This is a genomic window from Streptomyces lateritius, from assembly GCF_014649715.1.
GTDB lineage: Bacteria > Actinomycetota > Actinomycetes > Streptomycetales > Streptomycetaceae > Streptomyces > Streptomyces lateritius.
This window is the reverse complement of the sequence record NZ_BMTO01000001.1, coordinates 627,511-683,395: the sequence shown is the minus strand read 5'-3', so window position 1 is coordinate 683,395 and position 55,885 is coordinate 627,511. Positions and strand designations below refer to the sequence as shown.

The following is a 55,885-nucleotide window of genomic DNA, read 5'->3' as shown; positions in this document are numbered from 1 at the left end:
GGGTCATGCACCGGCGGTTCGCCGCGTCCGACCCCCGGCACATCGCCGAGCTGCGCTCGACGCTGGAGTCCTCGGCGGCCCGGCTCGCGGCCCGGCGGCGCACGGAGCGGGACCTGAAGCAGCTGGACGTCCTGCTGGCGGGGCGCGAGGAGGCGTGGGCCTCCGGCGACGCCGAGCGCTTCGTGACGGCGGACGGCGCCTTCCACCACGCGGTGGTGGTCGCCTCGCACAACGACGTGCTGACCGAGCTGTACGCCGACCTGGGGCACGTCCTGCGCCAGTGGCTGCGCGACGACCTGGGCCAGGACCTGCGGCCGGAGCATCACATGGACCACACGCGCCTGGTGGAGGCGATCCGGGACGGCGACGCGGACACGGCGGCGGCGGAGGCGGCCGGGTATCCGTTCATGTGCCTCAGGGATTTGAGGCCGGCGTAGCCGACGCGGGAGCCTCGGAAAGCGGCTCCCCGGGGGTGCCCGAAGGCGCCTCGGCCTCTCCCGGCCCCGCTCCGGGCGGCGCCTCAGCCGGTGCGGGAGGCTTCTCGGCGGGCTGGTGGGTGAGCCAGGCCGAGCGGACCTCCTTCCAGCAGCGCCCGTAGAGCCGGACGTAGGCGGTCGGGGCCACGTCGACGGGGGCGCTGTCGGTGTCCACGTCCCACCAGCGGTCGCACTCGACGTGCAGACGGACGCGGTCGGTGCCGGGATAGGGGTTGTGGCAGTACGCGGTGACCCGGGAGCCCTCCACGTCCGTCCGGCAGGAGGCGCCGAAGTTCTCGGGTTCCGCGGCGACGGGGGCCGCGGGATCCTCCGGCGGAGCGGGAGCGGCGCGGACCTCGGCGGCGACGGCGATCCCGGCGAGCAGAGCGCCGGCCGAGACGAGGGCGGCGGCCCTGCGATGAAGCGCGCGCATGCCCGTGCCTCCTCCCCGCCAGTAGCTGGAATGTCACGCTCCGATCCAGTCTGGGGGGGTTCGACGGACTTTTCGACTCGGGGAGGAGACCGAGGGGGCCCGGGGATTCCGGACGAGCCCGAGCACGGCGAAGGCCGGGAGCCCGCCCCCACAGGGACGGACTCCCGGCCTTCGTACGCCGTACGCCCGCTCAGGCGCCGATCGCGTGCAGTCCGCCGTCGACGTGCACGATCTCACCGGTCGTCTTCGGGAACCAGTCGGAGAGCAGCGCCACGATGGCACGGCCCGCCGGCTCCGGGTCGGACAGGTCCCACTGCAGCGGGGAGCGGCTGTCCCAGACGCTCGCCAGCTCGGTGAAGCCCGGGATGGACTTGGCGGCCATCGAGCCGAGCGGGCCGGCCGAGACCAGGTTGCAACGGATGTCCTGCTTGCCGAGGTCACGGGCCATGTAGCGGCTGGTGGCCTCCAGGGCGGCCTTGGTCGGGCCCATCCAGTCGTACTGCGGCCAGGCGAACTGCGCGTCGAAGGTGAGGCCGACGACCGAGCCGCCCTCGCTCATCAGCGGCAGCAGCGCCATGGTCAGGGACTTCAGCGAGAAGGCCGAGACGTGCATGGCGGTGGCGACCGACTCGAACGGCGTGTTGAGGAAGTTGCCGCCCAGCGCGTCCTGCGGCGCGAAGCCGATGGAGTGGACGACGCCGTCGAGGCGGTCGCCCAGGTGCTCGCGGACCTGGCCCTCCAGGCGCGCGAGGTGCTCGTCGTTGGAGACGTCGAGCTCCAGGACCTTGACCTTGTCGGGGTGGGGCAGCTTCTTGGCGATGCGCTCGGTCAGCGTCGGCCGCGGCCAGGCGGTGAGGATGATCTCCGCGCCCTGCTCCTGGGCCAGCTTCGCGGCGTGGAAGGCGATGGAGGACTCCATCAGCACACCGGTGATCAGGATGCGCTTGCCCTCGAGGATTCCGCCAGTGTTCGTCATGGTCTCAGTGCCCCATGCCCAATCCGCCGTCAACCGGGATGACGGCTCCAGTGATGTACGAAGCGTCGTCCGAGGCGAGGAACTTCACCGCGGCGGCGATCTCCTCGGGCTGCGCGTAGCGGCCCAGTGGCACCTGGGACACGATGCCCGAGCGCTGCTCCTCGGTGAGCACCTTGGTCATGTCGGTGTCGACAAAGCCCGGCGCGACGACATTGAACGTGATGTTGCGCGAGCCGAGCTCGCGGGCCAGGGAACGGGCGAAACCGACCAGGCCGGCCTTGGAGGCGGCGTAGTTGGCCTGCCCCGCCGAGCCGAGGAGTCCGACGACCGAGGAGATCAGGACGACGCGGCCCTTCTTGGCGCGCAGCATGCCGCGGTTGGCGCGCTTGACGACCCGGAAGGTGCCGGTGAGGTTGGTGTCGAGGACGGTGGTGAAGTCCTCCTCCGACATCCGCATGAGGAGCTGGTCCTTGGTGACGCCGGCGTTGGCCACCAGCACCTCCACCGGACCGTGCTTCTCCTCGATCTCCTTGTACGCCTGCTCCACCTGCTCGGAGTCGGTGATGTCGCACTTGACGGCCAGGAAGCCGGCCGGCGGCCCGCCCGTGCGGTACGTGACGGCAACCTTGTCGCCGGCCTCGGCGAACGCGCGGGCGATCGCGAGGCCGATGCCCCGGTTTCCTCCGGTGACGAGAACCGAGCGGCTCAACGGATCACCCTTTCGATAGCGGTCTGGTTACCGAAAACCTATCGGTCCGGACCCTTCCCCGAGGAATCGGGCCCCGACAGTCGCATCCGCATGCCACTGTCGGGTCCCTACAGAAAGACGTGGGCGTCACGACCCGAAGCGCGACATGATCGGGTCGACCGGTCTCAGACGACAGGAGACATTCGTGCCTCATTCCATCGACGCGGCCTTCACGGCGCTGCCGCTGCGGGCGCTCGCCGACGCGGCGCTCGCCCGCGCGCGTGCCCTCGGCTCCGACCATGCCGACTTCCGCCTGGAGCGGGTGCGCAGCGCCTCGTGGCGGCTGCGGGACGCCAAGCCATCGGGGTCCTCGGACCTCACGGACCTCGGGTACGCGGTGCGAGTGGTGCACGGCGGGGCGTGGGGGTTCGCCTCCGGGGTGGATCTGACCATGGACGGGGCCGCGCGGGTCGCCTCGCAGGCCGTGGCCATGGCGAAGCTCTCCGCGAAGGTGATCGCGGCGGCCGGGTCGGACGAGAGGGTGGAGCTGGCCGGGGAGCCGGTGCACGCGGAGAAGACCTGGATCTCCTCGTACGAGATCGACCCCTTCGACATCCCCGACGCCGACAAGACCGGGCTGCTCGCCGACTGGAGCGCTCGGCTGCTGCGGGCGGAGGGGGTGGCTCACGTGGACGCGTCGCTGCTGACCGTCCATGAGAACAAGTTCTACGCGGACACGGCGGGTACCGTCACCACCCAGCAGCGCGTCCGGCTCCACCCGCAGCTCACCGCGGTGGCCGTCGACGAGACGACCGGCGAGTTCGACTCCATGCGGACGATCGCGCCGCCGGTCGGCCGGGGCTGGGAGTACCTGACGGGCACCGGCTGGGACTGGGACGCGGAGCTGGAGCGGATCCCCGGGCTGCTCGCCGAGAAGATGCGGGCGCCGAGCGTGGAGGCGGGGACGTACGACCTGGTCGTCGACCCGTCGAACCTCTGGCTGACGATCCACGAGTCGATCGGCCACGCCACCGAGCTGGACCGGGCGCTCGGCTACGAGGCGGCGTACGCCGGGACCTCGTTCGCCACCTTCGACCAGCTGGGGAAGCTGGCGTACGGCTCGTCGATCATGAACGTGACGGGTGACCGGACTGCCGAGCACGGGCTCGCGACGATCGGGTACGACGACGAGGGCGTCGAGGCGCAGAGCTGGGACCTGGTGAAGGACGGCACGCTCGTCGGCTACCAGTTGGACCGGCGGATCGCGAAGCTCACGGGTCTGGGGCGGTCCAACGGGTGCGCGTACGCGGACTCGCCCTCGCACGTGCCGGTGCAGCGGATGGCGAACGTCTCCCTCCAGCCGGATCCGGGCGGTCTGTCCACGGAGGATCTGATCGGGGGTGTGGAGCGCGGCATCTACGTGGTCGGCGACCGGTCGTGGTCGATCGACATGCAGCGCTACAACTTCCAGTTCACCGGGCAGCGATTCTTCCGCATCGAGAACGGCAGGCTGGCCGGTCAGCTGCGGGACGTCGCTTACCAGGCGACGACGACGGAGTTCTGGGGCTCGATGGAGAAGGTCGGCGGCCCGCAGACCTACGTCCTCGGCGGCGCGTTCAACTGTGGGAAGGCCCAGCCCGGCCAGGTCGCGGCGGTCTCCCACGGCTGCCCGTCGGCCCTCTTCCGGGGCGTCAACATTCTGAACACCACGCAGGAGGCCGGGCGATGAGCCGCGTCAGCAAGCCGTACGAGATCGTCGAGCGGGCCCTGGAGCTGTCCCGCGCGGACGGGTGTGTCGTCATCGCCGACGAGGAGTCCTCCGCCAATCTGCGCTGGGCCGGCAACGCGCTCACGACCAACGGTGTGACCCGTGGCAGGACGCTCACCGTCATCGCGACCGTCGACGGCTCCGAGGGCACGGCCTCCGGTGTCGTCTCGCGCTCCGCCGTGACCACCGACGACCTGGAGCCGCTGGTACGGGCCGCCGAGGCGGCCGCCCGGGCCGCGGGGCCCGCCGAGGACGCCCAGCCGCTGGTCGAGGGGATCGACCCCTCCCCCGACTTCCGGGACGCGCCGGCCGAGACCACGTCCGCCGTGTTCACCGACTTCGCCCCGGCGCTCGGCGAGGCCTTCGCCCGCGCCCGCTCCGGCGGCCGTGAGCTGTACGGCTTCGCCCACCACCAGCTGACCTCGACCTACCTCGGCACCTCGACCGGCCTGCGGCTCCGGCACGACCAGCCCAACGGCACCCTGGAGCTGAACGCCAAGTCCCCCGACCGCTCCCGCTCCGCCTGGGCCGGGCGCTCCACCCGGGACTTCAAGGACGTCGACCCGGCCGCGCTCGACGCCGACCTGGCGCAGCGGCTGCGCTGGGCGGAGCGCAGGATCGAGCTGCCGGCCGGGCGGTACGAGACGCTGCTGCCGCCCACCGCCGTGGCCGACCTCCTGATCTACCAGCTGTGGTCGTCCATGGCCCGTGACGCGGTGGAGGGCCGCACGGTCTTCTCCAAGCCGGGCGGCGGGACGCGTATCGGCGAGACCCTCTCCCCGCTGCCGCTGACGCTGCGCAGCGACCCGAACGAGCCGGGCCTGGAGTCGGCGCCGTTCGTCATCGCGCACTCCTCGGGCGATGACTCCTCGGTCTTCGACAACGGTCTGCCGATGTCGGGGACGGACTGGGTACGAGAGGGCCGGCTCGAGCACCTGATCACCACCCGGCACACGGCGGCGCTTACTCGCTTGCCCGTGGCCCCCGGAGCCGGGAACCTGATCCTGGACGGCGGCGGCGAGCGCTCGCTGGAGGAGATGGTGGCCTCCACGGAGCGTGGCCTGCTGCTGACCTGCCTCTGGTACATCCGCGAGGTCGACCCGGCGACGCTGCTGCTGACCGGGCTGACCCGGGACGGCGTCTACCTCGTCGAGAACGGCGAGGTGGTCGGCGAGGTGAACAACTTCCGGTTCAACGAGTCGCCGGTGGACCTGCTGTCGCGGGCCTCGGAGGCGGGACGGACGGAGAAGACGCTGCCGCGCGAGTGGAGCGACTGGTTCACCAGGGCGGCGATGCCGGCGCTGCGGGTGCCGGACTTCAACATGAGCTCGGTCAGCAAGGGCGTTTGACCGGCCTAGACTGAGTACGGCGTGACGACCACCAATCAAGGAGACCGAAGATCGTGACGGACATCGTCGACGAGCTGAAGTGGCGCGGGCTCTTCGCCCAGTCCACCGACGAGGACGCATTGCGCAAGGCTCTCGCGGACGGTCCCGTCACGTTCTATTGCGGTTTCGACCCGACCGCCGCCAGTCTCCACGTCGGCCACCTGGTCCAGGTGCTCACCGTCCGCCGGCTCCAGCAGGCCGGTCACCGGCCGCTGGCGCTGGTCGGCGGGGCCACCGGTCAGATCGGTGACCCGCGGCCGACCGCCGAGCGCACCCTGAACGACCCGGAGACGGTCGCGAACTGGGTGAACCGGCTGCGTACCCAGATCGAGCCGTTCCTCTCCTTCGAGGGGGAGAACGCGGCGATCATGGTGAACAACCTGGACTGGACCGCCGGGATGTCGGCGATCGAGTTCCTCCGGGATATCGGCAAGCACTTCCGGGTCAACAAGATGCTGACCAAGGACTCGGTGGCCCGGCGGCTGGAGTCCGAGCAGGGCATCAGCTACACCGAGTTCAGCTACCAGCTGCTGCAGGGCATGGACTTCCTGGAGCTGTACCGGCGCTATGGCTGTGTGCTGCAGCAGGGCGGCAGCGACCAGTGGGGCAACCTCACGGCCGGTCTGGACCTGATCCACCGCCTGGAGCCGGACGCGGTCGTGCACGCGCTGGCGACGCCGCTGATGACGAAGGCGGACGGCACCAAGTTCGGCAAGACCGAGGGCGGGGCCGTCTGGCTGGACCCGGAGATGACCACGCCGTACGCGTTCTACCAGTTCTGGCTGAACGTGGACGACCGGGACATCTCGAAGTACATGCGGATCCTGTCCTTCAAGTCCGTCGCGGAGCTGGAGGAACTGGAGAAGGTCACCGCCGAGCGGCCGCAGGCCCGTACCGCTCAGCGGGCGCTCGCCGAGGAGCTGACGACCCTGGTGCACGGCGCCCAGCAGTGCGCGGCCGTCATCAACGCCTCGAAGGCGCTGTTCGGGCAGGGCGACCTGGCCGAGCTGGACGAGGCGACGCTGGCCGCCGCGCTCTCGGAGCTGCCGCACGCGCGCGTGGCGGAGCTCGGGCAGGTCGTGGACCTCTTCACCGAGGTGGGCCTGGCGCCGAGCAAGTCGGCGGCGCGCCGCACGGTGAAGGAGGGCGGGGCGTACGTGAACAACGTGAAGGTCACCGCCGAGGACGCCGAGGTGTCGGCGGACGAGCTGCTGCACGGGCGCTGGCTGGTGCTGCGCCGGGGCAAGAAGAACCTGGCGGCGATCGAGGTCGGCGCCGAGGTCTGATGCCCGGCTCCCGCTGACGGAGGCCCGGTACGCGCGTCGAGCGCGTACCGGGCCTCCGGCCTTCGGTCCTGCCGGGCTTCGGTCCTGCCGGGCTGTGGGGGGTCAGGCCCGCCGTCTGTTTCCCCTGATCGAGGCCCACAGCATGTCGCCGACGCCCACCACGGCGACCGCGCCGATGAGTTGGAGAAGGTGCCGAGTCCAGTCGATGCCCTTGGTGTCGTTGACCCCGATCCAGGTCGCGACGGCGTTGCCGAGCACGCTGCCGAGAATTCCGAAAACGGTCGTCAGCCACAGGGGGATCTGCTGCTTCCCCGGCAGGATCGCTTTGGCGATCAGGCCGAGTACCAAACCCACGATGATCGCCCACAACCAACTCATGATCGCCTCCTCATGCGGCGCAATCTGCGCATGTGGCCCCAGTCTCGGCTCCCCTGCGACAGGGCGCATGCCGGACAGCGCCATACGTGACCCGGTCTCGTCGCGGTCGGACCTCGGGCGTACCGTGGAAGAAGGTCCGGACCGGGGAAAGTCCGGCGTGGCTGCCGGGTGGTGGAATGTGATGCGGAAGCATGGCGAAACCGAGGTTTTCCGAATCACCGAGGCGCGCCAGAGCCTGGCCGACGACGTACGCGGTCGGCAGCGGCGGTACGTGATCTCGATGTCGGTGCGGACGCTGGCGGTCATCGCCGCCGCCGTCCTCTGGAACGTCGAGCGCCATGTGGCGATCGTGGCGCTGGTGCTCGGTGGTCTGCTCCCCTACATCGCCGTGGTGATCGCCAACGCGGGGCGGGAGAGGGCGCCGTCGCTGCCCTCCACATTCGTGGCTCCGCCGGACCATCCGGCACTCGATGCGGGCGAGAGCTTCGCGGAAGCCGGTACGGAACGCCCCTCCGGGCAGAGTTGATCATTCAAGGGGTCGAAAAGCTCAAGAAAAGCTCAGATCAATCATGAAGTTCCGGTGCACCGCACCCCATGCGCCGTGACATACTTCCTACGCGCTCCGCATCCCCCGTCGGAGCGACGGACCGACGCCGGGCAGCTCCCCCCGTGGCTGCTCGGCGTCGCCCTTGTTGGACAATGAAACCGTGATCAATCCGGTGAGCGACGAAACCCCGATCTGTTCCGCCAAGGGCTGCCGCGCCGACGCGGTGTGGGTCCTGGCGTGGAACAACCCCAAGCTGCACACGCCGGAGCGTCGCAAGACCTGGCTCGCCTGCGAGGAGCACCGCGAGCATCTCTCGCGGTTCCTCGGCGTACGAGGGTTCCTCAAGGACGTCGTCCCGCTCGCGGAGTGGGACTCGGCTGGCTCAGCCGCCGATCGCTGACATCGGGCGCTCGGGCTGGAGGAAGCTCGGGTCGTCCAGGCCGGAACCGGCCTTCTTCCCCCACATGGCCAACTTCCAGATCCGGGCGATCTCCGCGTCGGACGCCTCGCTCGGCTCCGCCGCGCGCAGCGCGGCCCGCAGGTCGGTCTCCTCGGTGGCGAACAGGCAGGTCCGCACCTGGCCGTCCGCGGTGAGACGGGTGCGGTCGCAGGCCCGGCAGAAGGGACGGGTGACGGAGGCGATGACGCCGACGGTGTGCGGTCCGCCGTCGACGACCCAGCGCTCGGCGGGGGCCGAACCGCGCTCGTCGGCACCCTCGGGGGTCAGGGTGAAGCGGGTGCGCAGGGACGCGAGGATGTCACCGGCGGTGATCATGCCGTCGCGCTTCCAGCCGTGCTGGGCGTCGAGCGGCATCTGCTCGATGAAGCGCAGCTCGTAGGCGTTCTCCACCGCCCAGGCCAGCAGGTCGGGGGCCTCGTCGTCGTTGAGTCCGGGCATCAGGACCGCGTTGACCTTGACCGGGGTGAGGCCGGCGTCGCGGGCGGCGGCCATGCCGTCGAGGACGTCGTGATGGCGGTCGCGGCGCGTGAGGGTCTTGAAGACCTCGGGCCGCAGGGTGTCGAGCGAGACGTTGACCCGGTCCAGGCCGGCGGCCTTCAGGGCGGTCGCCGTGCGCTTGAGCCCGATACCGTTGGTGGTCAGGGACATCTTGGGGCGGGGCTCCAGGGCCGCGCAGCGCTCGACGATGCCGACCAGGCCGGGGCGGAGCAGGGGCTCGCCGCCGGTGAAGCGGACTTCCGTGACACCGAGGTCGGTGACGGCGATCCGTATCAGCCGGACGATCTCGTCGTCGGTCAGCAGGTCTGGCTTGGCCAGCCACTGCAGCCCCTCTTCGGGCATGCAGTAGGTGCAGCGCAGATTGCACCGGTCCGTGAGCGAGACACGCAGGTCGGTGGCCACACGGCCGTAGGTGTCGATGAGCACTGTGGCCCCCTCCCTGTTTCACCGGATCCGTCTCTACCGAGCCTACGTGAGCGCGCCGACAACGAGCATGGACGATTGTCACGAGGACCGGCACGGCCGCGTCGTAGAACCCTACGACGCGGCCGGACGGTGATCGCCTACCGCATACGATTCAGTGCGCTCCGACACCGGTCAAGGACTTGACCTCGAGTTCCGCGTACTTGCCCTTGTCCGGCTCCTCCTTGGAGAGGAGCGAGCCGAGCCAGCCGAGCAGGAAGCCCAGCGGGATGGAGACGAGGCCCGGGTTCTCCAGGGGGAACCAGTAGAAGTCGACGTTCTTGAACATCGAGGTCGGCTTGCCGGAGACGACCGGCGAGAACAGCACGAGCACGACCGAGGAGATCAGACCGCCGTAGATCGACCACAGCGCGCCCTGGGTGGTGAACCGCTTCCAGAAGAGGCTGTAGAGGATCGTCGGCAGGTTGGCGGAGGCGGCGACGGCGAAGGCGAGGGCGACCAGGCCGGCGACGTTCAGATCGCGGGCGAGCGCGCCCAGCGCGATCGAGACGACGCCGATGAGGACGGTCGCCCAGCGGGCGGCGCGCACCTCCTCCTTCTCGGTGGCCTTTCCGCGCCGGATGACGTTGGCGTAGATGTCGTGCGCGAAGGAGGAGGACGAGGCCAGGGTCAGTCCGGCGACCACGGCGAGGATGGTGGCGAAGGCGACGGCCGAGATGACAGCGAGCAGGATCGCTCCGCCGGTCGAGCCGGCGCCGCCGCCGATCTCCAGGGCGGCCAGCGGCGCGGCCGTGTTGCCCGCCTTGTTGGAGGCGATGATGTCGCTGTTCTTGAGCAGGGCGGCGGCGCCGAAGCCCAGCACGATCGTCATCAGGTAGAAGGCGCCGATGATGCCGATGGCCCAGTTGACCGACTTACGGGCGGCCTTGGCGGTCGGCACCGTGTAGAAGCGGATCAGGATGTGCGGCAGGCCGGCGGTGCCGAGGACGAGCGCGATGCCGAGCGAGATGAAGTCCAGCTTCGAGACGCCGGTGGCCCCGTACTTGAGCCCGGGCTCGAGGAACGCCGAGCCCTTGCCGCTGTTGGTGGCCGCGGCCCCCAGCAGGTCCGAGAGGTTGAAGTCGAACTTCAGCAGGATGAGGAAGGTGATCAGGAGCGTGCCCGCGATGAGCAGGACGGCCTTGACCATCTGCACCCAGGTGGTGCCCTTCATGCCGCCGATGGTGACGTACACGATCATCAGCACACCGACCAGGGCGACGATGGCGATCTTCCCGCCGTCGCTGGTGATGCCGAGGAGCAGCGAGACGAGCACGCCCGCGCCGGCCATCTGCGCGAGCAGGTAGAAGATCGACACCACGATGGTGGAGGTGCCGGCGGCGGTACGGACGGGGCGCTGGCGCATCCGGTAGGCGAGGACGTCGCCCATGGTGAAGCGGCCGGAGTTGCGCAGCGGCTCGGCGACCAGGAGCAGGGCGACCAGCCAGGCGACCAGGAAGCCGATCGAATAGAGGAAGCCGTCGTAGCCGAAGAGGGCGATGGCGCCGGCGATGCCGAGGAAGGACGCGGCGGACATGTAGTCGCCGGAGATGGCGAGGCCGTTCTGGAAGCCGGTGAACTGGCGTCCGCCGGCGTAGAAGTCGGCGGCGCTCTTGGTCTGGCGGCCCGCCCAGACGGTGATGAAGAGCGTGGCGACGACGAAGGCGCCGAAGAGGGTGATGATCAGCGGCCGGTGCTCGCTGGTGGCGTTGTCCGCCGCCAGCGAGACGGTCTCGAAGAAGCTGTTCACGCGTCGGCCTCCATCCGGGACTTGATGGCCTCTGCCTTCGGGTCGAGGCGGTCGGCCGCGTGCCGCGAGTAGAGCCAGGCGATGAGGAAGGTGGTGGCGAACTGGCCGAGGCCGAGGACGAGCGCCACGTTGATGTTGCCGAAGAGCTTGGTCCCCATGAAGCCGCCCGCGTAGTTGGAGAGCAGCACGTACAGCAGGTACCAGGCGATGAAGGCGATCGTCAGGGGGAAGGCGAAGGAGCGGTACGTGCGGCGCAGTTCGCCGAATTCCGCACTCTCCTGCACCTCGACGAAGGCCTCGGTCGTGGGCTGGACGGGACCGGTGTCGGTCTCCGTTCCGCTTGTGGGCGGCGGCGGTGCATCGGTAGCCACGGATTCTCCTCGCGACGCGGGTGCGGTGGGCATGGACAAAGGGGCCTCGCTGGGGGTGGGGTTGCGGGGCTCCGGAGGGAGCTCCTCCCCTGCACAACGGCACGGAGGGCGGCGCGACGCGGTTCACCCCGGATTTTTCTTCCCCCGGTTCGTCCCCGGTTCGCGCCCGGTTCGTCCGTGGATCTTCCCTGGATCTTCCTCCGGATCTGTATCAAGTCGTCTCAAGTCATTGAAGGCCCGGGAAGATCAGCGATAGCTTCACTCGTCATGCACCTGCCCGCGCGCAACCGGCGTACGGGCAGTACATACGGATGATGTGGAGAACCCATGGCTCATCTGGGATCGAGACGCGGCCGAGTACTCGCTCTGCCTGCCGGTCTCGCGCTCACGGCCTCGCTCGGCTTCCTTCCGACCGGCGCATCCGCCGCGGAACTGAGCGACGCCCCGGCGACGGCCGCCGTCTCCACCGACGGCCCCAAGCTGTCGTACGTCGTGAACATCGAGGGTGGCCGCTGGACGGCCGCGTCGGTGAAGAAGGCGATAGCCGCCGCCGGTGGCACCGTGGTCATCTCCTATGACCAGATAGGCGTGATCGTCGTCCACTCGCAGAACCCGGAGTTCGCGAAGACGATTCGTCAGGCCCGGGGCGTCGTGTCGGCCGGTTCGACGCGTACCGCGCCGCTCTCCGCCCAGACCGACACCTCCGTCGGCGAGGGTGGCCAGGCGCTCACCGCGGCCGAGGCCACGGCCGCCGCCGCGGACGCCACCGACGGGCAGGACCCGTTGGAGCCGCTGCAGTGGGACCTCCCCGCCATCAAGGCGGACAAGGCCCACCAGAAGACGCTCGGCAGCAGCAAGGTCACGGTCGGCGTCATCGACACGGGCGTCGACGACACCCACCCTGACCTGGCGCCGAACTTCGACGCCGCTGCCTCGGCCAACTGTGTCACCGGCGCGCCGGACACGACGCCGGGCTCGTGGCGCCCCAACCCGGGCGAGAGCGACCACGGCACGCACGTCGCCGGTACGATCGCCGCCGCCAAGAACGGCATCGGCGTCACCGGTGTCGCGCCGGGCGTGAAGGTCTCGGGCATCAAGGTCTCCACCCCCGACGGCTTCTTCTACACCGAGGCCGTGGTCTGCGGCTTCGTGTGGGCGGCCGAGCACGGCGTCGACATCACGAACAACAGCTACTACACCGACCCGTGGCTGTTCGCGTGCAAGAACGACGCCGACCAGAAGGCCCTGATCGAGGCGGTCACCCGCGCGACCCGCTACGCGGAGCGCAAGGGCACGGTCAACGTCGCGGCGGCCGGCAACTCCAAGATGGACCTGGCGGCGGACGAGATCACGGACGTCACCAGCCCGAACGACACCACGCCGGTGACCCGGGTCATCGACCCGCAGGAGTGCCTGGACTACCCGGCGATGCTGCCGGGAGTGGTCACGGTCTCCGCCACGGGCGCGAAGGACCTGAAGGCCTCGTACTCCAACTACGGTCTGGGTGTCGTCGACATCGCGGCGCCCGGTGGCGACCGTACCGAGTACCAGACCCCGGACGCGCCGGCGGTCAACGGCCGCATCCTGTCGACCACGGTCAACGGCGGCTACAACTACAAGGCCGGTACGTCGATGGCCGCGCCGCACGCGGCGGGCGTCCTCGCGCTGCTGAAGTCGACGCGCCCGTACGCGAGCCCGGCGGCGCTCAAGGCGCTGCTGTACGCGCAGGCCGACGACCGCGCCTGCACGAACCCGTACGACATCGAGGGTGACGGCAAGATCGACGCGGTCTGCGAGGGCGGCGTGAACAAGAACGGCTTCTACGGAGCGGGTCTCGTCGACGCGCTCGACGCCGTGCGCCGGTAAGCACGCGAGGCTGTACGGAGGGGCCCTGGTGGGGTGGTGTGCCACACCGGGGCCTCTTTGCGTGGCACTGAGTGCCATGATGCGCTCATGGACAACACAGTGCGCACAGGTACGGAGTTGCTGTGGGCCGCCCTCGGCGGCGATCCCGCCCTGGTCGACCGGGTGTCGTACAGCGGGCCCTCCGGACTGCTGTCGGCCCGGCTGCCGGTGATGGACCTGGCCCGGGCGACGGTCGCGGTCGCCGGTCTCGCCGCGGTGGAGCGGGCGGGCCTCCAGGGGCCGGTCCGGGTGGACGACGCAGCAGTCGCCACGGCGTTCGTGAGCGAGCGTCACCTCCGTGTGGACGGACGGGCACCGGTGAACTTCGCGCCGCTGTCCGGCTTCTTCCGCGCCACTGACGGCTGGATCCGTACGCATGCCAACTATCCGCACCACCGGGCGGCGCTGCTGCGCGCCCTGGAGGTGCGGGAGGAGTCGCCGGAGGCGGTCAGGTCGGCGATCGGGGAGCGCGGCGCCGAGGAGCTGGAGACGGCGGTGTACGCGGCCGGCGGCCTGGCCGTCGCCGTACGCGCGCCGGAGCGGTGGATGGCCTCCGGACAGGGCCGGGAGGTCGCGAAGCGGCCGCTGCTGACACGCGAGCGGCTGGACGACGCGGCGCCGAGGCGGCGTTCGGGTCCCCTCCGGGTGCTGGACCTCACCCGGGTCCTCGCCGGTCCGGTCGCGACACGGACGCTCGCGCTGCTCGGCGCGGACGTGCTGCGGATCGACCCGCCGGAGAATCCCGAACTGCCCGACCAGCACGCGGACACGGACATCGGCAAGCGGACCGCCGCGTTGGATCTGGACAGCCCCTCCGATCGCCGTGCGTTCGACGAACTGTTGGACGCCGCCGACGTCCTGGTCACCGGCTACCGCCCCGGGGCCCTGGACCGCTTCGACCTCCACCGGCCCGGTCTGGTGATCGCGCGGCTCTCGGCTTGGGGCGACTACGGCCCCTGGGGCGAACGGCGCGGCTTCGACAGCCTGGTGCAGGCGGCGACGGGCATCGTCGTGACCGAGGGGTCCGAGGAGAGGCCGGGCGTGCTGCCGGCCCAGGCCCTGGACCACGGCTCCGGGTATCTGCTCGCGGCCGCCGTGCTGCGCTCCCTTACCGAGCAGGGCCAGGACGGAGGCACCCGTCTCGTACGCCTCGCACTGGCGCAGACGGGGCACTGGCTGACGCGCACGCTGCCCCGCTACGAGCCGGAACGGTATCTGGCCGATACGGACGGTCCCTTGGGCCGGCTGCGGCACGCGCTGTCGCCGGTGACGTACGAGGGCGGCCCGACGCGCTGGTCCCGCCCGCCGGGCCTCCAGGGCGGGGACGACCCCGCGTGGCTCACGGCTTGACGAGCACCTTGAGCGCGGTGCGCTCGTCCATCGCCCGGTAGCCGCCGGGGACGCCGTCGAGTCCCACGGTCAGGTCGAAGACCGGGGACGGGTCGATCGTCCCGTCGAGGACGTCCGGGAGCAGTTCGGGGATGTACGCGCGGACCGGCGCCACACCGCCGCGCAGCGCGATGTTCCGGTCGAACATGACGGAGAGGTCGACGCCGGTGCCGCTGCCGTGCGGAACGCCGACGTAACCGATGGAGCCGCCGTCGCGGGTGATGGCGACGGCGGTGCGCATCGACTGCTCGGTGCCGACGGCCTCGATGACGGCGTGGGCGCCCTGGCCGCCGGTCAGCTCCCGGACGGCCGCCTCGGCGGCGACGCCGCGCTCGGCGACGACGTCGGTGGCGCCGAACGCGCGGGCGATGTCGGTACGGGCGGTGTGGCGGCCCAGGGCGATGATCCGGTCGGCGCCGAGGCGCTTGGCGGCGAGGACACCGCACAGGCCGACGGCGCCGTCGCCGACGACCGCGACGGTGGAGCCCTTGCGGACCCCCGCGCCGAGGGCGGCGTGGTGGCCGGTGCCCAGGACGTCGGAGAGCGCGAGGAGCGCGGTCAGCAGGTGGTCGTCGGAGGCCGCGTCGGCGGGGAGCTTGACGAGCGTGCCGTCCGCGAAGGGAACGCGCACGGCCTCGCCCTGGCCGCCGTCGGAGCCGACGGAGCCCCAGAAGCCGCCTCGCGGACAGGAGGTGTGCAGGCCCTCGGCGCAGTAGTCGCAGGTGCCGTCGGACCAGACGAAGGGGGCGACGACGAGATCGCCGGAGGCGAAGCCGGTGACGTCGGCGCCCGCCTCCTCGACGATGCCCAGGAACTCGTGACCGATCCTCTGGCCGGGCTGCCGGGCGGACTCGCCGCGGTAGGCCCACAGGTCGCTGCCGCAGACGCAGGCGCGCAGGACCCGCACGACGACGTCCGTGGAGTCCTTGATCACCGGGTCGGGCACGTCCTCCACGCGCAGGTCGTAGGGGGCGTGGATGGTGGTGGCGCGCATGGCGGACGGTCCTTGCTGTCAGTCGGTCGTACGACGTTCACCGTACTCCGCTTTCAGCACTCCCCTGGTGAGCAGGTACTGGGCGGCGAGGTAGGTCAGCATGATCCAGAAGTCGGGGGCGGGGAGCTGGGGCCAGTCGGCGACGCCGGTCGCGATGAGGGTGTCGGAGAGCAGGAAGAGCGCCCCGCCGGCGCCGGCGGCGGGGCCCAGAGCGCTCGACCTGTAGGCCATGGCGGTGAGCAGGAGCGAGTACCCGGCGACGGGGACGCGCAGCTCGGCGGGGAGGTCGGGCCACAGGAGGGCGACGGTGGTGACGAGCGCGACGCCGTAGCCGAGGCCGAGGAGCACCGGCGTACTCCGGCGTCCGAACAGCACCAGGTAGCAGACGTGTCCGGCGGCGAAGGAGCCCATGCCGACGAGGAAGGCCCAGTCGGCGTCGAGGAGCAGGAAGACGTCCCCGCCCCAGCCGAGGAGGAGGGCCGCGAGGAGCGGCTTCGGGGCGCCCCGGGTGGCGGCGTACGCGGCGAGCAGCGGCATGAGCAGCGGCTTGGCGATGCGGTGGCCGAGGTCGGCGCCGGCGAGGAGGGAGACGAGGTCGGCCGCGCCGGCGAGGAGGAAGGCGGCGAGGAGCACGCGGGAGAGGGCGGTGGAAGGGCCGGGGTTTCTCACGCGGCGGGCTCCGGGGTGGTGCCCTTCGGGGGCGGGGGCGGGCCCGGCTGCCAGCCGGGCCCGCCGAAGACCCGGCCTGCCCGCTCGCGCCAGCTCGTGGCGGCCCGTACGTCCCGGGCGATGGCGGCGTACTCGTGGGTGGCGACGCGCAGGGGGTTGTAGGTCTCGATGTTCTTGGTGAGCCCGAAGACGGGCTTGTCGGTCTCCCCCACCCAGGAGCCGAACATCCGGTCCCAGATGATCAGGATGCCGCCGAAGTTCCGGTCCAGGTAACCGCCCTGGGAGGCGTGGTGGACCCGGTGGTGGGAGGGCGTGTTGAGGACGTACTCGAAGGGCCGGGGGAGCTTGCCGATGCGCTCGGTGTGGATCCAGAACTGGTAGACGAGATTGACGGAGTAGCAGAAGGCGATGGCGGCCGGGTGCACACCGAGCGCGATCATCGGCAGGTAGAACGGCCAGGAGGTCAGGCTCGTCCACGGCTGGCGCAGGGCGGTGGTGAGGTTGAACTTGCGGCTGCTGTGGTGCACGACGTGGCAGGCCCACAGGATGCGGATCACATGGTGTCCGCGGTGCTGCCAGTAGTAGAAGAAGTCCTGGGCGAGCAGCATCAGCGGGATCGTCCACCACAGGACGGGGACGCGCAGCGGCGTCAGCTCGTAGACGGCGGTGTAGATCGCGACGATCGGGATCTTCCAGAGGAAGTCGAAGGCGAGACTGCCGACCCCCATGCCGAGGCTGGTAGCGGCGTCCTTGGTCTCGTACCCGGCGGCGTCCTCGTCCGGATGGAGTCGGTAGCTGACCATCTCCACCACGGTGAGCAGCACGAACGCGGGTATGGACCACAGCACGACATCGGGCAGGTTCGGCATGCCGATGACGGTAGAGGGGGGCGTCGGGCTGCGGCTAGACGTTGTTACCAACAAGTATGCGAGACGACTTGTCAGCAAGCTTTGGCACCTTCCGACAAGGCAGCCGGTTTCTCACACCCCCGCGGCCCCCAGCAGCGACCCCGCCGCGTACGTCACCCCCATCGCCAGCGCCCCTCCCCCCATGTTGCGCAGCATCGCCCTGGGCGCGGGGGCCGCGCCCAGGCGGGCGCTCCACCAGCCGGTGAAGGCCAGGACGGTCAGGACGGAGAGGACGGTGATCCAGAGGCGGGTCGAGGCGGGGGGCAGGACGATCGCGAGGAGGGGGAGCAGGGCGCCGGCCGTGAAGGCGAGAAAGCTGGCGGCGGCAGCGTGCCAGGGGTTGGTGAGGTCGTCGGGGTCGATGCCCAGCTCCACGCGCGCGTGGGCGCGGAGCGCGTCGCGTTCGGTGAGCTGTTCGGCGGCCTCGCGGGCGACATCCCGGGTCAGGCCGCGGGACGACAGGAGTTCGGTCAGCTCGTCCAGTTCGGCCTCCGGTTGTTCCTGCAGTTCGCGCTTCTCCTGGGCCAGGGCCGCCTTCTCCGAGTCGCGCTGGGTGGAGACCGAGACGTACTCCCCCGCCGCCATCGACATCGAGCCGGCGAGCAGGCCGGCCAGGCCGGCGGTCAGGAGCGTCGACCGGGACCCGGTCGCGCCGGCGACGCCCACGACGAGGCCCGCGGTGGAGACGACTCCGTCGTTGGCTCCGAGCACGGCGGCCCGGAGCCAGTTGAGACGGGCGCCGAGGCCGGCGCCGTGGGCCTCGTCGTGGGCGGGGACATCAGTCACCCCGGGAGGGTCTCACCCGTTCCGTCACCAGACACGGACCGACCCGCCCGGCGCGAAGACGGGGCTGGTCGCGTCCGGCGGGACCTCCTCCGGAGGTTCGGCGATCTCCTCGACGGCCGGTCCGTGGACGGCCGCGAGGAGTCCAGGAAGGTCAGCTCGAAGCCGTACACGCGGGCGGCGTTGCCGCCCACCATGGCCGCGACCTCCTCCCTCGGCAGCCCCGCGTAGGCGATGCGGAGCCCCTCACCCCGCGCGGCCGTACCCCGCCGCGCGGATCGTCTCCGTGGCGCACGCGCTCCGCCGTGAACTGCGCGAGCGCCCGCACCTGGTGGCGATGGTCCACGAACGGGGCCTGACGGAACGGATGTTCCTGCCTGCCCGCGCCCTGGCCCACGAGGTCCACGCGGCCGGCCTGCGTGGCGCGTGGGCGACCGAGGTGGTGCGGGCGGTGCAGTTCCTGGGCGGTGGCCACGTCCTGGTGGAGCGCAACCGCGAACGGGCGCCGGTGAAGTCCCCGGCCGGGGAGACCCTGTGGGACGCGGAGAACACAACCGACCCGTCGCTCACCCCCGCGCCGGCCCGCCCCATCGACGGCGACCGGCTCTTCACCACCTCCGTACGAGCGCTGGTGGACGGCCTGTTGGGGCCCTCCTGCCGGGACGCTCCCCCGCACCACCGGATCGACGCGAGGTGAGGCGGGCCGACAAGACGGGCCGGCGAGGCGGCACGCGCGCGGTGCCGGAAGCGTCGAGGCCGTGACCGAAACCCGTCACCCGAGGGGACACCGGGGGGCGGGACTGTCGGAGGGGGCCCGTATTCTCAGTGACCATGCTCGACGACCGTACGACAGCAGCGACGTGGCCGGCCGCCTACCCACAGGGGTACGCGGTCGTCGACGTGGAGACCACCGGACTCGCCCGCGACGACCGGATAGTGTCGGCTGCCGTCTACCGGCTGGACGCCCAGGGCGACGTCGAGGACCACTGGTACACGCTCGTCAACCCGGAGCGGGACCCCGGGCCGGTCTGGATCCACGGGCTGACCACCGACGTCCTGGCAGGCGCGCCGCTCTTCCCGGAGATCGCGGCCGAGTTCGCCGCCCGGCTCGACGGCCGGGTCCTGGTGGCACACAACGCGCTCTTCGACTGGTCGATGATCGCCCGCGAGTACGCGCGTGCCGAGCGCACCGCGCCCGTACGGCAGCGGCTCTGCACCATCGCCCTCGCGAAGGAGCTGTCGCTGCCGCTGCCCAACCACAAGCTGGAGTCGCTCGCCGCGCACTTCGGCGTGGTACAGCAGCGGGCGCACAACGCGCTGGACGACGCGCGGGTGCTGGCGGAGGCGTTCCGGCCGAGTCTGCACGCGGCGGCGGAGCGGAACGTACGGCTGCCACTGCTCGAATGCCGGCCGCTGACCGAGTGGGTGTCCGCGCCGGCGACGCCCCGGATCGGTCACCAGGCTTCGTACCAGGCGAACGGCTGGCGTCCGTCACGGAAGCGGCCGGCGTGCCCGTACCCTAACCCGGGACGCTACGAAGCGGACAAACCACTCAAGCAGGGCATGCGGGTGGCGTTCTCCGGCGACACGTCCATCGACCGCGAGCTCCTGGAGGACCGGGCGGTCGAGGCCGGGCTCCATGTCGCCACGAGCGTCTCCCGTCTGACGAGCCTGCTGGTCACGAACGACCCCGACGCCGCCACCTCCAAGACCGTGAAGGCGAAGTCCTTCGGCACGCCGATCGTCGACGAGGCGGCCTTCACCCAGCTGCTGCGGGACGTGGCCCCGGCAGACGGGTGACGTGCCGGGCGCGCCGCGTGACCCGCGCCCGCCCGGAGCAGCACCCTGTGGCGCATGGCACGTTGTGAGGTCTGCGGAAACGATTACGGCATGTCCTTCGAGGTGCACGCGCAGGGCGCCGTGCACGTCTTCGACTGCTTCTCCTGCGCCATCCACCGCATGGCGCCCATCTGCGAGCACTGTCGGGTCCAGATCATCGGCCAGGGCGTCGAGGTCGAGGGCAGCTGGTACTGCGGCGGTCACTGCGCCCGCGCGGAGGGAAAGGCGGGCATCGTCGACCACGTCTGAGCCCGGGCCGCGGCGCGGACCGGAACCCCCCTGCGTACACCCCATGACCAAGTTGTACGGTCATGGGGTGTACCGCTTCCTGTTGTCCCGGCAGTGGGTGATCCTCACCCTGATCGCCCTCGTGCTGATCCCCACGATGGTCGAGCTGGGCTTCTGGCAGTTCCACCGGCACGAGCGCCGGGTCGCCCAGAACGCCCTGATCGCGGACAACCTCAGGGCGAAGCCGGCGGCGGTCGAGGAGCTGACCTCTCCCGGCCACACCGTCCCGCGCGCCGACTACTGGCGTACGGTCACCGCCACCGGCGTCTTCGACACCGCGCACGAGGTCGTCGTCCGCCGCCGGACCAACGCCGACGACCGGATCGGTGTGCTCGTCCTGACCCCGCTCGTCCTCGCGGACGGCCGGGTCGTCCTGGTCAACCGCGGCTGGATCCCCGCCGCACCCGACCAGAAGGCGTACCCCGAGGTGCCGCCCGCCCCCAAGGGCGAGGTGACCGTCACCGGCCGGCTCAAGGCCGACGAGACGACCGGCGCCAGCGGCATCAAGGACCTGCGGGGGCTACCGGACCGTCAGGTGATGCTGATCAACAGCGAGCAGCAGTCCCAGCTCCTCGGCCGTGAGGTGCTCGGCGGCTATATGGAGCAGACGGCCCCCGAGCCGGCCGGCGGCACCCCGGAGCTGATCCCCGAGCCCGACCACGACTCGATCGGCGCGCACATGGCGTACGCCGTGCAGTGGTGGCTCTTCACGGCCGGTGTGCCGGTCGGCTGGGTCGTCCTGGTGCGCCGCGAGAAGCGCGACCGCGAAGCCGCGGCCCGCACCGGCGACACCCCGGAAACCCCCGAACCGGCCACGGCCGCGGTGTAGCGCCCATCACGCTCCGCCGCCCCGTTGGTTGACCGTCGTCGCTTCCGGGAACACGCCAGAGCGTGACGCAACGTATCGACGACTACGCCCTCATCGGCGATCTGCAGACCGCCGCGCTCGTCGGCCGTGACGGGTCGATCGACTGGCTGTGTCTGCCGCGCTTCGACTCGGCCGCCTGTTTCGCCGCGCTGCTCGGCGACGAGGAGAACGGCCACTGGCGGATCGCGCCCCCGGGGGCCACGCGCTGCACCCACCGGAAGTACGCCGAGAACTCCCTCGTCCTGGAGACGTACTGGGAGACGCGCACCGGCACCGTCAAGGTCGTCGACTTCATGCCGCAGCGCGACAAGGCGCCCGATGTCATGCGGATCGTGGAGGGCGTCAGCGGCACCGTCGAGATGAGCTCGGTGCTGCGGCTGCGCTTCGACTACGGCTCGATCGTGCCCTGGGTCCGGCGGACCGACGGTCACCGGGTGGCCGTCGCCGGCCCCGACTCGGTCTGGCTGCGCAGCGAGCCGCCGGTGAAGACGTGGGGACAGCAGTTCTCCACCTGCTCGTCGTTCACCGTCGCCGAGGGCGAGAAGGTGGCCTTCGTCCTCACCTGGCACCCCTCGCACGAGCCGCGTCCCGCCCTCGTCGACCCCTTCGACGCCCTGGAGCACTCGCTCACCGACTGGCGGGAGTGGGTGGCGCGGTGCACCTACGAGGGCCCGTACCGCGACGCGGTGCTCCGCTCGCTGATCACCCTGAAGGCGCTCACCTACGCACCGACGGGTGGCATCGTGGCCGCACCCACCACCTCACTGCCGGAGGAGCTGGGCGGCGTACGGAACTGGGACTACCGCTCCTGCTGGCTGCGCGACTCGACGCTCACGCTCGCCGCGCTGCTCTCGGCGGGGTACGTCGAGGAGGCGGAGGCGTGGCGTGACTGGCTGCTGCGTGCGGTGGCGGGCGACCCGGCCGACCTGCAGATCATGTACGGGCCGGCCGGCGAACGGCGGCTGCCGGAGATGACGGTGCCGTGGCTGCGCGGCTACGCGGACTCGGCGCCGGTGCGGATCGGGAACGCGGCCGTCGATCAGTTCCAGCTCGACGTGTACGGGGAGGTCATGGACTCGCTGTACCGGGCCAGGCAGGCGGGCATCCCTCCCGAGCGGCACGCCTGGAAGCTCCAGCTGAGCCTGCTCGGGTTCCTGGAGTCGACCTGGCGCGAGCCCGACGAGGGTCTGTGGGAGGTGCGCGGGGCGCGGCGCCACTTCGTCCACTCGAAGGTGATGGCCTGGGTCGCCGCCGACCGGGCGGTGCGCACCCTTGAGGAGGATCCCTCCTTGAGCGGGGACGTGGTGCGGTGGCGGACGCTGCGCGACGAGATCCACGCGGAGGTGTGCGCGAAGGGGTACGACCCGGACCGCAACACGTTCACGCAGTCGTACGGCTCGCGGGAGCTGGACGCGGCCACGCTGCTGATCCCGGTGGTCGGGTTCCTGCCGCCGGACGACCCCCGGGTGGTGGGGACGGTGGAGGCGGTCCGCGCGGAGCTGACGCACGAAGGGTACGTCCGTCGCTACAGCACCGAGGGCGGGTCGGTCGACGGCCTCCCCGGCAGCGAGGGGACGTTTCTCGTCTGCTCCTTCTGGCTGGCCGACGCGCTGTGGCTGACCGGGCGCGTCGACGAGGCCCGCGAGCTCTTCGAGCGGCTGCTCGCCCTGCGCAACGACGTGGGGCTGCTGGCGGAGGAGTACGACCCCGTGTCGCGGCGGCAGCTGGGGAACTACCCCCAGGCGTTCAGCCACGTCGGTCTCGTGGGCACCGCCCTCGCGCTGCGCCCGGACGAAGCGGCAGGATAGGCGCATGGATCTTGGACTGAAGGACCGTGTGTACGTGGTGACCGGCGCGACCCGGGGGCTCGGCCGGGCGTCGGCCGAGGCGCTGTTGGCCGAGGGCGCGAAGGTGCTGATCAGCGGGCGTGAGGAGACCTCGGTCGCCGAGGCCGTTGCCGAGCTGGGCGAGGGCGCGGCCGGTCTCGCCGTGGACAACGCCGACCCGGCGGCGCCCGGGCGGCTGATCGCGGAGGCCCGGTCCCGTTTCGGGGGCTTCGACGGCATCCTCGTGAGTGTGGGCGGCCCCGCCCCGGGCTTCGGCGCCGACAACACCGACGAGGAGTGGGCGTCGGCCTTCGACACCGTCTTCCTCGGCGCGGTACGGATGGCCCGGGCGGCGGCGGAGACGCTGACCGAGGGCGGGGTCATCGGTTTCGTCCTCTCCGCCTCGGTCCACGAGCCGATCCAGGGTCTGACGATCTCCAACGGCCTGCGTCCGGGCCTCGCCGGGTTCGCGAAGTCGCTCGCCGGCGACCTGGGGCCTCGGGGCATCCGGGTCGTCGGTCTGCTGCCGAACCGGATCGACACCGACCGGGTCCGTTCGCTCGACGCGCTCTCCGGCGACGCGGAGGCCGCCCGCGCAGCCAACGAGTCCCGTATCCCGCTCCGCCGCTACGGCACGCCCCAGGAATTCGGCACGACGGCCGCGTTCCTGCTCTCCCCGGCGGCCTCCTACCTGACGGGCGTGATGCTCCCGGTGGACGGTGGCGCGCGCCACGGATTCTGACCCGGTGGCACGTCGGCCGACCCACCCCGCCGGGTCGGCCGAAGCGCCACGTCACCGAACCGCCCGGTCAGCTGACCCGGCGCGCCCGGTGCTTGACCGCGCGCAGCCGTGCCTCGGTCGGCAGGGCCGGCAGGCCCGTCGAGGTACGGGCGTGGGCGAGGGCGTCGGTGGTGAGGGAGTTCAGGGCCGCGCCCGGGGAGGCGTAGGGCTCCAGGAGCAGGCGCACCCGGGTGCGGGGGGCGGAACTGCGGCCCGTGAGGGAGACGCGGGCGCGGGCCACGCCGTCCTGGGCGGCGGCGTCCGCCTCCAGGACGTCCTCCAGTGCCCGGCCCCGTACGACGGTGCCCTCCCCGTCACCGCTGTCGATCAGGACCTCGGCGAGCCGGGCCCGGCGGAACTGGGCGATCAGCCACCACAGGGCCAGGAGGACGAGGAGCCCGAGGACGGCGATGACCACCGGCCACCACCAGCCCTCGTCGCGCCACCGTGTCCGGTCCGCCTCGCTCAGCAGGACGTCGGAGGGGCCGGACCACGGCCACCACGAGGGCACCGCCAGATCGAGCGCGGCCGCGAGCACCGCCCCGCCGAGGACGACGAGCAGCAGCCCCGCGAGGCCGAGCAGTACGCGGTTGACCCGCCGGAGAATGACCGTCACTCCCTACCCCTTCCTCCGTGGCCGGCTCACCCGTACCGTCAGCGCGGGCGGGCGGGCGAGCCCCAGTTCGTGGATGCCGTCGGCCAGCACGGTCTCCAGGTCGGTCCGTACGGCGTCGAGTTCGCGGAAGTGCGAGACGGCCCGTACGGCCGCCTTCCTGCGGCCCGTCCGTACCCGTACCGACTGCACGCCCGAGACCTCCATGGCCCGGTCGCGGAGCGTCATCTCCGCGACCTCCCGGTCGAGCCCCGCCCGCACGTCGGCGTGGTCGCGGCGCATGGGGAGCACCGCGCGCAGCCCCGGGGTGGCCGCCAGGACGAGGAGCCAGACGCCGAGGAGCACGGACAGGGCCGCGCCGGTCAGGACCCAGGCGTTGTCGAGGGGTTCGGTCGCGAGGCCGTCGGCGACGGAGCGCCGCCATGCCATGGCCGTGTGCTCGGCCCGTACCGCCGCCACGTCGTACAGCAGCAGTCCCGTGCCGGCGAGGATCGCGGCGGCCAGCAGGGCCGCCGGGATCCGGCGGGCGGCCCAGAAGCGGCGGGCGGGGCCCGCGGGCGAGGTCTCCTTCAGCATGGGGACGGTGCCGCTCACCGCCCCGGGCTCCTTCTCCGTCTGCGTCCCCGCGCCGTTCTCCGTGCTCATCTCAGTCTCTCCCGGGCCGCCGTTCGGGCGGTGCGCGGGGAGTGCAGCCGTTCCACGTGGACGGCCACCTCCGGCACGTCCATGCCCACCAACTCCTTCACACGTCGCGTCACATGGCTGCGGACCGCGCCGCACCGGCGGCCGACGTCGGAGGGGTAGTCGAGTTCCAGACTCACCGAGACCCGCACCGAGTCACGGTGCACGACGACCGAGGCGTGGGGCGGCGATCCGGCCGGCGGAACGGCGTCGAGCGCCTCCCGCGCGGCTTGTGCGGCGATCTTCGCGACGACCCGGTCGGCGATCGTGGTCGCTCCGCGGCCGGCGGCCCCCACCGGGTCGGCTGCCACCCGCGCTCACCGCCGCCGTTCGCCGCGCTCGCGGCCCCGGAAGAAGTCTCCGGGTTCGAGATCCCCGTCGGCGAAGCGCCCGACGACGAAACCGACCGCGCCCAAGGCCGCGACCAGTACAAACGCCCCGAAGCCGCCGAAGTAACCGGCGAAGCCGAGGGCCATTCCGGCCAACAGGCCGACCACCGCCATGCTCATGCTGTGCCCTTTCCGCCGAGGATGCGGCTACTGGAGCCGCGACTCCTGCTGCTGCTGCTCCTCGTCCTCTTCCTCCGGCAGCTTCACGTCGCTGACCGCGATGTTGACCTCGACGACCTCCAGGCCGGTCATCCGCTCGACGGCCGCGATGACGTTCTCGCGCACCGCGCCGGCCACATCGGAGATGGAGACGCCGTACTCGACGACGATCTCCAGGTCGAGCGCGGTCTGTACCTCGCCGACCTCGGCCTTCACGCCGCGGGTGACGCCGGACTTCGCTCCGCCTCCGCCCGGCACCCGGTCCCGTACGGCGCCGAGGGTGCGGGAGAGGCCACTGCCCATCGCGTGGACGCCCATGACGTCACGGGCGGCGAGGCCTGCGATCTTCTCCACCACACCGTCGGCGATGGTCGTCCTGCCCCGGGAGGCCGGATCACCGCCGCCTCGCCTGGTCACGGTCGGGTCATCGGGGTGTGAGCTCTCGTTCATCGCCGTTCATCCCTTTCAGGAGATTTCGTACTCCTTTGCCCACATTAAGTGCGCTTCCCCCGACTCGCGCCGGGAATGCGGCAGGCTGGAGGAATGGAGACCACATCCGGGGCGGGTTTGATGACAGCGGTGCGCGAGCGGCTCGGCCTGGGGCGGCTGCTCCCGCTCGGGGAGCCGGCCGACGGCGCCTGGCTGGCGGAGCGCGCGGCGCGGACGGTGCTGCTGCGGGCCGCGACGGCGGTACGAGGGGTGACCCCGGGGCCGCTGCGCGTGGGGCTCGTGAAGGCCGGCACAGAAGCGCCGCTGCCCGTACCGCCGGGCGGGTTGCCGCCGGGTCCGCTGCGGATCGCGGCGGAGTTCGCGGCGACGTCGGAGAGGCCCCTGCCGGTCCTGGCCGAGGAGGTGCGCGAGGCTCTGTTCGCGGCCGCCGCGGCGGAGTTGGGGCTCGCGGTCGTGGAGGTGGACCTGCGGGTGACGGGGCTCGTCGAGGGACCGCGCGAGGCGGGGCCCGCCGAGGGCGGGGCCGGTTCGCCGGATTCTCCGGCCCCCGCTCCCCCACCCGGGCGAACCTCGCCGGCGGCGCCGGAGGATCCGGCCGCCCTCGCGGCCCTCGCGGTGGAGGGCGTGGCGGCCCTGACCGACGCGCTCGGCACGCCGGTGCACCGCGGCGAGGGCGTGCTCCGGGTGGAGGTGGCGGTGAGCGTGGGGCACCGCGCGCTGGACGTGGCCCGGGCCGTCCGCACGGCCGTGACCACGACCGCCCCGCAGGCCACCGCGGTCACGGTCCTGGTCTCGGAGATCCGCTGACGCGGAGCTGGGAGGCGACGGCGTGGGGGTCCGCCGGACGGGACGTGGCGTCTGGCGCCTCTCCAGGTCCGCGGGGCCGGAGAGTGTCCGCGAAGGCTTGACGTCCGCCCGGAGGGCGGGGCCCGCGGCGTCCGGTGCGTGCGATCACAAGGCGCCGAAGTGCCCTGGCAGCTCCGCTGCGAGGGCACTTCGGCGACACGCGTGGGGGGCACGTCCCCTGCCCGAAGGGCTGAGGGAGTGCGCGCGGGGCGTCGCCGGCCCGGCCAGGACGCGGCGGGCAGCCCCCTCAGTCGCCGAGGCCCGCCAGGTCGCGCAGGCGGCGGGCCTGGGCGGCGCGCTCCGCGGCGCGCTGGTCCTCGTAGGAGCGGCCGGAGACGCCCTGGAGCAGGGCCTTGGTCTCGATGACCGCGTCACGGGGCGCGGCGAGCAGGGCGGCGCTGAGATCGCGTACCGCCGCGTCGAGTTCCCCGGCGGGCACGGCGATGTTGGCGAGGCCGATGCGCTCGGCCTCGTCGGCGTGGACGAAGCGGCCCGTGGCGCAGATCTCCAGCGCGCGGGCGTAGCCGACCAGCGAGACGAGCGGGTGCGTGCCGGTGAGGTCCGGCACGAGGCCCAGGCTGGTCTCGCGCATGGCGAACTGCACGTCCTCGGCGACGACCCGCAGGTCGCAGGCGAGGGCGAGCTGGAAACCGGCCCCGATGGCGTGCCCCTGGACGGCCGCGATCGACACGATGTCGCCGCGGCGCCACCAGGTGAACGCCTCCTGGTACTCGGCGATGACCGCGTCCAGGTCCTCGTCCGAACCGCGCGCCATGTCCAGGAAGGACGGCTCTCCGTCGAAGCCCTCGGGCGTGAACGCCTGCCGGTCGAGCCCCGCGGAGAAGGACTTGCCCTCGCCACGCAGAACCACGACCCGCACGCTGCCGGGCAATGACCGTCCGGCTTCCGTCAACGCCCGCCACAGAGCGGGAGACTGGGCGTTGCGCTTCGCCGGGTTGGTCAGGGTCACCGTGGCAACGGCGTCCTCGACGGTGAGCCGTACACCGTCCTTGTCGAACACGAGCACAGAGTCGAGCGAAGTCATGGGGCGCCTCCGGTTCCGGTGCAGCACTGTGAACGGTCGCAGTCAGCGGAACCGACTGCTAAGTGACTGCACAGTAACCACCCGGTCGACCGCACGGCCGACCGGGTGGCCACCGCGAGAACCGGTGGACCCGACGAACCGCGCCCCGATGTCAGGCCGAGGCTGCCTTCTTGCCCCGTGTCGCTCCGCCACGTCCACGCAGCGTGACTCCGGACTCACTGAGCATCCGGTGGACGAATCCGTAGGAGCGGCCGGTTTCCTCGGCCAGCGCCCGGATGCTCGCACCGGAGTCGTACTTCTTCTTCAGGTCTGCCGCGAGCTTGTCGCGCGCGGCGCCGGTCACCCGGCTGCCCTTCTTCAGAGTCTCGGCCACCCGTGCCTCCTCATGGGAAGTGCGCTCTGGACTTCTCATGATCACCCCTTCCCGACGTCCTGGCCACCCATTCGACAAGGTCTGTGCCACGAGGTTCGCCGGCGGGCAACGCGTCGACACGACCGGAATCTGTTATTCCGGTGCCTTTGACCTCGGCTCACGGACACTCGCGGGCGGGAAGTGCCAGGTCAGGGCCCCAACAAGGGAACGAGGGCGGCGCGGCCCCTGACGGAAGGATTCCGCAGGGGCCGCGCCGGGGGTATGAGACGCCCTCACTCAGATGAAGGATCACCCATGAGCCGAATGATCCATACCGAGATGATCAGGCGAGCGCGACGAGGTCCTTGTAGTCCGGACCCCAGAGGTCCTCGACGCCGTCCGGCAGCAGGATGATCCGCTCCGGCTCCAGCGCGTCCACCGCGCCCTCGTCGTGCGTGACGAGGACGACGGCGCCCTTGTAGGTGCGCAGCGCGCCCAGGATCTCCTCGCGGCTCGCGGGGTCGAGGTTGTTGGTCGGCTCGTCCAGGAGCAGCACGTTCGCCGAGGAGACGACCAGGGTCGCCAGCGCGAGCCGGGTCTTCTCGCCGCCGGAGAGGACCCCCGCCGGCTTGTCGACGTCGTCACCGGAGAACAGGAAGGAACCGAGCGTCTTGCGCACCTCGACAAGATCTAGGTCGGGCGCGGAGGACCGCATGTTCTCCAGGACGGTGCGATCCGGGTCGAGCGTCTCGTGCTCCTGGGCGTAGTAGCCGAGCTTGAGGCCGTGACCCGGCGTGACCTCGCCGGTGTCGGGGCTCTCGGCGCCGGCGAGCAGACGCAGCAGCGTGGTCTTGCCGGCGCCGTTGAGGCCGAGGATCACGACGCGCGATCCCTTGTCGATGGCAAGGTTCACATCGGTGAAGATCTCGAGGGAGCCGTACGACTTCGACAGGCCCTCCGCCGTCAGCGGGGTCTTCCCGCACGGCGCGGGCTCGGGGAAGCGGAGCTTGGCGACCTTGTCGGAGACCCGGACCGCCTCGAGGCCGGAGAGAAGGCGCTCGGCGCGCTTGGCCATGTTCTGCGCGGCGACGGTCTTGGTGGCCTTGGCGCGCATCTTGTCGGCCTGCGAGTTGAGGGCGGCGGCCTTCTTCTCGGCGTTCTGTCGCTCGCGCTTGCGACGCTTCTCGTCGGCCTCGCGCTGCTGCTGGTAGAGCTTCCAGCCCATGTTGTAGACGTCGATCTGGGCGCGGTTGGCGTCCAGGTAGAAGACCTTGTTCACGACGGTCTCGACGAGGTCGACGTCGTGGGAGATGACGATGAAGCCGCCGCGGTAGCTCTTGAGGTAGTCGCGCAGCCAGACGATGGAGTCGGCGTCGAGGTGGTTGGTGGGCTCGTCCAGGAGCAGGGTGTCGGCGTCCGAGAAGAGGATCCGCGCCAGCTCGACCCGGCGGCGCTGACCGCCGGAGAGGGTGTGCAGCGGCTGGCCGAGGACCCGGTCGGGGAGGCCGAGGGCGGCGGCGATGGTGGACGCCTCCGCCTCGGCGGCGTACCCGCCCTTGGTGAGGAACTCGGTCTCCTGGCGCTCGTACTGCTTCATCGCCTTGTCGCGGGTGGCGCCGGAGCCGGTCGCGATCCGCTCCTCGTTCATCCGCATCTTCTTGATCAGGACGTCGAGGCCGCGCGCGGAGAGGATGCGGTCGCGGGCCAGGACGTCGAGGTCGCCGGTGCGCGGGTCCTGCGGGAGGTAGCCGACCTCGCCGGAGCGGGCGATGGTGCCGCCGGCGGGGATGCCCTCGCCCGCGAGGCACTTGGTGAGGGTGGTCTTGCCGGCTCCGTTGCGGCCGACGAGGCCGATGCGGTCACCCTTGGCGATGCGGAAGGAAGCGGACTCGATGAGGATGCGGGCGCCGGCGCGCAGCTCGATGCCGGAAGCGGTGATCACGGACAGACTCCAGGGCGGGGATGGACGGCGGAAGGGCTCTCGGGCGGTTCGACGCCGCTAGTGCACGAGGAGAATGGCCATGCGGCCAGTCTAACGGGCGCGTGCAACTGCTTTTCGGTCCTGCCCGCACAGGCGAGCGAATCAAGCCATTCCGGCCGCGGTCCGGCAAAAGGGGCGGGGGCGGTCGGCTTCCTCGATACTCGGCCCAGGGCGGCGGCCTGCGCCGAGACGACGACGCTGAGGATGGTGGCCCGTGCAGTTCGACGACGACGCCGATCTGGACACCTCGGAGGTCCGGGACGTCCGCGGCAGCCGCATCCCGGGCGGGAAGGCCACCGTCGGCGGCGGTGTCGTCGGTTTCGTCGCGCTGCTCCTCGGGATCCTCTTCGGGGTCGGCCCCGAGCAGCTGGGCCTCTCCTCCGGCGACCCGGAGCCGGCGGCGACCGCCTCCTCGGCGGCCCAGGTGGAGCGGAGCTGCCGGACCGGCGCGGACGCGAACAGGCGCGAGGACTGCCGGATCGTGGCCGTCGTCAACAGCGTGCAGGACTTCTGGCGGGCGGAGTACGAGCGCAGGGGCGGCCGGTACGGGGACGCGCGCACGGTGATGTTCACGGACCGGGTCTCCACCGCCTGCGGCGCGGCCACCGCGGCGGTGGGGCCGTTCTACTGCCCCGGCGACCGCCAGGTCTACCTGGACCTGGGGTTCTTCCAGGAGCTGCGGACCACCTTCGGGTCGAGCGGCGGCCCGTTCGCGCAGGCGTACGTGGTGGCGCACGAGTACGGCCACCACGTCCAGAACATGACGGGGACACTGGCCCGCTCCCAGGACGGGCGGCAGGGGGCGGACTCCGACGCCGTACGGGTCGAGCTCCAGGCGGACTGCTACGCCGGCGTCTGGGCGCACCACGCGACCACCACGCCGGACGAGAAGACGGGACGGCCGCTGCTGAAGCGGCTGACGGAGGCCGACATCCGGGACGGGCTCGACGCGGCGGCCGCGGTGGGCGACGACCGGATCCAGGAGAGGTTCCAGGGGCGGGTGACGCCCGAGAGCTGGACGCACGGCTCGGCCCAGCAGCGGCAGCAATGGTTCTCCCAGGGCTTCACGACGGGTGACATGGCCCGGTGTGACACCTTCCGCTGATTGTCGGCGGCGGCTGCCAGACTGAGATCCAGGTCACATTCCGACGGGACGAGCGAGAAGGAGGGATCGGGATGGCTGAGGCACCCCACGTCTGTCCGACCCTGGCGTACGACGACGCGAAGGCCGCGATCAAGCTGCTGACGGAGGCTTTCGGCTTCACCGGCACGGCGGTCTACGAGGGCGAGGACGGCAAGATCGTGCACGCCGAGCTGTCGTACGGGAACGGCATGGTGATGCTCGGCAGCAAGGGCACCGGCAGCGAGTTCGACAAGCTGATGGCAAAGGCCGGCCCCGTGGGGGTGTTCGTCCACGTGGACGACGTGGACGAACACCACGCGCGGGCCGTGCAGCACGGGGTCGAGATCGTGATGCCGCCCACAAACCAGGACTACGGCTCGCGGGACTACATGGCACGGGACCACGAGGGCAACATCTGGAGCTTCGGGACGTACACCCCCGGCGCCGCGGAGTAGCGGGGCGCCGGCCGGAGCGTCAGGATCCGCCGGTGTGCACCTGGAAGGCCGCCCGGCGGACGGCCTTGGCGAGGGCGGGGTCGGGGTGGGCGGCGGCGAGCGCCACGAGCACCTGGACCGTCCGGGGGTGACCGACGGCACGCACCTCGTCGAGCAGGGCCGGGACGGTGCCCTGGACGGCGGAGTCGAGGTGACGGACGAGGAGCGTGCTCTCGCCGTGGTCGGCGACGGCCGCGGCGGTGTCCACCCAGAGCCAGGTGGCCTCCTCACGGGTGAGCACGTCCTGGGCGTCGTCGGGGTCCGCGCCGTCGTACTCGGCGAGCCAGAGCAGGGCGTACGGGCGGAGCGAGGGCTCCTCGGCGGCGGCCCGGACCTCGGCCTCCGCAGGGGCCCCGACGACGCGGAGCGCCTCGAAGGCGAGGCCGCGCAGCAGGGCGTCCTCGCCACGGGCGACGGCGAGGAGTTCGGTGACCGCGCTGGAGAGCGTGCGGGCGGCGAGCCAGGCGCGGTACTCGTCACGGGCCGGGCCGGGGGTGAGGCGGGCGCAGCCGCGCAGCATGTCCTCGGCGGACTGCTCGATGTTGCCCTCGGGGCTCTGGGCGGCGACGCAGATCTGCTCCAGCTTGACCCATACCGCCCAGTTGCCCAGCGGGGTGAGGGTGGCCTGGCCGACGTGGGAGCCCCCGGTGCCTCCGGCGTCTCCGGTGCCCTGGGTGCCTTCGGTGCCTTCGTCGAGGGTCAGCGCGCCGACGGCGGCGAGGCCTTCCAGGGCCCAGTCGAGGAGTGCGGAGAGCCCGTCGGTGCCGGGGTCGGCCGGGGCGGCGTCGGTGGCGGCGCCCTGGAGGGGGACCTCGCAGCGCTCCTCGCGCAGCTCCTCGACCCGCTGGCGGAGGAGGTCGAGGAGGGCGGGGACGAGCACGGGCCCGGCGGAGAGCTGGAGCAGGGAGAGCACCTGCGGGACGGCCTCGACGACCTCGGCGACGGCGCTGGGGGCGACGTCCTCGGGGGCGGGGTGGACCAGGGACCAGGCGTCGAACAGCGCGACCCAGCCGCGCAGTACGGCGGAGTCGTCGCGGTCCCAGGCCTGCAGGCGCCAGCCCGGGCGGGCGGTGTGGCCGTGGAGTTCGACGAGGCCGGCGAGCCGAGCGCGGTCCCAGCCGGCCCGGACCTGCTCGGGTGTCAGATCCAGTGCGGCCGCGGCCATTTCCTCGGTGGCGACGGCCTCGGCGTCGGTTGCCGGGGAGATTCCGGCGCCTCGGTCCACGGCGGCCCAGCGGGCGATCCGTACGGCGTCCGCGAGGACGGTCCGCGCCTCGCGGGCCAGTTCCGCGCGGGGCGGAGTGCCCTCCGGGGGCCGCGGCGCCGGCCGGTTGCGCCGGGTCGTCACGGCCCGTCGGGCGGTGGCGAGTGCCCGCGGACGGACGAGTCGGAGTCTGGAGTTGCGCGCCATTTGCTCATCAGGCTTTCGAGACGTCACGGGTGCAGTCTTCCCGCTGACGGCCCGAAAGCCCAATCGGAATGAGGATCACCGGCACGCCCGCCGGCGGCGGCGGCGCGGGGGCGGGCTAGAGCAGCGGGGTGAGGAAGCGCCGCAGGGCCTCCTCGTAGGCGACCGGATCGGCGTTCCACATGGAGGCGTGCGGGGCGTTGCGGACGGTGTGGAGGGTGACGAGTTCGGGGCGGCGGGCGGCCAGTTCGACGGACCGCTCCCAGGGCGCGATCGTGTCGTCGGGACCGTGGAGGATCAGCGCCGGCACGCGCAGCGCGGTCGGGTCGACGAAGGCGCGGAGCCGGTCGCGGTACATTCCCGTCCTGCCCTGTGCGGCGCGGACGGCGAGCGGCAGCAGCGGGCCGGGGACGCGGCGGGCGGAGGCGAGGTTGCGCAGGGTGGCCTCCGGGTCGAGGACCGGGGAGTCCAGGACGAGGCCGCGGATCACGTCCCGTACACCGGAGTCCGCGGCGGCGCGCAGGGCCATCGCCGCGCCGGTCCCCCAGCCGTGCAGGACGACCCCCGCGGCGCCCTCGCGGACGGCGAAGCGGAGGGCCGCGTCGACGTCGCGCCACTCGGAGTCGCCGAGGTGGCCGAGGCCGTCCGGGGCGGGCGGCGCGCCCTGGTCGCCCCGGTAGGAGAGGCACAGGACCGGAACCTGGCGTCGGGCCAGGAAGGGGACGAGGTTGAGGGTGTGCCGGCGGGTGGTGCCCAGACCGTGCACGGCGATCACCCAGACGGGTCGCGGGCCGGGGACGTGCCAGGCCGGCAGGGTGCCGAGTTCCCCGGGGATCTCGACGTCCCGGTGGTCCAGGCCGAGCGCGGTGAGCGGGGTGCCGGTGTGCAGCTCTGGGGTGAGCCGGACCCGGGCGCCGGGCTCCGGGGTGCCCTGTTCGACCCGTTCCAGACGGCGCACGACGGTGTCGGCGGTGTGCGGGACCCGGTCGAGGACGGGGCCGACCACGGCGTGGAGGTCCGGTCCCTCGATCCCGTACGTGCCGGGGCGCAGGGAGGCCAGGCTCCGGGTGAGGGTGACCCGGCCGGGTTCCGCCGCGTGCACGGTGAGCCGGGGGTCACCCGGCAGGGGGCGTCCGGACGACACCCCGAGGGCGGCGTCGCTGGCGTACCGGCCGGCCGCGACCGCGGCCGCGCCGACACCGAGCAGAGTGGTGACGGCCGCTGCCGTCGCTGTAGCCGGGCGCACCGTCCCAGTGTCGGCAGGACGGCGCCGGCGTGCCACCGGACGGACCCGTTCCGCTACAGGCCGCCGCGCGCCCGGGCGGCTGGATGCTCCCTCCCCCGACTCCCTCTCCGGGGTGACATGGATCTCCTCGGCGGGGCGCCGGGTCGGCCGACACCGCCCGAAGCCGTCCACGGAGTGACACGGGACGGGAGGGGCGGAAGCGGAGCATGTCGTATCCGCCCCGCAAACGCCCGGATTACCCGGGGTCGCACGGCGACCGCATCGTGGACAGGCGGTTCGCCGAATCCGTAAGCGGAATCCCTGGACCCTGGATCGGGTCACCACACCGCCCGACCCAGTTCATCTTCCGTTCACCCAGGTTGCTTACGTTCGACCAGCCACTGACGTCGAACGATTGCCTGGGTAAATGGAACACATCACGCTGCTGCTCACGATTGTGGTCGTGACAGCTCTCGTGTTCGATTTCACGAACGGTTTCCACGACACCGCCAACGCGATGGCGACGACCATCTCGACCGGTGCCCTCAAGCCCAAGACGGCGGTGGCCATGTCCGCCGTGCTCAACCTGGTCGGCGCGTTTCTGTCGGTGGAGGTTGCCAAGACGATCTCCAAGGGACTCGTCAACGAGGAGGGCATCCAACCCGAAGTCATCCTCGCCGCGCTCGTCGGCGCGATCCTCTGGAACCTGCTGACCTGGCTGGTCGGCCTGCCGTCCAGCTCCTCCCACGCGCTGATGGGCGGCCTCATCGGCGCGACCATCGCCTCGATCGGCGTCAGCGGCGTCAACGGCGGGGTCGTCGTCACCAAGGTGCTCATCCCCGCGCTCGCCGCCCCGCTGGTCGCCGGCCTGGCCGCGATGCTCGCCGCCCGCCTGACGTACCGCCTCGACAGGAACGCCGGCAAGAAGACCACCGAGAAGGGCTACCGGGCCGGTCAGATCGCGTCCGCCGGTCTCGTCTCCCTCGCCCACGGCACCAACGACGCCCAGAAGACGATGGGCATCATCACCCTCGCCCTGGTCGCCGGCGGCGTCCTCGTCCCCGGCTCCAACCCGCCCGTCTGGGTCATCGTCTCCGCCGGTGTGGCGATCGCGCTCGGCACCTACCTCGGCGGCTGGCGCATCATCCGCACGATGGGCAAGGGCCTCACCGACCTCCAGCCGCAGCAGGGCTTCGCCGCCCAGACCAGCGCCGCCACGGTCATCCTGGCCTCCTCCAGCCTGGGCTTCTCCCTCTCGACCACGCACTCCTGCTCCGGCGCCGTCATGGGCGCGGGTCTGGGCCGCAAGGGTGGTGTCGTCCGCTGGTCGACCGCCACCCGGATGTTCGTCGCCTGGGGCCTGACCCTTCCGGCCGCGGGCCTGGTCGGAGCCGGAGCCGAGTACGTCGCCCGGCAGGGCGACTGGGGCGTCTACACCGTCGCGGCCTTCCTGGTCGCCTCCTGCGTCGCCATCTGGCTCGTCTCCCGCCGTCAGGTGGTCGACCACACCAACGTCAACGACGTCGAGACCGAGCCCGCGGGCGTCGTGACCACCGCCATCGCGGCCGTCGCCCCGCCGCCGCCCGGTTCCGTCGCCGCCGTCGCGGACGAGGAACTGAAGACCACCATCCCCTCGCCGGCCCCCGCGGACCCGGCAGCCCCCGCAGCCTCGGCCACGGTGTAAGGAACGAACGACATGAAGATCGACTGGGCAGCTCTCGGCTCCGTCTTCGGAGTCAGCCTCGTGGCGACCGTCGCCCTCGTGGGCCTCTTCACCCTCGGCATCGTCGGTCTCTCCAAGCAGGAGCAGGCCGCCGCCCAGGGAGGCTCGGCCACCCTGGCGCGCACCGGCGCGTACGCCTGCTTCGCCCTGTGCGCGGCGGCCGTCGTGTACGGGATCTCTCTCATCGTGGCCTGACAGAACACGCTCCGACGACCGGGCGGGCCGCACCTTCGGGTGCGGCCCGCCCGGTCGTCGTGCGTGGCCGCCGTGTGGGGCTGCGCACACTCTCGCGCCGCAGGTCACAGGCGAGTTGACGGGTGTTCGCGCAGCGTGGTGGACTTCCGGGGCCATTACGGCGGCAGAAGAGGAAGTCCGGTGCGAATCCGGCGCGGTCCCGCCACTGTGACCGGGGAAGACCCCCGGGAGCCAGGAACTCTCACCGCCGGTCACGTCGAGCCAGGGCGCGGACCCTGAGTGAGGACACAGCGCCATGCCCGGCCGCTCCGCAGCCACAGGTGTATTCGCGTACGGTGCCGCCGCCGGTCTGGCCGCGGACCTGCTCCTCGGCGATCCCCGCCGCGGCCATCCGGTCGCCGCGTTCGGGCGGACCGCCGGAGCCGTCGAGAAGCTTCTCTGGCACGACCACCGCGGCTGGGGCGCGCTGCACACCGCCCTCTGCGCGGGCGGCACGGCCGCCCTGGGCGCCCTCGCGGCCCGTACGGTACGGGGCCGGCGCACCGCGTCCATCGCCCTGACCGCCGCCTCCGTCTGGGCCGTCGTCGGCGGTACGACCCTGGGCAGGGAGGCCCGCGCCGTGGGCGAGGCGCTGAGCGCCGGAGACTTCGACACGGCCCGCGAGCGGCTGCCCCATCTGTGCGGGCGCGACCCGCACTCCCTGGACGGCCCGGCGATGGCCCGCGCCGTCGTGGAGTCCGTCGCCGAGAACACCTCCGACGCGGTCGTGGGCGCCCTGGTGTGGGGGGCCGTCGCGGGCGTTCCGGGTCTGGTCGGCTTCCGGGCCGTGAACACCCTGGACGCGATGGGCGGCCACAAGTCCCCCCGGTACCGCCGGTTCGGCTGGGCCTCGGCCCGCCTCGACGACCTCGCGGGCTGGCCGGGTGCGCGCCTGACGGCCGTGCTCGCGACGGTCGCGGGCGGGGATCCGCGCGGAGCGGTACGGGCGTGGCGGGCGGACGCGGCCGAGCACCCGAGCCCCAACGCCGGCCCGGTCGAGGCGTCGTTCGCGGGGGCGCTCGGCGTTCGGCTCGGGGGCACGCTGTCGTACGGCGGGCGGGTCGAGCACCGGCCCGTGCTCAACGGGGAGGGCAGGGACGTGGACGTGGCGGACATCGAGCGGGCGGTACGGCTGTCGCGCCGGGTGACCGGGCTGACGCTGGCCGCCTGTGTCGGCGGACGGCTGGTCATGGGAGCGATCAAGCGGAGGCGGATATGAGCGGCGGACTGCTGGTCGCCGGCACGACCTCGGACGCGGGCAAGAGCGTCGTCACGGCCGGCATCTGCCGCTGGCTGGTGCGCCAAGGCGTGAAGGTCGCCCCGTTCAAGGGGCAGAACATGTCCCTGAACTCCTTCGTGACGAGGGAGGGCGCGGAGATCGGCCGCGCGCAGGCCATGCAGGCGCAGGCCGCGCGGGTCGAGCCCACGGCGCTGATGAACCCCGTACTGCTCAAGCCGGGCAGCGACCGCTCCAGCCAGGTCGTGCTCATGGGGAAACCGGTCGGTGAACTGAGCGCCCGCGGCTACCACGGGGGCCGGCAGAAGGAGCTGTTCGAGCCGGTCCTGGCGTGCCTGGAGGAGCTGCGGGGCACGTATGACGCCGTGATCTGCGAGGGGGCGGGCAGTCCGGCCGAGATCAACCTGCGGCGCACGGACATCGTGAACATGGGCATCGCGCGCGCCGCGCGGCTGCCGGTGCTGGTGGTGGGCGACATCGACAGGGGCGGGGTGTTCGCCCAGTTCTTCGGGACGACGGCGCTGCTGAGCCCCGAGGACCAGTCGCTCGTGGCCGGGTATCTGGTGAACAAGTTCCGTGGTGACGTGACGCTGCTCGAACCGGGCCTGGACATGCTGCTCGGCCTGACCGGGCGCCGGACCTACGGTGTCCTGCCGTACGCGCACGGGCTCGGCATCGACGAGGAGGACGGCCTACGGGTGTCGCTGCGCGGCACCGTCCGCGAGTCGGTCGTGGCGCCGCCGGTCGGCGAGGACGTGCTGCGGGTCGCGGTCTGCGCCGTGCCGCTGATGTCCAACTTCACCGACGTGGACGCGCTGGCGGCCGAGCCGGGCGTGGTGGTGCGTTTCGTGGACCGCGCGGAGGAACTGGTCGACGCGGACCTCGTGGTCGTACCGGGCACGCGCGGCACCGTGAAGGCGCTGGCCTGGCTGCGGGAGCGCGGCCTGGCCGACGCGCTGGCCCGGCGGGCGGCCGAGGGCCGGCCGGTGCTCGGCATCTGCGGTGGCTTCCAGGTGCTCGGGGAGCACATCGAGGACGAGGTCGAATCGAAGGCCGGGGCGGTGGACGGTCTCGGACTGCTGCCGGTACGGGTGCGGTTCGCGGCCGAGAAGACCCTGGCACGGCCGGTCGGCGAGGCGCTCGACGAGCGGGTGGAGGGGTACGAGATCCACCACGGCGTCGCCGAAGTCCTCGGCGGCGAAGGCTTCCTGGACGGTTGCCGGGTCGGCGCGGTCTGGGGGACGCACTGGCACGGCTCGCTGGAGAGCGACGGCTTCCGCCGGGCGTTCCTGCGGGAGGTGGCGGCGGCGGCCGGGCGGCGGTTCGTGCCCGCGCCCGACACCAGCTTCGGCGACCTGCGCGAGGAGCAGTTGGACCGGCTCGGCGACCTGATCGAGGAACACGCGGACACGGACGCGCTGCTGCGGCTGATCGAGAACGGCCCGCCCTCCGGGCTGCCGTTCGTCCCGCCGGGCGCGCCGTGAGCCCACGGCCACCCGGACATCAACGAGTTGAAGGAGTTGACCGCCCGATGAGCACCCGGTACCCGTTCACCGCCGTCGTCGGCATGGACGACCTGCGCCTCGCGCTGCTGCTCAACGCGGTGAGCCCGGCGGTGGGCGGTGTCCTCGTACGTGGCGAGAAGGGCACCGCGAAGTCGACGGCCGTGCGCGCCCTCGCGGACCTGCTCCCCGAGGTGCCGGTGGTCGCGGGGTGCCGGTTCAGCTGCGACCCGGCCTCGCCGGACCCGGGCTGCCCCGACGGACCGCACGAGGTCGCGCCGGCGTCGGCGCGGCCGGCGCGGATGGTCGAACTGCCCGTCGGCGCCTCCGAGGACCGGCTCGTCGGCGCGCTCGACATCGAGAAGGCGCTGGCGGACGGGGTGAAGGCCTTCGAGCCGGGGCTCCTCGCCGACGCGCACCGCGGGATCCTCTACGTCGACGAGGTCAACCTCCTCCACGACCACCTGATCGACCTGCTCCTCGACGCCGCCGCCATGGGCTCGTCCTACGTGGAGCGCGAGGGCGTCTCCGTACGGCACGCGGCCCGCTTCCTGCTCGTCGGCACGATGAACCCCGAAGAGGGTGAGCTGCGGCCGCAGTTGCTGGACCGCTTCGGCCTGACCGTGGAGGTCGCGGCCTCCCGCGAGCCCGAGCAGCGGGTGGAGGTGGTGCGCCGCCGGTTGGCCTTCGACGACGGTCCGGCCGCCTTCGCCGCCCGCTGGGCCGGTGAGGAGAGTGCCCTCCGGGAACGGATCGCGGCCGCCCGCGCGCTGCTGCCGCAGGTGACGCTCGGGGACGCCGCGCTGCTCCAGATCGCCGCGACGTGCGCGGCGTTCGAGGTGGACGGCATGCGGGCCGACATCGTGATGGCCCGCACCGCGACGGCGCTCGCCGCCTGGGCGGGGCGGACCGACGTCACCTCCGACGACGTACGGCAGGCGGCGCTGCTGGCGCTGCCCCACCGCAGGCGCCGGAACCCCTTCGACGCGCCCGGTCTCGACGAGGAGAAGCTCGACGAGACCCTGGAACAGTTCAAGGGCGAGGACGAGGGCCGGGGCGAGGGCGACGAGGATCCGGACCCGGGCCCGGAGGGGCCGGGCGGGCCGGGTGGCGGTGGCGGTGTGCCGCCGCAGGGCGAGGGGCCGGACTCCGCGCCCGAGGGCGACGGCGGGAACGACGGCCAGAGCGGCGGCGGAAACGACGGTGCGGAACAGGCCCCGGCTCCCGCGCCCGGCCCGGACGGCGCCGGCGCGGGTGAGCGCGCGGCCGTCAAGGCCGCCGAGCCCTTCCGTACGAAGATGCTCAGCGTGCCCGGCCTGGGCGAGGGCGCGGCCGGGCGCCGCTCCCGGGCCCGTACCGAGCACGGCAGGACGACCGGGGCCGTACGGCCGCGTGGTGCGCTGACCAAGCTGCACCTCACGGCGACCGTGCGGGCCGCGGCCCCGCATCAGAAGGCACGCGGGCGGTCGGGCCCGGGGCTCGTGGTGCGCAGGGACGACCTGCGGCAGGCGACCCGGGAGGGCCGCGAGGGGAACCTGGTGCTCTTCGCCGTCGACGCGTCCGGCTCGATGGCGGCCCGGCAGCGGATGAGCGCCGTCAAGGGAGCCGTCCTCTCGCTGCTCCTCGACGCCTACCAGCGGCGCGACAAGGTCGGCCTGGTCACCTTCCGGGGCCGGGACGCGGAGGTCGCGCTGCCGCCGACGTCCTCGGTGGACGCGGCCGCCGCCCGGCTCGAGCTGCTTCCGACGGGTGGGCGTACACCCCTGTCGGCGGGGCTGCTCAAGGCGCATGACGTGCTGCGCGTCGAGCGGCTGCGCGACCCGTCGCGCCGGCCCCTGCTGGTCGTCGTGACCGACGGCCGGGCGACCGGCGGCGGCGCCGACCCGGTGGCGCTCGCCGCCCGCGCGGCGCGGCTGCACGCCGCCGACGGCACGGCTGCCGTCGTCGTGGACTGCGAGACCGGCCCGGTGCGGCTCGGTCTCGCCGGGGACCTCGCCCGCGAACTCGGCGGCAGCGCGGTGACCCTGGACGAGCTTCGCGCGGACTCGATCGCGGGGCTGGTCAGGAACGTACAGGCAGGACAGTCAACGAGGAGGGCCGCGTAATGCCGCAGGGACAGCCGACCGTCGTACCCGACGACGGTCTCACGACCCGCCAACGCCGCAACCGCGCGCTGGTGATGGTGCACACCGGCGTCGGGAAGGGGAAGTCGACCGCCGCCTTCGGCATGGCGCTGCGCGCCTGGAACCAGGGCTGGCCGATCGGGGTGTTCCAGTTCGTCAAGTCCGCCAAGTGGAAGGTCGGCGAGGAGAACGCCCTCAAGGCGCTCGGCGAGACCGGCAAGGGCGGGACCGTCACCTGGAACAAGATGGGTGAGGGCTGGTCCTGGATCCAGCGCGAGGTCGCCGAGGGCGAGCAGTCGCACGAGGACAAGGCGCGCGAGGGCTGGGAGCAGGTCAAGCGGGACCTCGCCGAGGAGAAGTACAAGTTCTACGTCCTCGACGAGTTCGCCTACCTGCTGCACTGGGGCTGGATCGACACCAAGGAGGTCGTGGAGGTGCTGCGCGACCGCCCCGGCCACCAGCACGTCGTCATCACCGGACGCAACGCGCCGCAGGAACTGGTCGACTTCGCGGACCTGGTCACGGACATGTCCAAGGTCAAGCACCCGATGGACGCCGGTCAGAAGGGCCAGCGGGGCATCGAGTGGTAGCACGTCTCGTCATCGCCGCGCCGTCCTCCGGCGCGGGCAAGACCACGGTCGCGACCGGCCTGATGGCCGCGTTCGCCGGCCGTGGCCTGGCGGTCTCCCCGCACAAGGTGGGACCGGACTACATCGACCCCGGTTACCACGCGCTCGCCACCGGCCGGCCGGGCCGGAACCTCGACGCGTACATGTGCGGTACGGGGCTGATCGCACCGCTCTTCGCGCACGGGGCGCGCGGCTGCGACCTGGCGGTCGTCGAGGGGGTCATGGGCCTGTACGACGGCGCCGCCGACCAGGGCGAGCTGGCGTCCACGGCGCAGGTCGCCAAGCTCCTGAAGGCGCCGGTCGTGCTGGTCGTGGACGCCTCGTCGCAGTCGCGGTCGGTGGCGGCGCTGGTGCACGGGTTCGCGTCCTGGGACCCGGAGGTGCGGATCGGCGGCGTGATCCTGAACAAGGTCGCGACCGACCGGCACGAGCACCTGCTGCGTGAGGCCCTCGGGGAGTCGGGGGTGCCGGTGCTGGGGGTGCTGCGGCGGGCGCCCGCGGTGGCGACGCCGTCGCGGCACCTGGGGCTCGTGCCGGTGGCGGAGCGCCAGTCGGCGGCGGTGGAGGCGGTGTCCGCGCAGGCGGAGCAGGTACGGGCCGGGTGCGACCTGGACGCGCTGCTCGCGCTTGCCCGGAGCGCGCCGGAACTGCACACCGAGGCGTGGGACCCCGCCCTCGCGGGGCGGCCGGCCGCCGGTGAGCCGGTTGTGCCCACCACTCCCGTCCTGCGGGCCGGCTGCCCGCAACCTCGTATCGCGGTTGCCGGTGGCGCCGCGTTCACGTTCTCGTACGCCGAGCACGCTGAACTGCTCACCGCCGCCGGGGCCGAGGTCGTCACGTTCGATCCCCTCCGCGACGAGGCCCTTCCCGAAGGAACCTCCGGGCTCGTCATCGGCGGAGGGTTCCCCGAGATGTACGGGGCCGGGTTGTCCGCCAACGAGCCGCTTCGTAAGGCCGTCGCCGAGCTCGCGCGGTCCGGCGCGCCCGTCGCCGCCGAGTGTGCGGGGCTGCTGTACCTCGCGCGGTCGCTGGACGGGACGCCGATGTGCGGGGTGCTCGACGCGGACGCGCGGATGTCGTCACGCCTCACGCTCGGGTACCGGGACGCGGTGGCGGTGAGCGACAGTCCGCTCGCCGCGACCGGGACACGGATGCGCGGACACGAGTTCCACCGGACCGTGATCGAACCGGGCGCGGGCGCGGCCGCGGCCTGGGGGCTGCGGCAGCCGGAGCGGCGCGTGGAGGGTTTCGTCCAGCGAGGGGTGCACGCCAGTTATGTGCACACCCACTGGGCCGGGGCCCCGGAGGCGGCCGTGCGGTTCGTCGCGCACTGTGAGCGCGGCCCGGGAGCGGAGTCGGGCACGTGAGTTCAGGCAGACAGGCCCACCACGAGCCAGATGAACGCGACTCCCGCCACTGTGCACAGCAGGGTGGAGCGGGCGGGGTGCTCGTGGTGGGCCTCGGGCAGGATCTCGGCGGCGGCGAGGTAGAGCAGGGCGCCGCCGAAGAAGCCGAGATAACTGCCGAGCAGTTCCTCCGGAAGGGTGAACAGGAGGGTGGACGCGGCGCCGAGGATCGGGGCGAGCGCGTCCGCGACCAGCATCGCGACGGCCTTGCGGCGGGCGTTCCCGTACAGGCTGGTGATCGTGTACGTGTTGAACCCGTCGGCGAAGTCGTGGGTGACGACGGCGACCGCGACGGTGGCGCCCATCCCTCCGCCGACCTGGAAGGCGGCGCCGAGGGCGATGCCGTCCATGAGGCTGTGGGCCACCATGGCGGCGGCCGCCGTGAGTCCGACCTGCGGGGCTCGCCCGCCCGTCGCCCGACCTCCACCTCTCATCGAAGCGCTTCGCGCTGCTCCCCAATCCGCACCGACCCCGTGCGCGGCCTGACGGACTGCCAGGAGCCGTTCGACCGCGTGGGCGAGGAGGAAGCCGCCCACGAAGAGCAGCAGGGCCTGCGGGACGCCGAAGACCGGGTCGCCGGCGGCCTCCAGGGCCTCCGGCAGCAGGTCGAGTCCGACCACGCCGAGCATCAGTCCGCCGGCGAGGCCGAGGACCAGGTGGCGCCGGTCGGTGACGCGCTGGGCCGTCCAGCCGCCGAAGAGCGTCATGAGGAACGCGCCGAGCGCGACGAGAACGGCCATGCGCCTTTGCTATCCGATCGTGCGCGTACCGCGCACATCGCCGGACGTCCCGTGGGGAGGCTGGTGGCGTGATCACGGTGATCGGAAGCGGTGCGGGCGCTGACGCGGGCTCATGGGCGGGGGAACCGGCACTGGTGGTGGATGTACGGGGCGACGAGTTGACGACGGGGGAGCTCGACCTGATCGGCAAGCACGCGGCCGAGGGCGGAACGCGTGCGGTGGTACGTGCCCTGGGCGATCCCGGGTTCTTCGGAGTCGTACGGACGTTGGAGCGGCGGTTCGGCTCGCGGGCGCTGGATGTGCGGCCGGGTCCGGCGGCGGTGGGGGTGGCCTTCGCGCGGCTCGGGCTGGCGTGGGACGACGCGGTGGTGGCGGACGGCTCGGAGCTGCACGAGAACGCGCTCGACCGGGCGGTGAACGTGTGCCGGGCCCATCCCAAGGTGGCCGTGCTCCCGGGGCCCGGCGTGGGTCCGGCGGAGCTGGGCGCGGAGCTGTTGCACCGGGTGACCTCGCGGACGCTGGTGGTCTTCTCGGCGCTCGGCGATCCGTTCCGTGAGCGTTTCGAGCGGGTGGAGCCGGCCGAGGCGATGTGCCGCACCTGGGACGGGGTGAGCCTCGTCGTCTGTCTGGACGAGTCGCGGGCGGAGGGGACGGCGCCCGCGGTGACGGGTCCGCTGCGCGGTCCGGGCCGGTGGGCGCTCCCCGACCGGGAGTTCGGGGCGACCGACGGTTCCGTTCTGCCGTACGAGGCACGGGCGCTGGCCCTGGCCCGGCTCGGGCCGCGGGCCGGGGACCTGGTCTGGGAGATCGGGACGGGCTGTGGCGCGGTGGCGGTCGAGTGCGCCCGGCTGGGCGCGGCGGCGGTCGCCGTGGAGAAGACCGCCGCCGGTGTCGAGCGGATCCGGGCGAACACGGCCGCGCACGGCGTGGAGGTGCGGGCGGTGCACGGGGTGGCGCCGACGGTTCTCTCCCATCTCGCCGATCCGGACGGGGTGTTCGTCGGGGGCGGCGGCCGTGAGCTGAAGGCGATCGTCCTGGCGGCGGCCCGGCGCGCGCGGCGCGCGGTCGTGGTCGCGGTGACGGCCCTGGAGCAGGTGACGCCGGTCCGCTCGGCGCTGGAGTCCTGCGGTTTCGCGGCCGAAGGAGTGCTGTTGCAGTCCCAGCGTCTGCTCACGCTGCCGGACGGGTCCTCGTCGATGGCCCCGGCGGCGCCGGTCTTCCTGGTGTGGGGGACACGGTGAGCGGGACGACGGCGGGGGTGACGGTCGGGGTCGGTGCCCGGCGCGGGGTGTCCACGGACGAGGTCCTCGCCCTGGTCACGGAGGTCCTGCGGGAGGCCGGGCTGACCGGCTCCGACGTGGCGGCGCTCGCCACGCTGGAGGCGCGGGCGGCCGAGCCGGGGTTCCTGGGCGCGGCGGAGCGGCTCGGCGTGCCGTTGCGGGCGTTCGGGGCCGAGGCGCTGGCCGCCGTACCCGTACCGCATCCCTCGCAGGCTCCGCTGACGGCGACGGGTACGGCGTCGGTGGCGGAGGCCGCGGCGCTGCTGGCGGCGGGGCCCGGTGCCGGGCTTCTCGTGGCGAAGCGGAAATCCGCGCGCGCGACGTGCGCTCTGGCCCGCTCCGCCCCCTTTCGTCCGAACGAAGAGTCCGCTGCCGTACGGTTGTTGCCCCCGGGACAGGGGTACATCGCTGGTCAGACGGAGCCCCGTACACCCCCCACTCATCACCCCACGGCGGCCATGGATACCCACACGCATTCAGACGTCCACGATCTGCGGCACCACGGTGACGCGGAGGTGCGGGACGAGAAGCTGATCGATCTCGCGGTCAACGTCCGCACGAACACACCGCCGGACTGGCTGCGGGAGCGGATCGCGGACTCGCTGACGAGTCTCGCGGCCTACCCCGACGGACGGGCGGCGCGGGCCGCCGTCGCCGAGCGGCACGATCTGCCGGCCGGCCGGGTGCTGCTCACGGCGGGAGCGGCGGAGGCGTTCGTGCTGCTCGCGCGGGCGCTGCCGGCGCGCCGGCCGGTGGTGGTGCACCCGCAGTTCACCGAGCCCGAGGCGGCGTTGCGGGACGCCGGGCACGAGGTGGGCCGGGTGCTGCTGCGCGAGCAGGACGGGTTCCGGCTCGACCCCTCGGCGGTGCCGGAGCACGCGGACCTGGTGGTGATCGGGAACCCGACGAACCCGACGTCCGTGCTGCACCCGGCGGAGACGATCGCCTCGCTGGCCCGGCCCGGGCGGACGCTCGTGGTCGACGAGGCGTTCATGGACGCGGTGCCGGGTGAGCGGGAGGCGCTGGCCGGGCGGACGGACGTGCCGGGTCTGGTGGTGCTGCGGAGCCTGACGAAGACCTGGGGCCTCGCGGGGCTGCGGATCGGCTATGTGCTCGCGCACCCGGAGACGATCGCGACCCTGCAGCGGGCGCAGCCGTTGTGGCCGGTGTCGACGCCCGCGCTGGTGGCGGCGGAGGCGTGCGTGTCGCGGGCGGCGCTGGCGGAGGCGGAGCACGCGGCGCACCGGACGAGCGTGGAGCGGGCGCATCTGCTGGCCGGGCTCGCGGAGTTCGACGAGGTGCGGGCGGTCGCCACGGCGGAGGGTCCGTTCGTGCTGGTCCGGATCGACGGCGCGGACGCGGTACGGGAGCGGCTGCGGGCACTTGGGTTCGCGGCGCGGCGGGGAGACACCTTCCCGGGCCTGGACCGCAACTGGCTCCGGCTCGCCGTCCGCGACCGGATCACGACGAACCGTTTCCTTCAGGCCCTGGACCAGGCGCTGTTGATGGCGGGCACGCCGTAGGGAATCCCGTGCGGCCGTGAGGCGCGGGCGGGACGTACCCGGACATGAGGTGAGTGCCCGGGCGGGACGTGCCCGGGCGTGGGGGAGGGCGGTGCCGTCAGCACCGCCCTCTCCTCAGGGGGTGTCAGCCGCGGGCGCCGCGGCCCCGTGCCAGAACGAGGGCGCCGCCGCCCACGCCGAGCAGGAGGAGGGCGCCGCCCGCGAGGTACGGAGTCGTGGAGCTGCCGCCGGTCTCGGCGAGGTTCTGGCCGGCCGGCGTGGAGCCGCCGTTCTGGGTCTGTGCGCCGCCGGCGTCGGTGGGCCGGGCGGAGGGCTCCTGCGAGGGCCGCTCACCGGGCTCCTCGGACGGCTCCTCTGTCGGCTTCTGTGTGGGCTTCCCGGTGGGACCCGTGCCCTTCGGCGTCTCGCAGGTCGCCTCGGCGAGCGTCACCACGCCGTTGACCTCGGCCACGCCCAGCTTCAGCGGATCGACCTCCACCTTCAGTTCGAGGGCCGTCGCCGCCGCCGTGCGGGAGGTGGTGGAGGTGCGGGACAGGTCGAGGGTCACGTCGCCGACGCCCGGCACCGAGACCTTCGTCTGTCCGCCCGTGGACAGGGTGGTCTTCTTGCCGAAGACGGTCACATGGCCGAGCACGTTCGACTCGGTGGCCGGCTGCCTGCCGGCTTCGCAGACCGCCTTGGAGGTGACCTTCTCGACCTCGATCAGGGAGAGGGCGCGGATGCCGGGGACATGGACCCGCGCCTTGACCAGGTTCACGTGACCCTCGGACCTGTTCTTCTCCACCGTGGCCTTCGAGGTGGCGACGTCGGCGCGCAGGATGTCGATCGGCCGGTTGTTCTCGGCCCCCTCCACCTTCACGGTCAGCGCGGTCCTGTTCTCGCTCTCCGGCGCCTCGACCTCGTTGAGCGAGGCCCGCAGCGGCACGTCCACCGTCTTGCCGAGCAGGGAGACGTCGAGGCCGGTCCGTAGGACCACGGCGGTCGCGCGCCCTTCGCCGCCCGTGGCGTGCGCCGCCGGGGCCACGAGCAGCACGGGGCCCACGGCGAGGGCGGCGACGGTCGCGGCTGCGGCGGTACGGCGTACGGGCATGCGGAAGGTGTTGCTGTTCAAGGTGGTGGAACCCCCACAAGAGACATGGCGTCGCCGGCCGCTCACCACGGGGACATCGGGTCGGTGCGGCGTCGACGACTTGAGACACCGGAATCTTTACGCACGGAGAGTGAACCGTCAGACACCTGACGTGAGTTCACTCCAAAGGGGGGTTTCCGCGCCCATATTCGATTCTTTCGGCACACGCGTTCCCGGGCGCCCCGCGCGTTGCACAACACGCGGGCGCACACGGGAAGTGTGTCAACGAGTCACGCCGGTCCCGAGTAACGGACGGTCAACTCGACGACTCGACGCCCCGCCGGTGTTCAGGAGGCGCGCCAGTACCCCAGGGAGTGGACCCGCTCCTTGGGCAGCGCGAGCTCCTTGCGCAGGTACGAGGCGAGGGTGCGGGTCGTCGCGGTGTCGCAGGCGACCCAGACGTACGGGTCCTCCCCGAGCAGGGCGGGCAGTTCGCTCCTGACCCGATCCACGAGCGCCGCTCCGCCGCCCTGACGTGGCACCCTGCGCAGCTCGTGCCGTTCCGGGTCGAGCCGCACCGGAAGCTCGTCGTCCGAGCCGTGGGTGGTCTCGAACCAGAGGGTGGCCGGGACGCCCGGGAGGGCGTCGAGGAGGGAGTTGATCGCGGGCAGGGAGGCGGGGTCGCCGATCACGAGGAGGCGTCCGGGTTGCGGCTCGGGGGCGGTGAAGCCCGTGCCCTGCAGGGTCGCCTCGACGGTGTCGCCGGGGGCGCAGGAGCGGGCCCACCGACTCGCGGCGCCGTCATGGAGGGCGAACTCCAGGCTGAAGGTGCCCGCCGCCGGGTCGGGGTCGACGAGGGTGAAGGCGCGCTGGTGCGGCTTGCCGGCGTCGTCGAACCAGAGGCGCACCCACATCGTCGGGTGGACGCCGGCGGCGGCGAGCAGGCCCCCGTCCTTCAGATGCACCCGCCGGTAGTGCTCGGTGACCTGTTCGGCTCCGGTCACGGTGAATGTGAAGTCCTTGCCGCGAAACAGCTTGAGGACGACGCCTTCCCAGCCATGCCCCACCGCAATCCCCTCCCCTGGGGTCCTGTAGATTTATTTAGGTCAGCCTAACCTAAGAAATTTGGACGGATCGAGGTCGGAGTGAGCATCGAGGTCTACCGGGACAGCTGGGGGATCCCGCATCTGCGCGCCGCCGACCCCGATGAACTCGCCTTCGCGCAGGGGCGGGTGACCGCCGCGGACCGCGCCTGGCAGCTGGAGGTCGAACGGCACCGGGCGCAGGGCACCACGGCCGCGTTCCTCGGCGCCGCGGAGACCGGCTGGGACACCTTCGTACGACGGGCACGGCTCGCCGACACCGCGCGCCGCTGCTTCGACCGGCTCGACCCGGGGACCGCTCGGTGGGTGCGGGCGTACGTGGACGGGGTCCAGGCCGGCCTGGCGGAAGGGGCCCGGCGGGCTCCCGAGTTCGCGGCGACGGGACTGAAGCCCGGGCGCTGGGAGCCCTGGACGCCGCTGGCGGTCTGGCTCTCCACCCACATCCTCTTCGCCGGCTTCCCCACCAAGCTGTGGCGGGACGAGGTCGCGCGCCGGCTCGGCGAGGAGTGGACGGAGCTGTTCGCCACGGACGGCCCCGGGACGGCGGGCTCCAACGGCTGGGTCGTCGCGGGCGGACGCACCGAGAGCGGTGCGGCGATCGTGGCGGGCGACCCGCACCGGTTCATCGAGGCGCCCGGCGTCTACCAGCAGATCCGCCTGGCCTGCCCGGAGTACGACGTGGTGGGCCTCGCCGTACCCGGCGTGCCGGGTCTCGCCCACTTCGGCCACACGGGAGGCGTGGCCTGGGCGATCACCAACGCCATGGCCGACTACCAGGACCTGTACCGGGAGCGGCTGCGGCGGACCGGCGACGGCGGGGTCGAGGCGCTCGGCCCCGACGGCTGGCGCCCGGCGTCGGTCCACCGCGAGACGCTCGGGGTCGCGGGCGCGGATCCGGTCGAGGTGGAGGTGATCGAGACGGAGCGGGGGCCGGTGATCATCACGGACACGAGCCCGGACGGGGGCCGGGACACGGGCCCGGACGGGGGCCGGGACACGGGCCCGGACGGGGGCCGGGAGCACGCGGCGAGCGCCTCCGGCTCCGGCTCCGGCGACCCTGACGGCGTGAGCGACGTCGACGGCGGTGACGGCGGTGACGGCGTCTGGGAGGCGATCAGTCTCCGGTATCCGCCCCGGGTGACCGGCGAACTGGGCTTCGGCGTCCTGCCCGAGCTGCTCGCCGCCCGCACCGTCGCCGATGTGGACCGCGCCGTGGACGGCTGGGCCGAACCGGTCAACGTGGTCCAGGCCGCGGACACCGAGGGCGGTCTGCTGCACAGGATCGCGGGCCACGTCCCCGTACGGCCCCGGTCCAACTCCCTGCGCATCGTGCCGGCCTGGGAAGCGGCCCACGCCTGGCAGGAGAAGCCGGCGGCCCTGCCACGCGCCGACGTCGACGGCCACGCGGTCATGGCCAACGCGCGGGATCTGGCGGCTCCTCTGGGCGTCGAGTTCGCCCCCGCGCACCGGGCCGCCCGGATCGACGCGCTCCTCGCGGAGTCGACGTCCTGGACTCCGCAGGCCATGACGGCGGTCCACACCGACACCGACAACCCCTCGGCGGCGCCCCTTCTGGAGGCGATCCGGGCACGGGGCGGCTTGTCCCCCTCCGCGTCCGCGGTCCGGGGGCGCCTGCTCGCCTGGGACCGCCGGATGGAGGCGGACAGCACCGACGCCGGGCTCTACGCCGCCGTCCGGGGCGCCGTGGTGCGGCGGGTCGCCGCCCACCCCGCCTTCAAGGCGCTGCGGGAACCGGCGGCCTACCCCGCGCTCTTCCAGCCGTGGCTCGCCCTCGGCCCGCGCGTGGCGTTCGCCCTGGAGACGCTGCTCGTCTCCGGTCCCGTACCGCCCGAGGACACCGCCGAGATCGTCCGGGAGGCCCTCGAAGAGGTCGCCGCCGGGGCTGAGCCGCCGGCCTGGGGCGTCACCCACCGGCTCGCTCCCTGGCAGGCGCTGCCGGACGCCGACACCACGGCCGACGCGCGGTGGCCGGGCCTCGGCGGGGACCACGACTGCGTGCTGTCCACCTCCAGCGTGCCCGGATACACGGACCGCAGCGCCCGCGCGTCGGCGGCCCGTTACGTCTGGGACCTCGCCGACCGCGACAACAGCCTCTGGGTCGTGCCGTTCGGCGCCTCCGGCGTCGCGGGCGACCCCCACCACCTCGACCAACTCCCGCTGTGGCTGCGGGGCGAGCTCGTCCCCGTCACCACCGCCTGGCACCACCTCACCAAGGAGCACCATGACCCCCGCTGAGTACGTCCGGACCGTCGAGGGCTTCGGCACCGTCGGGATCGACCGCGTCGACCCCGACCGCGACGCCGCACTCCTCCACGGCTGGGTCAACGAGGACCGGGCCCGGTTCTGGGGCATGGGCGGTACGACGCTGGAGCAGGTACGGGAGATCTACGCCCACCTGGACTCGCTCACCACGCACCACGGCTTCCTGGTCCGCCGGGACGGCGAACCGGTCGCGCTCTTCCAGACGTACGACCCCGAGGCCGACCGCGTCAGCGAGTGCTACGAGGTCCGGCCGGGTGACATCGGTGTGCACCTGCTGATCGCACCGACCCCCGTCCCCGAACGCGGTTTCTCCGCCTGGCTGCTGACCGCGCTGATCGACTTCGCGCTGACCGGCCGGACGCGGATCGTCGCCGAGCCGGACGCGGACAACGAGAAGGCGATCGCCCGGCTGGTGCGGGCCGGGTTCGAACTGGGCCCTGAGGTCGTCCTGCCGGAGGTGGACCTCCCGGAGGTCTTCATCCCCGAGAAGAAGGCGCGCCTGGCGTTCCTGGCGCGATGACGGGCCGGCGGGCCGGCGGGCGGGAGGGCCGGCGGGCCCGCGGTTGCCCGTAATCTTCGTGGGTCACGGGCACGAGGTGTCGTGCCGACCAGGACCGCGCTACCGCAGGAGACCGGCTGTGATTCTTGAGATCCGCACGTACCGCTTGAAGCCCGGCACCCGCGACGAGTTCGTCCGCGTGATGCGGGAGGAGTCGGTGCCCTTGCTGGAGAAGGCCGGCATCCGCGTGGTGGACTGCGGGGCTTCCCTGGTGGCCGAGGAAGGACACGAGGAGGCGTACCTGATCCGCGCGTTCGCCTCGCTCCATGAACGGCACGACCAGGAGGAGGAGTTCTACGGCAGTGACGTCTGGCGGCTCGGTCCCCGCGAGGCCATCGTGTCGCGGATCGACAGCTCCCACACGATCGTCCTCGATGTACCCGAGGAGGCCGCCTGGGCCCTCCGCCGTGAGTGAGGCAGCCGTCACCTGATCGTGTGCATCTCGGCATCCGCACGTGCCCGGCCGGTCAGCCGCCCCGTCAGCCGGCCGGTCAGCCGATCACTCGGCCGTTCACGATCACCCGGCGCGGCGCCGCGAGGGCGCGGACGTCCGCGCGGGGGTCCTCGTCGTAGACGACGAGGTCGGCGGGGGCGCCCTCCTCCAGGGAGGGGCGGCCCAGCCAGGCGCGGGCGCCCCAGGCAGTGGCCGACAGGGCGTCGAGGGGCGGGATGCCCGCCTTGACCAGCTCCTCGACCTCTGCAGCGACCAGGCCGTGGGCCAGGGAGCCGCCCGCGTCCGTGCCGACGAAGACGGGGACACCGGCGTCGTACGCGGCGCGGACGGTGTCGTACCGGCGCTCGTACAGCCGGCGCATGTGTGCCGACCAGCGCGGGAACTTCTCCTCCCCGCCGTCCGCGAGCCGGGGGAAGGTGGCGATGTTGACGAGCGTCGGCACGATGGCGACGCCCCGCTCCGCGAAGAGGGGGATGGTCTCCTCGGTCAGTCCGGTGGCGTGCTCGACGCAGTCGATGCCCGCTTCCACCAGGTCCCGCAGCGAGTCCTCGGCGAAGCAGTGCGCGGTGACCCGGGCGCCGAGGCGGTGCGCCTCCGCGATCGCCGCCTCGACCTCGGCGCGCGGCCAGCAGGCGGTGAGGTCGCCCGCCTCGCGGTCGATCCAGTCGCCGACGAGCTTCACCCAGCCGTCGCCCCTGCGGGCCTCCTGCCCGACGTACGCCACCAGTTCCGAGGGCTCGATCTCGTGGGCGTAGTTGCGGATGTAGCGGCGGGTGCGGGCGATGTGACGGCCGGCGCGGATGATCTTCGGCAGGTCTTCGCGCTCGTCGATCCAGCGGGTGTCGGAGGGCGATCCGGCGTCCCGGATGAGGAGCGTACCCGCGTCGCGGTCGGTCAGCGCCTGCTTCTCGCTGGTGGCCTCGTCGACGGGCCCGTGCCGGTCGAGCCCGACGTGGCAGTGGGCGTCGACGAGGCCGGGCAGGGCCCAGCCGGTCACGGTCAGCGCGTCACCGGACGGCCGGGAGTACGTGATCCGGCCGTCGACCGCCCACAACTCGTCCCGTACGTCCTCCGGGCCGACGAGCACCCGCCCCTTCACATGCAGCACCACGCGATCGCTCATGCCTGCACTCTACGAGGGGCGGCCGGCCCGTCGAACGGCGGTCGGGCGCCGCTCATTCGTCGATCGCCTCACCGAAGCGGGCGTCCACGGACGAGGCCCCGAGGGACCCGGCCGCGTACGTCCACGAGCCCACGGCGGTCGGACCTCCGGGCGCGCCGGGGAACACCCATACGTGCCCGTCACCGGTGTTCTCGCCGGGCGCCGCCGCCAGCAGTCCGAAGCGGCCGTCGCCGTCGGTGTCGAACAGCCGGACCTGGGTGCCGAACCGGTCGCCCCGCTCGACCGCGCCCGGCACCGAGGACGAGTCCTGCGTCCACGACCGGGCGCCGCTGCCGGTCGCGCCGGCCGGCGTCCCGCGCAGAAGGGTCACCGTGCCCGCGTCGGCGACCGAGCCGATGTCCTCCCCCGGGGCGCCGATCGCCACGTCCGCGTACCCGTCGCCGTTCGTGTCGGCGACGGACAGGTCGGAGCCCCAGCCGTCACCCCGCTCGGAGGCGCCGGGCACGCCCGGGGAGTCCTGGGTCCACCAGCGGGGCGGGGTGCCGACCCCGTCGACGCCCGCCGGGCCCTGGGGGCCGCCGAGATAGACGCCGACCAGGCCGCCGGTCATGGACTCGCCGCCGTCGTCCGGGCTGTGCGGCTCGCCGGTCACGAGGTCGTCGTAGCCGTCGCCGTCGATGTCGCCGGAGGCGGTGGCGGGGCCGCCGCGCAGCTCGCGCTCGAAGGTCAGCGCGTCCCGGCCGCCGGAGAGGTACCAGGACCAGCCGTGCCCCGGTTCGGCGCCGGCGGTCACTCCGCCGACGACCAGGTCGGCGAAGCCGTCGCCGTCGTGGTCGCCGGTGGTGAGGGACTTCGCCACGAGTTCGCGCGGCGGATCAGCGTCGGCCTGCGGGGAGTTCGGGGAGGTTCGGATGAGCGGGGCCGCACGGTCCTCGCGTGCCGCGCCCGGCTGCGGCGCCGGGGCGAACCGGTGCCACTCCACGTACCGCCGGTCGAGCACGATCAGCTGGTCCCCCGGGCTCTCGGCGGTGAAGCGGGCGGCGGCGAAGGCGGATCCGAAGCGGGCGCCGGCCGCCGGGCCGAGCAAGCTGTCGACCCACTGGCTGCGGGAGCCGACGAGCCCCTTCGGGGAGCCCCAGAGGATCACGGCGCCGCCCGAGTCGACGGTGGTGCCGATGTCCTCACCGGGGGCGCCGACGATCGCGTCGTCGTAGCCGTCCCCGTCGAGGTCTCCGGTGGCGACGGCCTTGCCGAACGCGTCTCCGGTCTCGGCGGCGCCGGGCACGCCGGGGGTGTTCTGGCTGAGGACGGCGGCGCGACCGGCTCCCGTGCCCGTACCCGTGCCGATGCCGCGGGGCGAGCCGTACTGGACGGTGACGAGGCCGGCGGCGGGCCGGCCGTCGACGGTCGCGCCGGGGGCGCCGACGAGCACGTCGTCGTGACCGTCCCCGTCGAAGTCGCAGTTGCGGTCGCCGGCGCGGGTGGAACCGGGGACTCCTGCGTGGGCGGCCGGCGCGGTGACGATCCCCGCCCCCGCGACAAGGAGGAAGGTCGCGGCGGCGAGAGCGGCGGTGCGGTGCTTGCGCATGGAGCGGCTCCTGGATGCAACAGAGGATCTCCGGGCGGCTGCGGGGGTGTGTCCGGAGAAGGCCCGTCCCTTCCCCGGCGTCCTGTTCGACACCGGATGCGGCGTCAGGGTTGTACGCGGGGGATGGTCTGTTTTGCGTACGGCCGGCCCGGAGCCGCCCCACCGGGTCGCGGGGGCCGTCTCGGTACCCTGAACCGAGCTTGTGTGGCAGCTCACCAGTACCGAACCCGCACGCCCGAACCGCCGGCACCGAACCCCCACGCCCCGAACTGATCCGAAGAAGGCACCACCGTGACCGTGACACACCCGCTTCTGGACCTGGCCCCGCTGACCGCCGCGCACTTCGCGTCCATCGAGCGGCGGGTCGCCGCGCTCCTGTCCACCGAGCAGGACGTGGTGATCACACAGGGCGAGGCGCTGCTGCCCCTGGAGGGCTGCATCCGCAGCGGGGCCCGGCCCGGCTCGACCGCGCTGAACATCGTCACCGGTCCGTACGGCCAGACCTTCGGCAACTGGCTGCGGGACTGCGGTGCCACGGTGGTGGACCTGGAGGTGCCGTTCCACACGGCGGTGACGGCCGCTCAGGTGGAGCAGGCGCTGGCCACCCACCCGGAGATCGACTTCGTGTCGCTGGTGCACGCGGAGGCGGCGACCGGCAACACCAACCCGGTCGCCGAGATCGGCGAGGTCGTGCGGGCCCACGGCGCGCTCTTCTACCTCGACGCGGTGGCGTCGATCGGCGCCGAGCCGGTGCTGCCGGACGCGTGGGGCGTGGACATGTGCATCATCGGGGCGCAGAAGGCGATGGGCGG

At 72.6% G+C, this 55,885-nt stretch carries 55 protein-coding genes, 2 pseudogenes and 1 riboswitch (2 of these 58 running past the window's edge); of the genes and pseudogenes, 30 read left to right on the top strand and 27 right to left on the bottom strand.

Annotation, left to right across the window (positions count from 1 at the left end):
* On the top strand, positions 1-437 hold the 3' portion of the coding sequence (locus tag IE136_RS03205) for a FadR/GntR family transcriptional regulator (protein WP_158986007.1). Its footprint begins 244 nt before the window's first position; 437 of the gene's 681 nt are visible here — the last part of the coding sequence; its start codon lies beyond the left edge, outside the window; its stop codon occupies positions 435-437.
* A 100-nt stretch (positions 438-537) separates the two neighbouring features.
* On the opposite strand, the pseudogene IE136_RS03200 reads toward IE136_RS03205, so the two are convergent.
* The 3 genes and pseudogenes from IE136_RS03200 to fabG form a co-directional block, all read right to left on the bottom strand.
* Positions 538-909, bottom strand: a pseudogene (locus IE136_RS03200) (hypothetical protein); the annotation flags it as partial.
* Positions 910-1,099: 190 nt separating this feature from the next.
* On the bottom strand, positions 1,100-1,885 hold the full coding sequence (gene fabI / locus IE136_RS03195; protein ID WP_158986009.1) for an enoyl-ACP reductase FabI: 786 nt from the start codon (positions 1,883-1,885) through the stop codon (positions 1,100-1,102).
* Positions 1,886-1,889: 4 nt separating this feature from the next.
* Positions 1,890-2,594: a 3-oxoacyl-[acyl-carrier-protein] reductase gene (fabG, locus tag IE136_RS03190; RefSeq protein WP_189599312.1), complete on the bottom strand. Its 705-nt coding sequence runs from the start codon at positions 2,592-2,594 to the stop codon at positions 1,890-1,892.
* A gap of 184 nt (positions 2,595-2,778) precedes the next feature.
* Between fabG and IE136_RS03185 the strand changes: the two genes are divergently transcribed.
* The 3 genes from IE136_RS03185 to tyrS are packed head-to-tail and all read left to right on the top strand — an operon-like array spanning position 2,779 to position 7,015.
* Positions 2,779-4,302, top strand: a complete 1,524-nt coding sequence (locus IE136_RS03185; RefSeq protein ID WP_158986013.1) for a TldD/PmbA family protein — start codon at positions 2,779-2,781, stop codon at positions 4,300-4,302.
* Positions 4,299-5,690, top strand: a complete 1,392-nt coding sequence (locus tag IE136_RS03180; protein WP_189599311.1) for a metallopeptidase TldD-related protein — start codon at positions 4,299-4,301, stop codon at positions 5,688-5,690. Before IE136_RS03185 ends, IE136_RS03180 begins: the two co-directional genes overlap by 4 nt.
* 53 nt (positions 5,691-5,743) lie before the next feature.
* On the top strand, positions 5,744-7,015 hold the full coding sequence (tyrS, locus tag IE136_RS03175) for a tyrosine--tRNA ligase (RefSeq protein WP_158986017.1): 1,272 nt from the start codon (positions 5,744-5,746) through the stop codon (positions 7,013-7,015).
* Positions 7,016-7,117: 102 nt separating this feature from the next.
* On the opposite strand, the gene IE136_RS03170 is transcribed toward tyrS, so the two are convergent.
* Positions 7,118-7,393: a GlsB/YeaQ/YmgE family stress response membrane protein gene (locus IE136_RS03170; RefSeq protein ID WP_158986019.1), complete on the bottom strand. Its 276-nt coding sequence runs from the start codon at positions 7,391-7,393 to the stop codon at positions 7,118-7,120.
* A gap of 67 nt (positions 7,394-7,460) precedes the next feature.
* Between IE136_RS03170 and IE136_RS03165 the strand changes: the two genes are divergently transcribed.
* Both IE136_RS03165 and IE136_RS03160 read left to right on the top strand, forming a co-directional pair.
* On the top strand, positions 7,461-7,919 hold the full coding sequence (locus tag IE136_RS03165; protein WP_373308982.1) for a DUF3099 domain-containing protein: 459 nt from the start codon (positions 7,461-7,463) through the stop codon (positions 7,917-7,919).
* 193 nt (positions 7,920-8,112) lie between these two features.
* The gene (locus IE136_RS03160) at positions 8,113-8,340 is read left to right on the top strand and encodes a hypothetical protein (RefSeq protein WP_189599349.1); all 228 of its coding nucleotides are present in this window, start codon (positions 8,113-8,115) and stop codon (positions 8,338-8,340) included.
* On the opposite strand, the gene moaA is transcribed toward IE136_RS03160, so the two are convergent.
* The 3 genes from moaA to IE136_RS03145 form a co-directional block, all read right to left on the bottom strand.
* Positions 8,323-9,324 (bottom strand): GTP 3',8-cyclase MoaA, encoded by a 1,002-nt coding sequence (gene moaA, locus IE136_RS03155; protein WP_158986023.1) that lies wholly within the window; start codon positions 9,322-9,324, stop codon positions 8,323-8,325. The genes IE136_RS03160 and moaA overlap by 18 nt on opposite strands.
* A 151-nt stretch (positions 9,325-9,475) precedes the next feature.
* Positions 9,476-11,110 (bottom strand): monocarboxylic acid transporter, encoded by a 1,635-nt coding sequence (locus IE136_RS03150; protein WP_158986025.1) that lies wholly within the window; start codon positions 11,108-11,110, stop codon positions 9,476-9,478.
* On the bottom strand, positions 11,107-11,481 hold the full coding sequence (locus IE136_RS03145; RefSeq protein WP_158986027.1) for a DUF485 domain-containing protein: 375 nt from the start codon (positions 11,479-11,481) through the stop codon (positions 11,107-11,109). The genes IE136_RS03150 and IE136_RS03145 overlap by 4 nt, the downstream gene beginning before the upstream one ends.
* A 327-nt stretch (positions 11,482-11,808) precedes the next feature.
* Between IE136_RS03145 and IE136_RS03140 the strand changes: the two genes are divergently transcribed.
* Positions 11,809-13,347, top strand: coding sequence for a S8 family serine peptidase (locus tag IE136_RS03140; RefSeq protein WP_158986029.1), 1,539 nt, complete (start codon positions 11,809-11,811; stop codon positions 13,345-13,347).
* Between the two features lie 87 nt (positions 13,348-13,434).
* Positions 13,435-14,736 (top strand): CoA transferase, encoded by a 1,302-nt coding sequence (locus IE136_RS03135; RefSeq protein WP_189599310.1) that lies wholly within the window; start codon positions 13,435-13,437, stop codon positions 14,734-14,736.
* On the opposite strand, the gene IE136_RS03130 is transcribed toward IE136_RS03135, so the two are convergent.
* From IE136_RS03130 to IE136_RS35305, 5 genes and pseudogenes are all read right to left on the bottom strand, one after another.
* Positions 14,726-15,769, bottom strand: coding sequence for a zinc-dependent alcohol dehydrogenase family protein (locus IE136_RS03130; RefSeq protein ID WP_158986033.1), 1,044 nt, complete (start codon positions 15,767-15,769; stop codon positions 14,726-14,728). The two genes, IE136_RS03135 and IE136_RS03130, sit on opposite strands and share 11 nt — an antisense overlap.
* Before the next feature lie 18 nt (positions 15,770-15,787).
* Positions 15,788-16,438, bottom strand: coding sequence for a lysoplasmalogenase (locus IE136_RS03125; protein WP_158986035.1), 651 nt, complete (start codon positions 16,436-16,438; stop codon positions 15,788-15,790).
* Positions 16,435-17,307 carry a sterol desaturase family protein gene (locus IE136_RS03120; protein ID WP_189599309.1) on the bottom strand — a complete coding sequence of 291 codons (873 nt, stop codon included), beginning with the start codon at positions 17,305-17,307 and terminating at the stop codon, positions 16,435-16,437. Before IE136_RS03120 ends, IE136_RS03125 begins: the two co-directional genes overlap by 4 nt.
* A 111-nt stretch (positions 17,308-17,418) precedes the next feature.
* Complete coding sequence (locus IE136_RS03115) at positions 17,419-18,132, bottom strand: VIT1/CCC1 transporter family protein (protein WP_158986039.1); 714 nt, start codon at positions 18,130-18,132, stop codon at positions 17,419-17,421.
* A gap of 24 nt (positions 18,133-18,156) precedes the next feature.
* Positions 18,157-18,377: pseudogene (locus IE136_RS35305) on the bottom strand (amidohydrolase family protein); the annotation flags it as partial.
* A gap of 38 nt (positions 18,378-18,415) precedes the next feature.
* Here IE136_RS35305 and IE136_RS03110 point away from each other — a divergent pair.
* From IE136_RS03110 to IE136_RS03085, 6 genes are all read left to right on the top strand, one after another.
* Complete coding sequence (locus IE136_RS03110; RefSeq protein WP_189599308.1) at positions 18,416-18,826, top strand: hypothetical protein; 411 nt, start codon at positions 18,416-18,418, stop codon at positions 18,824-18,826.
* A gap of 128 nt (positions 18,827-18,954) precedes the next feature.
* Positions 18,955-19,929, top strand: a complete 975-nt coding sequence (locus IE136_RS03105) for a DEDDh family exonuclease (RefSeq protein ID WP_158986041.1) — start codon at positions 18,955-18,957, stop codon at positions 19,927-19,929.
* A gap of 54 nt (positions 19,930-19,983) precedes the next feature.
* Positions 19,984-20,217 (top strand): metallothionein, encoded by a 234-nt coding sequence (locus IE136_RS03100; protein WP_158986043.1) that lies wholly within the window; start codon positions 19,984-19,986, stop codon positions 20,215-20,217.
* A gap of 67 nt (positions 20,218-20,284) precedes the next feature.
* The gene (locus IE136_RS03095; protein ID WP_158994115.1) at positions 20,285-21,085 is read left to right on the top strand and encodes an SURF1 family cytochrome oxidase biogenesis protein; all 801 of its coding nucleotides are present in this window, start codon (positions 20,285-20,287) and stop codon (positions 21,083-21,085) included.
* Between the two features lie 62 nt (positions 21,086-21,147).
* Entirely contained in the window at positions 21,148-22,932 is a 1,785-nt protein-coding gene (locus tag IE136_RS03090; RefSeq protein WP_189599307.1) for a glycoside hydrolase family 15 protein, read from the top strand.
* 4 nt (positions 22,933-22,936) lie between these two features.
* On the top strand, positions 22,937-23,692 hold the full coding sequence (locus tag IE136_RS03085; protein ID WP_189599306.1) for an SDR family oxidoreductase: 756 nt from the start codon (positions 22,937-22,939) through the stop codon (positions 23,690-23,692).
* A gap of 67 nt (positions 23,693-23,759) precedes the next feature.
* Here the strand turns inward: IE136_RS03085 and amaP are convergent, their stop codons facing one another.
* The 5 genes from amaP to IE136_RS03060 form a co-directional block, all read right to left on the bottom strand.
* The gene (gene amaP / locus IE136_RS03080; protein ID WP_189599305.1) at positions 23,760-24,347 is read right to left on the bottom strand and encodes an alkaline shock response membrane anchor protein AmaP; all 588 of its coding nucleotides are present in this window, start codon (positions 24,345-24,347) and stop codon (positions 23,760-23,762) included.
* 3 nt (positions 24,348-24,350) lie between these two features.
* Positions 24,351-24,920: a DUF6286 domain-containing protein gene (locus tag IE136_RS03075; RefSeq protein ID WP_189599348.1), complete on the bottom strand. Its 570-nt coding sequence runs from the start codon at positions 24,918-24,920 to the stop codon at positions 24,351-24,353.
* Positions 24,921-24,985: 65 nt separating this feature from the next.
* Positions 24,986-25,336: an Asp23/Gls24 family envelope stress response protein gene (locus tag IE136_RS03070; RefSeq protein WP_158986049.1), complete on the bottom strand. Its 351-nt coding sequence runs from the start codon at positions 25,334-25,336 to the stop codon at positions 24,986-24,988.
* 6 nt (positions 25,337-25,342) lie between these two features.
* Positions 25,343-25,534: a hypothetical protein gene (locus IE136_RS03065; RefSeq protein WP_158986051.1), complete on the bottom strand. Its 192-nt coding sequence runs from the start codon at positions 25,532-25,534 to the stop codon at positions 25,343-25,345.
* 27 nt (positions 25,535-25,561) lie between these two features.
* Entirely contained in the window at positions 25,562-26,023 is a 462-nt protein-coding gene (locus IE136_RS03060) for an Asp23/Gls24 family envelope stress response protein (protein WP_158986053.1), read from the bottom strand.
* Positions 26,024-26,143: 120 nt separating this feature from the next.
* On the opposite strand from IE136_RS03060, the gene IE136_RS03055 reads away from it, so the two are divergent.
* A complete protein-coding gene (locus tag IE136_RS03055; protein WP_229818604.1) occupies positions 26,144-26,830 on the top strand; it encodes an Asp23/Gls24 family envelope stress response protein in 687 nt (228 codons plus the stop codon).
* 286 nt (positions 26,831-27,116) lie between these two features.
* On the opposite strand, the gene IE136_RS03050 is transcribed toward IE136_RS03055, so the two are convergent.
* The 3 genes from IE136_RS03050 to IE136_RS03040 all read right to left on the bottom strand — a co-directional run bounded on the left by IE136_RS03050 (position 27,117) and on the right by IE136_RS03040 (position 30,208).
* Positions 27,117-27,914, bottom strand: coding sequence for an enoyl-CoA hydratase/isomerase family protein (locus tag IE136_RS03050; RefSeq protein WP_158986057.1), 798 nt, complete (start codon positions 27,912-27,914; stop codon positions 27,117-27,119).
* Positions 27,915-28,065: 151 nt separating this feature from the next.
* Positions 28,066-28,287, bottom strand: coding sequence for a helix-turn-helix domain-containing protein (locus tag IE136_RS03045; protein WP_006123601.1), 222 nt, complete (start codon positions 28,285-28,287; stop codon positions 28,066-28,068).
* A 322-nt stretch (positions 28,288-28,609) separates the two neighbouring features.
* Entirely contained in the window at positions 28,610-30,208 is a 1,599-nt protein-coding gene (locus IE136_RS03040; RefSeq protein ID WP_158986059.1) for an ABC-F family ATP-binding cassette domain-containing protein, read from the bottom strand.
* 253 nt (positions 30,209-30,461) lie between these two features.
* Between IE136_RS03040 and ypfJ the strand changes: the two genes are divergently transcribed.
* Together ypfJ and IE136_RS03030 are read left to right on the top strand one after the other, a co-directional pair.
* On the top strand, positions 30,462-31,352 hold the full coding sequence (gene ypfJ, locus IE136_RS03035; RefSeq protein WP_158986061.1) for a KPN_02809 family neutral zinc metallopeptidase: 891 nt from the start codon (positions 30,462-30,464) through the stop codon (positions 31,350-31,352).
* Positions 31,353-31,423: 71 nt separating this feature from the next.
* Positions 31,424-31,825, top strand: coding sequence for a VOC family protein (locus IE136_RS03030; RefSeq protein ID WP_189599303.1), 402 nt, complete (start codon positions 31,424-31,426; stop codon positions 31,823-31,825).
* A 19-nt stretch (positions 31,826-31,844) separates the two neighbouring features.
* On the opposite strand, the gene IE136_RS03025 is transcribed toward IE136_RS03030, so the two are convergent.
* Together IE136_RS03025 and IE136_RS03020 are read right to left on the bottom strand one after the other, a co-directional pair.
* The gene (locus IE136_RS03025) at positions 31,845-33,275 is read right to left on the bottom strand and encodes a hypothetical protein (protein ID WP_189599302.1); all 1,431 of its coding nucleotides are present in this window, start codon (positions 33,273-33,275) and stop codon (positions 31,845-31,847) included.
* A 115-nt stretch (positions 33,276-33,390) separates the two neighbouring features.
* On the bottom strand, positions 33,391-34,518 hold the full coding sequence (locus tag IE136_RS03020) for an alpha/beta hydrolase (RefSeq protein ID WP_158986067.1): 1,128 nt from the start codon (positions 34,516-34,518) through the stop codon (positions 33,391-33,393).
* Positions 34,519-34,924: 406 nt separating this feature from the next.
* Here IE136_RS03020 and IE136_RS03015 point away from each other — a divergent pair, with 406 nt between their 5' ends.
* From IE136_RS03015 to IE136_RS02985, 7 genes are all read left to right on the top strand, one after another.
* Positions 34,925-36,181: an inorganic phosphate transporter gene (locus IE136_RS03015; RefSeq protein WP_189599301.1), complete on the top strand. Its 1,257-nt coding sequence runs from the start codon at positions 34,925-34,927 to the stop codon at positions 36,179-36,181.
* 12 nt (positions 36,182-36,193) lie between these two features.
* Entirely contained in the window at positions 36,194-36,415 is a 222-nt protein-coding gene (locus IE136_RS03010; RefSeq protein WP_158986071.1) for a hypothetical protein, read from the top strand.
* Between the two features lie 122 nt (positions 36,416-36,537).
* Positions 36,538-36,675, top strand: a riboswitch (cobalamin riboswitch).
* A 35-nt stretch (positions 36,676-36,710) separates the two neighbouring features.
* A complete protein-coding gene (locus tag IE136_RS03005) occupies positions 36,711-37,673 on the top strand; it encodes a cobalamin biosynthesis protein (RefSeq protein ID WP_189599300.1) in 963 nt (320 codons plus the stop codon).
* Positions 37,670-39,175 (top strand): cobyric acid synthase, encoded by a 1,506-nt coding sequence (locus IE136_RS03000; RefSeq protein WP_158986075.1) that lies wholly within the window; start codon positions 37,670-37,672, stop codon positions 39,173-39,175. Before IE136_RS03005 ends, IE136_RS03000 begins: the two co-directional genes overlap by 4 nt.
* Before the next feature lie 47 nt (positions 39,176-39,222).
* Entirely contained in the window at positions 39,223-41,298 is a 2,076-nt protein-coding gene (locus IE136_RS02995; RefSeq protein ID WP_158986077.1) for a putative cobaltochelatase, read from the top strand.
* Entirely contained in the window at positions 41,298-41,906 is a 609-nt protein-coding gene (gene cobO, locus IE136_RS02990) for a cob(I)yrinic acid a,c-diamide adenosyltransferase (RefSeq protein ID WP_158986079.1), read from the top strand. Before IE136_RS02995 ends, cobO begins: the two co-directional genes overlap by 1 nt.
* On the top strand, positions 41,900-43,312 hold the full coding sequence (locus IE136_RS02985) for a cobyrinic acid a,c-diamide synthase CobB (protein WP_189599299.1): 1,413 nt from the start codon (positions 41,900-41,902) through the stop codon (positions 43,310-43,312). Before cobO ends, IE136_RS02985 begins: the two co-directional genes overlap by 7 nt.
* Before the next feature lie 2 nt (positions 43,313-43,314).
* On the opposite strand, the gene IE136_RS02980 is transcribed toward IE136_RS02985, so the two are convergent.
* A complete protein-coding gene (locus tag IE136_RS02980) occupies positions 43,315-44,091 on the bottom strand; it encodes a ZIP family metal transporter (protein WP_158986083.1) in 777 nt (258 codons plus the stop codon).
* Positions 44,092-44,159: 68 nt separating this feature from the next.
* Here IE136_RS02980 and IE136_RS02975 point away from each other — a divergent pair, with 68 nt between their 5' ends.
* Together IE136_RS02975 and cobC are read left to right on the top strand one after the other, a co-directional pair.
* Positions 44,160-45,332, top strand: coding sequence for a bifunctional cobalt-precorrin-7 (C(5))-methyltransferase/cobalt-precorrin-6B (C(15))-methyltransferase (locus IE136_RS02975; RefSeq protein WP_189599298.1), 1,173 nt, complete (start codon positions 44,160-44,162; stop codon positions 45,330-45,332).
* Entirely contained in the window at positions 45,329-46,894 is a 1,566-nt protein-coding gene (gene cobC, locus IE136_RS02970; RefSeq protein ID WP_189599297.1) for an Rv2231c family histidinol phosphate aminotransferase CobC, read from the top strand. The genes IE136_RS02975 and cobC overlap by 4 nt, the downstream gene beginning before the upstream one ends.
* Positions 46,895-47,018: 124 nt before the next feature.
* Here cobC and IE136_RS02965 read toward each other — a convergent pair whose 3' ends face one another.
* Positions 47,019-48,005: an SCO1860 family LAETG-anchored protein gene (locus IE136_RS02965; protein WP_158986089.1), complete on the bottom strand. Its 987-nt coding sequence runs from the start codon at positions 48,003-48,005 to the stop codon at positions 47,019-47,021.
* Positions 48,006-48,310: 305 nt separating this feature from the next.
* The gene (locus IE136_RS02960) at positions 48,311-49,030 is read right to left on the bottom strand and encodes a siderophore-interacting protein (RefSeq protein WP_158986090.1); all 720 of its coding nucleotides are present in this window, start codon (positions 49,028-49,030) and stop codon (positions 48,311-48,313) included.
* 78 nt (positions 49,031-49,108) lie between these two features.
* Between IE136_RS02960 and IE136_RS02955 the strand changes: the two genes are divergently transcribed.
* The 3 genes from IE136_RS02955 to IE136_RS02945 all read left to right on the top strand — a co-directional run bounded on the left by IE136_RS02955 (position 49,109) and on the right by IE136_RS02945 (position 52,323).
* Positions 49,109-51,322, top strand: a complete 2,214-nt coding sequence (locus tag IE136_RS02955; RefSeq protein ID WP_189599296.1) for a penicillin acylase family protein — start codon at positions 49,109-49,111, stop codon at positions 51,320-51,322.
* The gene (locus IE136_RS02950; protein ID WP_158986094.1) at positions 51,309-51,869 is read left to right on the top strand and encodes a GNAT family N-acetyltransferase; all 561 of its coding nucleotides are present in this window, start codon (positions 51,309-51,311) and stop codon (positions 51,867-51,869) included. The genes IE136_RS02955 and IE136_RS02950 overlap by 14 nt, the downstream gene beginning before the upstream one ends.
* Before the next feature lie 118 nt (positions 51,870-51,987).
* Complete coding sequence (locus tag IE136_RS02945) at positions 51,988-52,323, top strand: NIPSNAP family protein (RefSeq protein WP_158986096.1); 336 nt, start codon at positions 51,988-51,990, stop codon at positions 52,321-52,323.
* A 76-nt stretch (positions 52,324-52,399) separates the two neighbouring features.
* Here IE136_RS02945 and IE136_RS02940 read toward each other — a convergent pair whose 3' ends face one another.
* Entirely contained in the window at positions 52,400-53,485 is a 1,086-nt protein-coding gene (locus IE136_RS02940; protein ID WP_158986098.1) for an amidohydrolase family protein, read from the bottom strand.
* A 52-nt stretch (positions 53,486-53,537) separates the two neighbouring features.
* Positions 53,538-55,073, bottom strand: a complete 1,536-nt coding sequence (locus tag IE136_RS02935; RefSeq protein ID WP_158986100.1) for an FG-GAP repeat protein — start codon at positions 55,071-55,073, stop codon at positions 53,538-53,540.
* A gap of 297 nt (positions 55,074-55,370) precedes the next feature.
* Here IE136_RS02935 and IE136_RS02930 point away from each other — a divergent pair, with 297 nt between their 5' ends.
* On the top strand, positions 55,371-55,885 hold the start of the coding sequence (locus tag IE136_RS02930) for a pyridoxal-phosphate-dependent aminotransferase family protein (RefSeq protein WP_158994121.1). 589 nt of this gene lie beyond the right edge of the window; 515 of the gene's 1,104 nt are visible here — the first part of the coding sequence; it begins with the start codon at positions 55,371-55,373; its stop codon lies off the right edge, out of view.

Bases quoted from the DNA above. Each gene is read 5' to 3' on its own strand.
- IE136_RS02980 (WP_158986083.1), bottom strand. From the start codon at position 44,091: ATGGCCGTTCTCGTCGCGCTCGGCGCGTTCCTCATGACGCTCTTCGGC.
- IE136_RS03025 (WP_189599302.1), bottom strand. From the start codon at position 33,275: ATGGCGCGCAACTCCAGACTCCGACTCGTCCGTCCGCGGGCACTCGCC.
- IE136_RS02935 (WP_158986100.1), bottom strand. From the start codon at position 55,073: ATGCGCAAGCACCGCACCGCCGCTCTCGCCGCCGCGACCTTCCTCCTT.
- IE136_RS03050 (WP_158986057.1), bottom strand. From the start codon at position 27,914: ATGACTTCGCTCGACTCTGTGCTCGTGTTCGACAAGGACGGTGTACGG.
- IE136_RS03100 (WP_158986043.1), top strand. From the start codon at position 19,984: ATGGCACGTTGTGAGGTCTGCGGAAACGATTACGGCATGTCCTTCGAG.
- IE136_RS03055 (WP_229818604.1), top strand. From the start codon at position 26,144: ATGACAGCGGTGCGCGAGCGGCTCGGCCTGGGGCGGCTGCTCCCGCTC.
- IE136_RS03000 (WP_158986075.1), top strand. From the start codon at position 37,670: ATGAGCGGCGGACTGCTGGTCGCCGGCACGACCTCGGACGCGGGCAAG.
- IE136_RS02940 (WP_158986098.1), bottom strand. From the start codon at position 53,485: ATGAGCGATCGCGTGGTGCTGCATGTGAAGGGGCGGGTGCTCGTCGGC.
- IE136_RS03015 (WP_189599301.1), top strand. From the start codon at position 34,925: ATGGAACACATCACGCTGCTGCTCACGATTGTGGTCGTGACAGCTCTC.
- IE136_RS03130 (WP_158986033.1), bottom strand. From the start codon at position 15,769: ATGCGCGCCACCACCATCCACGCCCCCTACGACCTGCGCGTGGAGGAC.
- IE136_RS02950 (WP_158986094.1), top strand. From the start codon at position 51,309: ATGACCCCCGCTGAGTACGTCCGGACCGTCGAGGGCTTCGGCACCGTC.
- IE136_RS03165 (WP_373308982.1), top strand. From the start codon at position 7,461: ATGCCGGACAGCGCCATACGTGACCCGGTCTCGTCGCGGTCGGACCTC.
- fabI (WP_158986009.1), bottom strand. From the start codon at position 1,885: ATGACGAACACTGGCGGAATCCTCGAGGGCAAGCGCATCCTGATCACC.
- IE136_RS03060 (WP_158986053.1), bottom strand. From the start codon at position 26,023: ATGAACGAGAGCTCACACCCCGATGACCCGACCGTGACCAGGCGAGGC.
- IE136_RS02995 (WP_158986077.1), top strand. From the start codon at position 39,223: ATGAGCACCCGGTACCCGTTCACCGCCGTCGTCGGCATGGACGACCTG.
- IE136_RS03075 (WP_189599348.1), bottom strand. From the start codon at position 24,920: ATGCTGAAGGAGACCTCGCCCGCGGGCCCCGCCCGCCGCTTCTGGGCC.
- IE136_RS03170 (WP_158986019.1), bottom strand. From the start codon at position 7,393: ATGAGTTGGTTGTGGGCGATCATCGTGGGTTTGGTACTCGGCCTGATC.
- IE136_RS03085 (WP_189599306.1), top strand. From the start codon at position 22,937: ATGGATCTTGGACTGAAGGACCGTGTGTACGTGGTGACCGGCGCGACC.
- IE136_RS03140 (WP_158986029.1), top strand. From the start codon at position 11,809: ATGGCTCATCTGGGATCGAGACGCGGCCGAGTACTCGCTCTGCCTGCC.
- cobO (WP_158986079.1), top strand. From the start codon at position 41,298: ATGCCGCAGGGACAGCCGACCGTCGTACCCGACGACGGTCTCACGACC.
- IE136_RS03010 (WP_158986071.1), top strand. From the start codon at position 36,194: ATGAAGATCGACTGGGCAGCTCTCGGCTCCGTCTTCGGAGTCAGCCTC.
- IE136_RS03005 (WP_189599300.1), top strand. From the start codon at position 36,711: ATGCCCGGCCGCTCCGCAGCCACAGGTGTATTCGCGTACGGTGCCGCC.
- IE136_RS03030 (WP_189599303.1), top strand. From the start codon at position 31,424: ATGGCTGAGGCACCCCACGTCTGTCCGACCCTGGCGTACGACGACGCG.
- IE136_RS03180 (WP_189599311.1), top strand. From the start codon at position 4,299: ATGAGCCGCGTCAGCAAGCCGTACGAGATCGTCGAGCGGGCCCTGGAG.
- IE136_RS03135 (WP_189599310.1), top strand. From the start codon at position 13,435: ATGGACAACACAGTGCGCACAGGTACGGAGTTGCTGTGGGCCGCCCTC.
- IE136_RS03065 (WP_158986051.1), bottom strand. From the start codon at position 25,534: ATGAGCATGGCGGTGGTCGGCCTGTTGGCCGGAATGGCCCTCGGCTTC.
- IE136_RS03120 (WP_189599309.1), bottom strand. From the start codon at position 17,307: ATGCCGAACCTGCCCGATGTCGTGCTGTGGTCCATACCCGCGTTCGTG.